The sequence below is a fragment of the Pseudomonas sp. M1 genome, from assembly GCF_022760135.1.
Lineage (GTDB): Bacteria > Pseudomonadota > Gammaproteobacteria > Pseudomonadales > Pseudomonadaceae > Pseudomonas > Pseudomonas citronellolis.
The window spans coordinates 2,368,233-2,424,674 of sequence record NZ_CP094343.1; the positions used below are offsets into that span (position 1 = coordinate 2,368,233).

Here is a 56,442-nt window from a genome sequence, read left to right on the forward strand (position 1 = left end):
GCCCTGGGTCAGCGGCGGCACGAACATCTGCACCTTGACCGGGGTCTTCGGCGTGGCGAGGAATTCGACCTTGGCGTCGATGTTCCACAGGTCGTCGGTTTCCGCCTCGGTCATGGGGATGCCGAGGATGAAGATCTGGTAGGCGGTGATGGAAACGCCCAGGACCACCAGGATGGCGATCAGGATCTTCAGGTGCAGGTTGATGGAGCGCATGGGCTTTACTCGGCAGGTTTCGCAACGGGGCAACCGGGCTGGCCGGCGGCGTATTTCAGGCTGGGGTCGACCAGGGCGCCGAAGCGCTTGAGCGCGTCGGAGCCGATCAGCAGGGGATATTGGAATGCGCTGCGGTCGGTAAGGTTCACTTCGATGGTGCGGCGCAGCCTGCCCAGGCAGACGTCCAGCTCGATGACCGGACGCGCGGTGTAGGCCTTGCCCTCGTCGGGGTCGAAGTCGCCGTGGCGCCGCTTGATCTTGCTGATGCGCGCCAGCGGCCGCTCCAGCGGCTGGCTGTCGGCGGTGTCGGTGGCCAGGTAGAAGCGCACCCAGGTTTCGCCGTCGCGCTTGAAGCGCTTGATGTCGCGGGCGCTCAGGGAGGCGGTCTTGGCGCCGGTGTCGAGCTTGGCCGCCAGCACCTGGTCGAGCTGGCCGATGTGGGCGTATTCGATGAGCCCGTAGACGGTCTTGCCGGCCGCGCCGACGGGGCCGCCGAAGGCTGCCAGGAAAATCAGGAGCAGCAGGGCTGTGGGCTTGAGTCTCATAAGTCCTGAGCGCTGGGGGCCGTAGGCCAGTGAACGGGTACATCCGGCAAACGCCACGGCCTGCGGGCGAGTCATCCTTGGCCGGGGCCTGGGCCCCCCAGGAGGGATGCGGGGCGCGATTCTAGCACGCAGGTCCCGTGTGACGACACCCGCCAGGCCCCGGCGGGCGGCAGCGTGAGCCGGTTCACAGGGCCGTGCGGGGCTACTTCAGGCGGCGCTCGACGCCTTTCTCCACCATGATCTTGGCGGCGATCTCCTCCACCGAGAAATGGGTGGAGTTGATGTAGGCGATGTTCTCGCGGCGGAACAGGTTCTCCACCTCGCGCACCTCGAACTCGCACTGGGCGAAGCTGGCGTAGCGGCTGTTGGGCTTGCGCTCGTTGCGGATGGCGGTGAGCCGGTCGGGGTCGATGGTCAGGCCGAACAGCTTGCCCTTGTAGGGCTTGAGGGCGTTGGGCAGTTGCAGGCGCTCCATGTCCTCCTCGGTCAGCGGATAGTTCGCCGCACGAATGCCATATTGCATTGCCATATAGAGGCAGGTGGGCGTCTTGCCGCAGCGCGACACGCCGACCAGGATCAGGTCGGCCTTGTCGTAGTAGTGGGTGCGGGCGCCGTCGTCGTTGTCGAGGGCGAAGTTGACCGCGTCGATCCGCTCCATGTAGTGCGGATTGTGGCCGATGCTGTGGGATTTTCCGACGGAATACGACGAGTCCGCGGATAATTCCTGCTCCAGAGGGGACAAAAAGGTCGAGAAGATGTCGATCATGAAGCCGTTCGACTGGGCCAGGACCGCCCGGATCTCACGGTTGACGATGGTGTCGAAGATGATCGGGCGGGCGCCGTCCGCCTGCGCAGCCGCGTTGATTTGCTGTACCATGACGCGCGCTTTTTCTTCGGTGTCGATGTACGGTCGCGTCAGTTTGTGGAAATGGATGTTCTCGAACTGCGCAAGAAGACTCTGGCCGAGGGTTTCGGCGGTGATGCCGGTTCCGTCGGAAATGAAGAAAGCCGTACGTTTCATTGCGCTGCGGGCCTTAATGTAGGAAAGAATCCTGAGTATGATAGGCCGCGCTTTTGCAAGGCCTCCTGCCGGGGCATTGTCACTTATTTTTCTGGCCGCGGCCAGAAAGGGACAGCGTCGCGGTGGCCCGTTTGAGCTTTTCCAACATTCAGTGGAGAGATCACCTTGGTAGAGTACGTAGTTTCCCTCGATAAGCTCGGCGTCCATGATGTCGAACGTGTGGGGGGCAAGAACGCATCCCTGGGCGAAATGATCAGCAACCTCGCCGGTGCTGGGGTTTCGGTTCCCGGTGGTTTCGCCACCACCGCCCAGGCCTACCGTGACTTCCTCGAGCAGAGTGGCCTGAACGATCGCATTCACGCCGCCCTGGACGCCCTCGATGTCGACGACGTCAACGCCCTGGCCAAGACCGGCGCGCAGATCCGCCAGTGGGTGATGGACGCCGAGTTCCCCGCCCAGCTGGACGCCGACATCCGCAAGGCCTTCGCCGAGATGGCCGGCGGCAACGACAACATGGCCGTGGCCGTGCGTTCCTCGGCCACCGCCGAAGACCTGCCGGACGCCTCCTTCGCCGGCCAGCAGGAGACCTTCCTGAACATCCGCGGCGTGGACAACGTGATCCGCGCGGCCAAGGAAGTCTTCGCCTCCCTGTTCAACGACCGTGCCATCGCCTACCGCGTGCACCAGGGCTTCGACCACAAGCTGGTCGCCCTGTCCGCCGGCGTGCAGCGCATGGTCCGCTCGGAAACCGGCACCGCCGGGGTGATGTTCACCCTGGACACCGAGTCCGGCTTCCGTGACGTGGTGTTCATCACCGGCGCCTACGGCCTCGGCGAGACCGTGGTGCAGGGCGCGGTGAACCCCGACGAGTTCTACGTGCACAAGCCCACCCTGGAAGCCGGCCGCCCGGCGATCCTGCGCCGCAACCTGGGCAGCAAGGCGATCAAGATGATCTACGGCGACGAAGCCAAGGCCGGCAAGTCGGTCAAGGTGGTCGACGTGGAGAAGGCCGACCGCGCGCGCTTCGCCCTGTCCGACGCCGAGGTCACCGAACTGGCCAAGCAGGCGCTGATCATCGAGAAGCACTACCAGCGGCCGATGGACATCGAATGGGCGAAGGATGGCGACGACGGCAAGCTGTACATCGTCCAGGCCCGCCCGGAAACCGTGAAGAGCCGTTCCAGCGCCACCGTGATGGAGCGCTACCTGCTCAAGGAGAAGGGCAAGGTCCTGGTGGAAGGCCGCGCCATCGGCCAGCGCATCGGCGCAGGCCCGGTGAAGGTCATCCACGACGTCTCCGAGATGGACAAGGTGCAGCCCGGCGACGTGCTGGTCTCCGACATGACCGACCCGGACTGGGAGCCGGTGATGAAGCGCGCCAGCGCCATCGTCACCAACCGCGGCGGGCGTACCTGCCACGCGGCGATCATCGCCCGTGAACTGGGCATCCCGGCCGTGGTCGGCTGCGGCAACGCCACCGCCGTGCTGAAGGACGGCCAGCAGGTCACCGTGTCCTGCGCCGAAGGCGACACCGGCCTGATCTACGAAGGCCAGCTGGGCTTCGACGTGCGCCAGAACTCGGTGGACGCCATGCCCGAGCTGCCGTTCAAGATCATGATGAACGTCGGCAACCCGGACCGCGCCTTCGACTTCGCCCAACTGCCCAACGAGGGCGTGGGCCTGGCCCGCCTGGAATTCATCATCAACCGCATGATCGGCGTGCACCCCAAGGCGCTGCTGAACTTCGCCAGCCTGCCGGCCGACATCAAGGAAAGCGTCGAGAAGCGCATCGCCGGCTACGACGACCCGGTGGGCTTCTACGTCGAGAAGCTGGTCGAGGGCGTCAGCACCCTGGCCGCGGCCTTCTGGCCGAAGAAGGTCATCGTGCGCCTGTCGGACTTCAAGTCCAACGAATACGCCAACCTGATCGGCGGCAAGCTCTACGAGCCGGAAGAAGAGAACCCGATGCTCGGCTTCCGCGGCGCCTCGCGCTACATCAGCGAATCCTTCCGCGACTGCTTCGAGCTGGAATGCCGGGCGATGAAGAAGGTCCGCAACGAGATGGGCCTGACCAACGTCGAGCTGATGGTGCCCTTCGTGCGCACCCTCGGCGAGGCTTCCCAGGTGGTCGAACTGCTGGCCACCAACGGCCTGAAGCGCGGCGAGAACGGCCTGAAGGTCATCATGATGTGCGAACTGCCGTCCAACGCCCTGCTGGCCGAGGAGTTCCTCGAGTTCTTCGACGGCTTCTCCATCGGCTCCAACGACCTGACCCAGCTGACCCTCGGCCTGGACCGCGACTCGGGCATCGTCGCGCACCTGTTCGACGAGCGTAACCCGGCGGTCAAGAAGCTGCTGGCCAACGCTATCCAGGCGTGCAACAAGGCCGGCAAGTACATCGGCATCTGCGGCCAGGGCCCCTCGGACCACCCGGACCTGGCCAAGTGGCTGATGGAGCAGGGCATCGAGAGCGTCTCGCTGAACCCCGACTCGGTGCTCGACACCTGGTTCTTCCTGGCCGAAGGCCAGGCCTGACGCCAACCGGACCTGCGGGTTCAGGAAGGGCGGGTGCTTGCACCCGCCCTTTTTTCGTGCCAACCCATTCCACGACATGCACAGCAGTAGCCGACTCTTTCCCGTGGCGCTCGTCAGCGCCGAACTGCGTGGCGACCTCACCGAGGACGTCTACCGCCTGAAGCCCAACAACAGCCCGGACCCCAGCGTCGAACTGGCGCTGACCCGCCTGGGCCTGCCGGGCCGCGAGCAGCGCGGTGCGCCGGTGATCCTGGTGCATGGCAGCTTCTCCAACCGGCGCTTCTGGTACTCGCCCAAGGCCATCGGCCTGGGGCCGTACCTGGCGCGCGCCGGCTTCGACGTGTGGATACCGGAGATGCGCGGCCACGGCCTGTCGCCGCGCAACCTCGACTATTCGCGCAACAGCGTCGCCGCCTACGCGCGCTTCGACCTGCCGGCCATCGCCGCCTTCGTCGTCGAGCAGAGCGGCCAGGCGCCGCACTGGATCGGCCATTCCCTGGGCGGCATCAGCCTGGCGGCGACCCTCGGCGGCGGCTACCTGGCGCCGGAGCAGGTGGCCAGCGTGGCCCTGTTCGGCAGCCAGGTCAGCCGCGACTACTGGGCGCTGAAGCTGCCGCCGGTGGCCTGGAGCGGGCGCCTGCTGCTCAAGCGCCTGGGCGTGATCCCCGGCCCGCGCCTGCGCCGCGGCCCGGAGGACGAGCCCATCGGCCTGGCCCTGGAGGCCTTGCGCTGGCATGGCCTGTTCGGCCGCTTCGGCGAACGCGACAACGACTGGTGGGGCGGCCTGGCCAAGGTGACGGCGCCGGTGCTGGCGGTCAGCGCCGAGGGCGACCGCCAGGACCCGCCCTGGGCCTGCCGCAAGCTGTTCGAGCAGTTCGGCTCCGAAGTCCGCGAATACCTCTGCCTGGGGCGCCGGCAGGGCTTTTCGGAAAACTTCGGGCACGTCGAGATGCTGGTGAGCAAGGGCGCCCAGCGCGAGGTCTGGCCGCGGGTCCTGCATTGGCTGGAACACCAGGCGTTGCCTCCCGGCAACCCGTAGGATTACAGGCTGCGCCGAGGTGCTTTTCGTAGGAGCCATACTCGCCAGCGGGCCCTGCCCGCGAAATCGCGCGCAGGGCGCGCTCCTACAGGGGAATGACGCGGGTGGGGCAGCGTAGGAGCGGATCTCATCCGCGAATCGCGCCGGGGCGTCCGGCTATCGCGGACAAGGTCCGCTCCTACGGCGGGAGGAATGTCGTGCCTCCCGGCGACCTGTAGGAGCGGGCCCTGCCCGCGATTCGCGCGCAGGGCGCGCTCCTACAGGGGAATGACGCGGGTGGGGCAACGTAGCGGATCTTATCCGCGATCCGCGCCGGGACGTCCGGTTATCGCGGACAAGGTCCGCTCCTACGGGGGGCGGATACCGTGCCTCCCGGCGACCTGTAGTAGCGGGCCCTGCCCGCGATTTCGCGCGCAGGGCGCGCTCCTACAGGGGAAGGACGCGGGTGGGGCAGCGTAGGAGCGGATCTCATCCGCGATCCGCGCCGGGACGTCCGGTTATCGCGGACAAGGTCCGCTCCTACGGGGGGCGGATACCGTGCCTCCCGGCGACCTGTAGTAGCGGGCCCTGCCCGCGATTTCGCGCGCAGGGCGCGCTCCTACAGGGGAATGCCGCGGGTGGGGCAGCGTAGGAGATCTCATCCGCGATCCGCGCCGGGACGTCCGGCTATCGCGGACAAGGTCCGCTCCTACGGCGGGAGGAATGTCGTGCCTCCCGGCGACCTGTAAGCGGGCCCTGCCCGCGATTTCGCGCGCAGGGCGCGCTCCTACAGGGGAATGCCGCGGGTGGGGCGGCGTAGGAGCGGATCTTATCCGCGATCCGCGCCGGGGCGTCCGGTTATCGCGGACAAGGTCCGCTCCTACGGGGGGAGGAATACCGTGCCATCCGGCGGGCTATAGGAGCGGGCCCTGCCCGCGATTCGCGCGCAGGGGAATGGTGCAGGTGGGGCGGCGTAGGGCGAATAACCGTTCGCGGTTATCCGCCGATACACCGAGGCCATGGCCAACGCCCAGGTCAACCCTGGCTCCGCCGGCAATCAAGGCCAGGCGGCGGATAACGCCGTAGGCGTTATGCGCCCTACGCGTGCCTCCCGGCGAAAGGCGCCAAGCCGCGGGGCAGGGCGGCGGGCGTAGGCGGATGGCGTGACAGTCGCTAGACTGTGACGCCAAGCCGGGTTCCGGTCATTCCGGGCTTCATCGCCGCTCCGCCGGTCCGCCGCAGGTTCATCCCGACACTCCAAGGAGTCTCTCCATGCAATACGTCACCCCTGATCTGTGCGATGCCTATCCCGACCTGGTCCAGGTCGTCGAGCCCATGTTCAGCAACTTCGGCGGTCGCGACTCCTTCGGCGGCGAGATCGTCACCATCAAGTGCTTCGAGGACAACTCGCTGGTCAAGGAGCAGGTGGACAAGGACGGCAAGGGCAAGGTGCTGGTGGTCGATGGCGGCGGCTCCCTACGCCGCGCGCTGCTGGGCGACATGCTGGCCGAGAAGGCGGCGAAGAACGGCTGGGAAGGCATCGTGGTCTACGGCTGCATCCGCGACGTCGACGTGATCGCGCAGACCGACCTGGGCGTGCAGGCCCTGGCCAGCCACCCGATGAAGACCGACAAGCGCGGCATCGGCGACCTCAACGTGGCCGTGACCTTCGGCGGCGTCACCTTCCGCCCGGGCGAGTTCGTCTACGCCGACAACAACGGCATCATCGTCTCCCCCCAGGCCCTGAAAATGCCCGAGTGAGCTGAACGCCGGGCGCCTGCGCCGGTCAATGACCGCACCTGCCGGCGGCGCCCGGCATCTCTGGCACTTCATGGAACAGGCGATGCAGCAATACGAAAGCGGCACCGAGCGTGGGCTGATCTACGGCTACGTCCTCGATGGCCACGGCGGCGGCCGGCAGATTTCCCGCAGCGAACTGCCGCTGCTGGACCTCAAGCCCGAGGAAAGCCTCTGGGTGCACTGGGACCGCGGCGTCCCCGAGGCGCAGTCCTGGCTGCGCGACTCCAGCGGGTTGAACGAGTTCACCTGCGACCTCCTGCTGGAGGAGGCGACCCGCCCGCGCCTGCTGGACCTGGGCGCCGAGCGCCTGCTGCTGTTCCTGCGCGGCGTCAACCTCAACCCCGGCGCGGTGCCCGAGGACATGGTCTCGCTGCGGGTGTTCGCCGAGAAGCAGCGGGTGATCTCCCTGCGCCTGCGCCCGCTCAAGGCGGTGGCCGACCTGCGCCAGGACCTGGCCGCCGGGCGCGGCCCGAAGAACGCCTCGGAGCTGGTGCTGAGCCTGGCGCACTACCTCACCGACCGCATCGACACCCTGATCGGCGGCCTGGCCGACGAACTCGACGCCATGGAGGAGGCCATCGAGGAAGACGAGCGCAACGTGCCCGACCAGGCCGAGCTGCGCGCCCTGCGCCGGCGCTCCGCGGGCCTGCGGCGCTACCTGGCGCCGCAGCGCGACATCTACTCGCAGCTCACGCGGATCAAGCTGTCCTGGACGCTGGGCGACGACGCCGACTACTGGAACGAGCTGTACAACCGCCTGACGCGCAACCTCGAGGAACTGGAGCTGGTGCGCGAGCGCATCTCGCTGATCCAGGAGGCCGAGCACCGGCGGATCACCGAGCGGATGAACAAGACCATGTACATTCTTGGTATCATCACCGGCTTTTTCCTGCCCATGAGTTTCGTGGCCGGGCTTCTGGGCATCAACGTAGGCGGGATTCCGGGCTCCAGCGCGCCGCACGGCTTCGCCATGGCCTGCCTGCTGATGGCCGTGATCGCCGCGACCCAGTGGTGGATCTTCCGCCGCCTGCGCTGGCTCTGATGTGACTTGTGGGGGTGTGGCTGCGTCAAGGCAGCACACGAAGGAGAGCTGTGCATGCACGATCCGTTCGAAGAATCCTTGCGCAACCTGCTGCGCATGCCGGACCAGGAGCCGGAGGAAGACGCGCGCCTGGGTCGCGTGCTGAAGACCGCCAACCGCCAGGTCGGCGCCGGCGACCTGTTCAGCCTCATGGGCCACTGGCTGCAAGCCCTGAGCCTGGGCGTGAGCCGCGGCGCCGCCCACCTTGCGCCGGTGTCCCGGCGCCCGCAGAATTCCGCCCCTTCCGCTGACAAGGCCGACTGAAGATGCAATTCGATATCTGGACGCAAAGCCTGCTCACCGCCATGAACACCCTGTGGGGCAAGCTCGCCGGGTTCATCCCGAACCTGCTCGGCGCCCTGGTGGTGGTGCTGCTGGGCTTCGTCGTGGCCAAGCTGCTCGACGCCCTGCTGTCCAAGCTGCTGGCCAAGCTCGGCCTGGACCGCCTGATGGGCGGCACCGGCCTGACCAAGCTGATGGCCCGCATCGGCATCCAGGTGCCGGTCTCGACCCTGGTGGGCAAGATCGTCTACTGGTTCGTGCTGCTGGTGTTCCTGGTCTCCGCCGCCGAATCCCTGGGCCTGCAGCGCGTCTCCGCCACCCTCGACGTGCTCGCCCTGTACCTGCCCAAGGTGTTCGGCGCGGCCCTGGTGCTGATCGTCGGCGTGCTCCTGGCGCAGTTGCTCAACAGCGTGGTGCGCGGCGCCGCCGAGGGCGTCGGCCTGGAATACGCCGGCGGCCTGGGGCGCGTGGCCCAGTGGCTGGTGATCATCATCAGCATCTCGGTGGCCGTCGGCCAGCTCGAGGTCAAGACCGACCTGCTCAACTACATCATCGCCATCGTGCTGATCACCGTCGGCCTCGCCGCCGCCCTGGCCCTGGGCCTGGGCAGCCGGGAGATCGCCGGGCAGATCATCGCCGGTATCTACGTGCGCGAGCTGTACCAGGTCGGGCAAGAGGTGAAAGTGGACGATGTCGAAGGCATCATCGAAGAAATCGGCACCATCAAGACTATTCTGATGACCGATGAGGGCGAGTTGGTGTCCATTGCCAACCGCGTGCTCCTCGAGCGCCGTGTGACCAGCCGCTGAGATGATCCCGTGCAACGCCGACGCCGCTTCGCGTAAGCCGCGTCGGCGGCCGACATGACCTGGCCCGAACCCGACTTGAACAAGCCGCAACCATTGTCCCAGCGCTACGACCCGCGCCAGCTGACCGACGAGGAGCTGGTGGAGCGCGCCCATGACGAGCTGTTCCACGTCACCCGGGCGTACGAGGAGCTGATGCGCCGATACCAGCGCACGCTGTTCAACGTCTGCGCGCGCTATCTGGGCAACGATCGGGATGCCGACGACGTGTGCCAGGAAGTGATGCTCAAGGTGCTGTATGGATTGAAGAACTTCGAGGGCAAATCGAAGTTCAAAACTTGGTTGTACAGCATCACTTACAACGAGTGCATAACCCAATATCGCAAGGAAAGACGAAAGCGCCGGCTGCTCGATGCGCTGAGCCTGGACCCGCTCGAGGAGGCTTCCGAGGAGAAGGCGCCGAAGGTCGAGGAGCGAGGCGGCCTGGACCGATGGCTGGTACATGTCAATCCCATCGATCGGGAAATTCTGGTGCTACGATTTGTCGCAGAGCTTGAATTCCAGGAGATCGCCGACATCATGCACATGGGCCTGAGTGCGACCAAGATGCGATACAAGCGTGCACTGGATCGGCTGCGCGAAAAGTTTTCGGGCATATCCGAAACATAGTTGGGTAAATGTTGTCTCTCTAATTCGCAAGTTCTGATAAACTTGCCCGCAAGTTGTATGGCCTGCCTTTTGTCGGCGGTCATCGGCTTACTGACCACCAAGATGGGGATTTAACGGATGAAACTGAAGAACACCCTGGGCGTCGTGATCGGCTCCATGATCGCTGCTTCCGCCGTGAATGCTTTCGCTCAAGGCCAAGGCGCAGTCGAAGCCGAAGCCTTCGGCAAGCGCTACTTCACTGACAGCACCCGCAACATGAAGAACGGGGACCTCTACGGCGGTTCCGTCGGCTACTTCCTGACCGACGACGTCGAGCTGGCGCTCTCCTACGGTGAATACCACGACATTCGTGGCACCTACGAGTCCGGCAACAAGAAGGTCCATGGCAACCTGGCTTCCCTGGATGCCATCTACCACTTCGGTACCCCGGGTGTCGGCCTGCGTCCGTACGTTTCCGCCGGCATCGGTCACCAGAGCCTGACCAACGTCAACAGCGAGAACGGCGGCCGTCAGAACCTGACCATGGCCAACATCGGCGCCGGCCTGAAGTACTACTTCACCGAGAACTTCTTCGCCAAGGCCAGCCTCGACGGCCAGTACGGCCTGGAGAAGCGCGACAACGGTCACCAGGGCGAGTGGATGGCTGGCGTCGGCGTCGGCATGAACTTCGGTGGCGGCGCCAAGCCGGCCCCGGCTCCGGAGCCGGTCGCTGAAGTCTGCTCCGACGAAGACCACGACGGCGTCTGCGACAACGTCGACAAGTGCCCGAACACCCCGGCCAACGTCACCGTTGACGCCAACGGCTGCCCGGCCGTCGCTGAAGTCGTCCGCGTCCAGCTGGACGTCAAGTTCGACTTCGACAAGTCCAAGGTCAAAGAGAACAGCTACGCTGACATCAAGAACCTGGCTGACTTCATGAAGCAGTACCCGTCCACCTCCACCACCGTTGAAGGCCACACCGACTCCGTCGGCACCGACGCCTACAACCAGAAACTGTCCGAGCGTCGTGCCAACGCCGTTCGTGACGTGCTGGTCAACGAGTACGGTGTGGAAGGCGGTCGCGTGAACGCCGTTGGTTATGGTGAGAGCCGTCCGGTTGCTGACAACAGCACCGCTGAAGGCCGCGCCGTCAACCGTCGCGTAGAAGCCGAAGTGGAAGCCCAGGCCAAGCAGCAGTAATTGGTCTGAGTTCCAGGAAAAACCCGGCTTCGGCCGGGTTTTTCTTTGCCTGCGAAAAAGTCTGTTCAGGTGCTTGGGAGAGGGCTTCGTTTGTGGTTCTTGGCTCTGTGCTCCCATCTCCCCATCGTCATTCCCGCGGACGCGGGACGCGGCTTCATCGCGAACAGCCCTTGCGCTGGCCCGAGGGGGAATAACCCAGAGACGTCTTGTTTGGGTGTAGCGCGCCGCACCGAGTGCGTTGATGTTTCTCGTTTCGCCCCCTCGGGCGAGTCCCTTTTGTCAAACGCCACAAAAGGAACCAAAAAGGCTTGCCCCGACATACGGGCCCGATGGAGCCGGGCTACCCTCACGAACTCCCCCGCCACGGAGGCCCGCCCCGAGGGTACGTCCCTGTAGCCCATCGGGGCTCTCGCGACATCCATGTCGCATGACCTCCTGAGCGCCGGTTTCGCTCGGCCTTCTGAAGGGGCGTTCCGGTGCGCTCGGGTATTTCTCTGGAAGTCCAAAAGCCAGAGCGAATGCGCTTTGGCTTTTCGTAGGAGCGAGCTTGCTCGCGAACCCAGGGTTCGCGTTCTCGGGAATGACGGGAGGAGGTAGGTGTTCCGGGATGACTCCAAACTCCCCACCCACTCCGAACGGCCCCCTCTCCCTTCAGGGCGGGGCGCGCAGCCGAGGGTTGGGGAGAGGGCGCTCTAGAACCCGGCACCGACGCCACCGGGAAACTCCGTTCGCGAGCAAGCTCGCTCCTACAATCATGATGGCATCGGCGCACCGGCCAACGGCGTATAACCGCGAACGGTTATACGCCCTACGTTCCCGCGCAGGAGCAACGGGGGGAGTGAGGAGTATCAGGACGACTCCAAACTCCCCACCCACTCCGAACGGCCCCCTCTCCCTCCGGGAGAGGGCTGGGGTGAGGGTGCTCTTGAACCCAGCACCTAAGCCACCGGGAAACCCCATTCGCGAGCAAGCTCGCTCCTACAGCCCTGATGGCATCGGTGCATCGGCCAACGGCGGATAACCGCGAACGGTTATCCGCCCTACGTCTCGGAACAGTCGTTCAGGCGCTGCGCGCCAGCTCCAGCGCGGCCTCGGCGGCCACCTCGCCGATCACCAGAATGGCCGGGCTGCGCAGGCCGAAGGCGGTGGCGTCGTCGAGCATTGCACCCAGAGTGCTGCGGCATTCGCGCTGCCGGGGCAGCGAGGCGTTTTCGATCATCGCCACCGGCATGCCCCGGCGCATGCCGCCCGCCAGCAGGCCGTCGCGGACTTCCGCCAGGCGCGCCACGCCCATGTAGACCACCAGGGTGGTGCCGGACTGGGCCAGCGCCGGCCAGTTCGGTTCGCTGTCGTCCTGGGTGTGTGCGGTTACCAAAGTGACGCCGCGGCTGATGCCGCGCAGGGTCAGGGGTATGCCGCAGGAGGTGGCGGCGGCCAGCCCGGCGGTGATGCCGTTGACCATCTCGCAGGCGATGCCGCGGGCCTCCAGCCAGGCCGCTTCCTCGCCGCCACGGCCGAAGATGCACGGATCGCCGCCTTTCAGGCGCACCACGCTGAAGCCCTGGCGGGCGTAGCGCAGCATCAGGCGCTGGATGAAGTCCTGGGGCGTGGAGCGGCAGCCGCCGCGCTTGCCCACGCGCACCACCCGGGCACCGGGGCAGTGCTCCAGCAGCTGCGGGTTGACCAGGTCGTCGAGCAGCACCACCTGCGCGCCGGACAGGGCGCGCACGGCCTTCAGCGTCAGCAGCTCCGGGTCGCCGGGACCGGCGCCGACCAGCCAGACTTTTCCACTCATCTTCTCTCTCCTCAGGCGTTGGCGGCGAGGGCGCCGGCTTCGCTGGCCAGCAACCGCCGTATTTCGGGAACACAGGAACCGCATTGGCTGCCGCAGCCCAGTTCGCGCTTCAGGCCGTCCAGGTCCAGGCCCCGTGCGATGCCTTCGCGCACCTGGCTCAGGCGCACGTTCCTGCAGTTGCACAGGGTCTTGTCGCTGGCCGCGGCGACCTGCGCGCCGGGCGGGGCGAGCAGTTTGCGGCGCAGGTCGGCGTCGCTTTCGCCGGACAGCCACAGCGCCTTGAGCCAGTCGCTGGCGATGCCGCTGCCGGCCAGGCGCAGGCCGGCGATGCGGCCGTCTTCCAGGCGCACCCGCTTGCCCTGGACGCGGCGCGGGTCGTCGTAGGCCAGCACCGGGCCGTCGAGCAGGTCGAGCAGCCCATCGACCTGCTGCAGCCAGGCGGCGTCCGGCGCCGCGCTGGCGGCGGCGCGCACCTGCAGGGCAGGGCGCTCGCGGCCGGCCAGGGTGAAGCTGGCGTAGTCCTGGCCGTCGAACAGCGGGCGCAGCGCCTCGAAACGTTGCTGCAGGTCGCCCTCGACCAGCGCGTAGAACCGCCAGGGCAGCGTCACGGCGGCGACTTCCACGGCGGCGTGCTTGAGTTCCGGCTGCCGCGACAGCGGGTCGAAGGCCGGCAGGGTCAGGGCGTTCACCCCCAGGCCCTTGAGGAAACGTTCGCCCCAGTGCATGGGCAGGAAGGCCTGGCCGGGCAGCAGGCCGTCGTCGGCTTGCACCGGCAGCACCAGGCTGCCGCGGCGGCTGCTCAGGCGCACCAGCTGGCCGTCTTCCAGGCGCCGCCGGCGCAGTTCCGCCGGGTGCAGGCCCAGGCAGGCTTCCTCGACGTGGCCGAAGGCGCTGGCGGCGGTGCCGGTGCGCGTCATGCCGTGCCACTGGTCGCGCAGCCGGCCGGTGTTGAGGATCAGCGGGAAGCGCGCCTCGCGGCGTTCCTTCGGCGCGCGGTAGGCTTCGGCGATGAAGCGGGCGCGGCCGTTGTCGGTGGCGAAGTTGCCGTCGGCGTAGAGGCGCTTCAGCCCCTGGCTGGCGCCCTCGGGCAACGGCCATTGCTGCGGGCCGCGCGCATCCAGCAGGGCGTAGCTGATGCCGCCCAGGTCGAGGTCGCGGCCTTGGGTGAGCGGGCGGTATTCGTCGAACAGCGCCTGGGGATGGGCGAAGTCGAACAGGCTCGGCCGGCCGGGGCGCAGGCGGTGTTCCAGGCGGCGGGCGAAGTCGCAGGCGATGGACCAGTCGGCGCGGGCTTCGCCGGGGGCCGGCACGGCGCGGCGCACGTGGCTGACGCGGCGTTCGGAGTTGGTCACGGTGCCTTCCTTCTCGCCCCAGCTGGCGGCCGGCAGCAGCAGGTCGGCGTAGCGGCAGGTCTCGCTGGTGGCGAAGGCTTCCTGCACCACCACGAAGGGGCAGGCTGCGAGCGCTTCGCGTACCCGCGCCTGGTCCGGCAGGGATTGCGCGGGGTTGGTGCAGGCGATCCACAGCGCCTTGATGCGCCCGTCGCGCACTGCGTCGAAAAGCTCGATGGCGGTCAGTCCGGGCTGCTCCGGCAGCGCTTCGACGCCCCAGTACCGCGCGACTTCGGCGCGGTGCGCGGCATCGCCGGCGTCGCGGTGGCCGGGCAGCAGGTTGGCCAGGCTGCCGGTCTCGCGGCCGCCCATGGCGTTGGGCTGGCCGGTGAGGGAGAAGGGCCCGGCGCCGGGACGGCCGATCTGTCCGGTGGCCAGGTGCAGGTTGATCAGCGCGCTGTTCTTGGCGCTGCCGGCGCTGGACTGGTTCAGGCCCATGCACCACAGCGAGAGGAAGCTCGGCGCATGGCCGATCCACTGCGCGCAGCGTTGCAGGTCCTCCACGGCGATGCCGCAGATTTCCGCCACTGCCACCGGGCCGTAGTCGCGCACCAGGTTCTTCAGCTCGTCGAAGCCCTGGGTGTGGGCCTCGATGTAGGCGCGGTCCACCCAGCCTTCCCAGAGCAGCAGGTGGAGGATGCCGTGGAACAGCGCCACGTCGGTGCCGGGCTGGATCGCCAGGTGCAGGTCGGCCAGCTCGCAGGTGTCGGTGCGCCGCGGGTCGATGACGATCACCTTCATCTGCGGCCGCGCGGCCCTGGCCGCCTCCAGCCGGCGGAACAGCACCGGATGGGCGTAGGCCATGTTGCTGCCGGCGATCAGCACGCAGTCGCTCTGCTCCAGGTCCTCGTAGCAGCAGGGCGGGGCGTCGGCGCCGAGGCTGCGCTTGTAGCCGACCACCGCCGAGGACATGCACAGCCGCGAGTTGCTGTCGATGTTGTTGCTGCCGACCAGGGCGCGGGCCAGCTTGTTGAAGGCGTAGTAGTCCTCGGTCAGCAGCTGCCCGGAGACGTAGAAGGCCACGCTGTCCGGGCCGTGCTCGCGGATCGTCTCGGCGAACACCCCGGCGGCGTGCTCCAGGGCGCTGTCCCAGTCCACCCGGCTGCGCGCCAGCTGCTTGCCCAGGCGCAGCTCGGGATGCAGCGCGCGGGCGGCCAGGTCGCCGGTCAGGTGCAGGCTGGAACCCTTGCTGCACAGGCGCCCGAGGTTGGCCGGGTGGTCCGGGTCGCCGCGCACGCCGAGGATGCGCTCGCCGTCGTGCTCGATCAGGACGCCGCAACCCACGCCGCAATAGCAGCAGGTGCTGGCGGTGACTTGGCGTTCGCTCATGGGGCTCTCCCGTGTCGCGGCCGCCTCAGGCGCAGGCGGCCAGGTCTTTCAGGGCCAGCAGCACGCGGCCGTTCTCCACCTTCACCGGGTGGCGGTGGGCGCAGCCGACGTCCGGGGCCACGGCGTTGCCGCTGTCCAGCTCGATCTGCCAGTTGTGCAGCGGGCAGGCCACCCGCTTGCCGAAGATCAGGCCCTGGGACAGCGGCCCGCCCTTGTGCGGGCAGCGGTCGTCGAGGGCGAAGACTTCGTCGTCGGCGGTGCGGAACAGGGCGATGTCGCCACGGGGCGCGGCGATCACGCGCGAGCCCAGCGGCTGGATGTCTTCCAGGGCGCAGATGTCTTGCCAGTTCATGGTGTGTTCTCCCAGGCCGGTCAGGCGCTTTCCAGTTGCACGAGCGGGATGCGTTCGAATTCCTGCTTCAGCCGTGGCTGCTCGATGCGCTGTTGCCACGGGTCCTGCTCCAGCGACAGGGCGTACTGCAGGCGGGCGTTGAGCGCCTTGCGGTTCTCCGCGTCCTCCAGTACGGCTTTCTTGATGTGCTCCATGCCCACGCGCTGCAGGTAGTGCACGGTGCGCTCCAGGTAGAAGGCTTCCTCGCGGTAGAGCTGGAGGAAGGCGCCGCTGTACTCGCGCACTTCGTCCGAGGTCTTGAGCTTGACGAAGAACTCCGCCACCTCGGTCTTGATCCCGCCGTTGCCGCCGATGTACAGCTCCCAGCCGGAGTCGACGCCGATGATGCCGATGTCCTTGATGCCGGCCTCGGCGCAGTTGCGCGGGCAGCCGGAGACGGCGAGCTTGACCTTGTGCGGCGACCACATGTTGAACAGGTCGTGCTCCAGGTCGATGCCCAGCTGCGTCGAGTTCTGCGTGCCGAAGCGGCAGAATTCGCTGCCCACGCAGGTCTTCACGGTGCGGATGGACTTGCCGTAGGCGTGCCCGGAGGGCATGTCGAGGTCTTTCCAGATCGCCGGCAGGTCTTCCTTCTTCACCCCCAGCAGGTCGATGCGCTGGCCGCCGGTGACCTTGACCATGGGCACGTTGTATTTGTCGGCGACGTCGGCGATGCGCCGCAGCTCGGCCGGGTTGGTCACGCCGCCCCACATGCGCGGCACCACCGAGTAGGTGCCGTCCTTCTGGATGTTGGCGTGGGCGCGTTCGTTGATCAGGCGCGACTGCGCGTCGTCCTTCGCCTCGCCCGGCCAGGTGGAGATCAGGTAGTAGTTCAGCGCCGGGCGGCAGGTGGCGCAGCCGTTGGGTGTGCTCCAGTCCATGAAGCGCATGGCCTCGGCCATGGAGGTCAGGTGGTGTTCGCGGATGGCCTTGCGCACCTGGCCGTGGTTGAGTTCGCTGCAGCCGCAGATGGCCTTCTCGCTCTTGGGCTTGACGTCCGCCGCGCCGCCCACGGTGCTGATCAGGATCTGCTCCACCAGGCCGGCGCAGGAGCCGCAACTGCTGGCCGCCTTGGTGTGCTTCTTCACCTCGTCGACGCTGAACAGGCCGTTCTCCTGGATGGCCTTGACGATGGTGCCCTTGCACACGCCGTTGCAGCCGCACACCTCGGCGCTGTCGGGCATGCTCGCGGCGCTGCTCTGGCCCTGGTGGCCGGCGTCGCCCAGGCTGCTTTCGCCGAACATCAGGTGGTCGCGGATCTGCGCCACGTTGTGGTTCTCGCGGATCTGCCGGAAGTACCAGCCGCCGTCGGCGGTGTCGCCGTACAGGCAGGCGCCGACCAGCACGTCGTCCTTGATCACCAGCTTCTTGTAGACGCCGCCGATGGGGTCGGAGAGGGTGATGGTCTCGGTGCCTTCGCCGCCCATGAAGTCGCCGGCGGAGAACAGGTCGATGCCGGTGACTTTGAGCTTGGTGGAGACCACCGAGCCCTTGTAGCTGGCGAAGCCGAACTGGGCCAGGTGGTTGGCGCAGACCTTGGCCTGCTCGAACAGCGGCGCCACCAGGCCGTAGGCGATGCCGCGGTGGCTGGCGCATTCGCCGATGGCGTAGATGCGCGGGTCGTAGGTCTGCAGGGTGTCGTTGACCAGGATGCCGCGGTTGCAGGGGATGCCGGATTTTTCCGCCAGCTCGGTGTTGGGACGGATGCCGGCGGCCATCACCACCAGGTCGGCGGCCACCACGTCGCCGTCCTTGAATTGCACGGCGCAGACGCGGCCGTCGCCGTTGTCCACCAGCTCGTCGGTGACGGTGTTCAGGCGGAAGCGGATGCCGCGCGCCTCCAGGGCCGATTGCAGCAGCTTGCCGGCGGTGCGGTCGAGCTGGCGCTCCAGCAGCCAGTCGGCGAGGTGCACCACGGTGACGTCCATGCCGCGCTGCTTGAGGCCGTTGGCCGCTTCCAGGCCGAGCAGGCCGCCGCCGATGACCACCGCGTGGCTGTGGCTTTTCGCGGTGTCGATCATGGCCTGGGTGTCGGCGATGTCGCGGTAGCCGATCACGCCCTCCAGGCGGTTGCCCGGCACCGGCAGGATGAAGGGGTTGGAGCCGGTGGCGATCACCAGGCGGTCGTACTCGGCCTCGCTGCCGTCGGCGGCGTAGACCTTGCGCAGGCGGCGGTCGAGCTTCACCACCTTGCGGTCGAGCAGCAGGCGGATGCCGTTGTCGGCGTACCAGTTGAGGTCGTTGAGGACGATGTCCTCGAAGGTCTGCTCCCCGGCCAGCACCGGCGAGAGCAGGATGCGGTTGTAGTTGGGGTGGGGCTCGGCGCCGAACACGGTGATCTCGTAGAGGTCCGGGGCGATCTTCAGCAGTTCCTCGAGGGTGCGGATGCCGGCCATGCCGTTGCCGATCAGGACGAGCTTGAGCTTCTTCATGCAAGGGCTCCTGGTATCACGGAAAACAAAAAAGGCGTCCCGCCGGTTGCCCGGCGAGGACGCCTTTGTCCAAGTCCCGATCGATCGGGAAGTGCGAGCCTCTTCGTTGAGGGACGCGCTTTTGTAGATTGTTGCCAGTGCTCTTGCAGGTGCCGTGCCAGGTCGTCGGAGCGCGGATTCAGCGGGGTTTCGCGGTGCTGCCGGGGTTTTCCTGCACCGTGATGAGGCGGGCGGGTTCGAACTGGTGCGCGCTCAGTGGCGCAGCAGCCAGGCCAGCAACGCCAGGTTGAACAGCAGCGAGGCCAGCGCCAGGCCGCGCCAGAAGCGCAGCGGCTCGCGTTCCAGCAGCGGCCGCGGGCGGCTGGCCAGGCCGGCCTGGCGTTCGCCCTGTTCCAGCTCCAGCAGGGCTTGCTCGGCGGTCTCGAAGCGCTGCGCCGGGTCGGCGGCCACGGCGCGCAGCAGCCAGGCGTCGAGCCAGGCCGGCAGGTCGGGGCGGTAGCGGCTGGCCGGCGTCGGGCTGCCGAAGCGCGGGTGCTGGAAGGCTTCGATTTCGCCGTAGGGGTAGCGTTCGCAGAGCAGGCGGTAGAGGGTGACGCCGGCGGCGTAGAGGTCCTGGCGCGGCTCCGGGGCGGCGCCCTGGAAGCTTTCCGGGGCCAGGTAGGAGGGCGTGCCGGGCAACTGGTGGGCTTCGTCGCCGGACAGGCCCGGGCAGTAGGCCAGGCCGAAGTCCAGCAGGCGCAGCTCGCCGTCCTCGCCCAGGTGCAGGTTCTCCGGCTTGACGTCGCGGTGCAGGATGTTGCGCCGGTGCAGCTGGCCGAGGGCATGCAACAGGCGCGGCGCCAGGGATTGCCATTGGGCCAGCGGCAGGGGGCCCTGGCGCAGGCGTTCGGCCAGGGTCTGCCCGGGGTATTCGCGCATCACGTAGTACAGGTGCTGGCGCTGCGGCAGGCCGTGCAGTTCGGGGAAGTGGCGGCCCTGCACGCGGCGCAGGAACCATTCCTCCAGCAGCAGGGCCTGGCTGGCTTGTGGCTCCTCGTGCAGCGCCGGCGGCAGCGTCTTCAGCAGCCAGGGGCGTTGCTGGGCGTCGCGCACGCGGTAGATCAGCGATTGCCGCGACTGCGCCAGGCGGCCTTCGACCTGCCAGCCCTCGAACATCTGGCCGTGGCGCAGTTCCGGCGGCAGCGGCCAGTGCTCCAGTTGCGCCAGGGTGTCGCCCAGGCCGCTGGCGGGCAGGGCGTCGATGCGCACCAGCAGGGCGCTGGCGTTGTCCTGGCTGCCGGCCAGGTGCGCGGCCTTGACCAGGGCTTCGGCGGCGCCCCGCGGTTCGCGGGCGTCGGCAAGGATGCGGCGGATGCCGGCATCGCCCAGGGTGGCCCAGACGCCGTCGCTGGCCAGCAGGAAGCTCTCGCCGTCCTGCAGCTCGCCGTCGCGGTAGTCCACCACCAGGTGCTGGTCCAGGCCCAGGGCGCGCTTGAGCACGTGCTGCATGCCCGGCTGTTCCCAGACGTGGTCCTGGGTCAGGCATTCCAGCTCGCCGTCGCGCCAGCGGTACAGTCGGCAGTCGCCGACGTGGGCGAGGGTGAAGCGCCGGCCGCGCAGGACCAGCGCGGTGAGGGTGGTAAGCAGCGGCTGGCCGCCGCCGTTGGCCTGCAGCCAGCGGTTCTGCGAGAGCAGCAGGCGGTCCAGGGCCTGGGCGATGGCCCAAGTCTCCGGGGTGGCGTAGTAGTCGCTGGCCAGCGCCTGCACGGTCAGGCGCGCGGCCAGGCCGCCGTCGGCGCACTGGCTGACGCCGTCGGCCAGGGCGAACAGGTGGCCCTTGCTGGCGGCCAGGTCGGCGGGTGGGGTGACCACCCGCAGGGCATCCTGGTTCTCCGTGCGCGGGCCGGTGGCGCTGGCCTGGGCGATGGTCAGTTGCAAGGTCATGGGGCTGCGTGCTCTTCGTAGGAGCGAGCTTGCTCGCGAAGGGGGTTGGGCTGCGGTGAATCAGGTTGACTCCGCGCCCTCACCCCAGCCCTCTCCCAGAGGGAGAGGGGGCCGTTCGGAGGGGGCTGGGGGACCGTCTTCATCCTTTCACCTCGTCATTCCCGATCCGCCTTTTCAACGGCGGATAACCGCGAACGGTTATTCGCCCTATGTTCCCGCGTTCGCGGATGAGGAGTATCAGGATGACTCCAAACTCCCCACTCGCTCAGGACAGCCCCCTCTCCCTTCAGGGAGAGGGTTGGGGAGAGGGCGCTCTTACACCCAGCACCTACGCCCCAGGAAGCCTTCAAACCCGCGCCGCAGTCACCGCAGCACTGCCCCAGGTGGTACGCCAGCGCCGCTTCACCCCATGCAGACCGAACCAGGCCAGTACGCCGAGGGCGGCGAACAGCCACAGGCCCAGCTGGTAGTCGCCGCTGGCCTGCTTGATGGCGCCCAGGCCCGCGGTCAGGCAGAAGCCGCCGATGCCGCCGGCCATGCCGATCAGCCCGGTCATCACCCCGATGCTCTGGCGGAAGCGCTGCGGCACCAACTGGAACACCGCGCCGTTGCCGGCGCCCAGGCTGAGCATGGCGGCCACGAACAGGCCGAGGGCGGCCACCGCGTTGGGCAGGTGGAAGCCGACCGCGGCGATGCACACCGAGGCCACCGTGTACATCGCCAGCAGGCTGCGGATGCCGCCGATGCGGTCGGCCAGGGCGCCGCCCAGCGGGCGCATCAGGCTGCCGGCGAAGACGCAGGCGGCGGTGTAGTAGCCGGCGGTGACCGGGTCCAGGCCGTACTGGTCGTGGAAGTAGCCGGGCAGGGTGGCGGCCAGGCCGAGGAAGCCGCCGAAGGTCACGCTGTAGAAGAACATGAACCACCAGCTGTCGCGGTCGCCCAGGGCCTTGAGGTAGTCGCCCAGGGATTTCGGCGCCGGCCGCTCGGGGGCGTTGCGGGCGAGCAGGGCGAACACCACCAGGGTCAGTAGCAGTGGGATCAGGGCGAAGCCGAAGACGTTCTGCCAGCCGAAGGCCGCCGCCAGCACCGGGGCGAACAGGGCGGCGAACACGGTGCCGGAATTGCCCGCGCCGGCGATGCCCATGGCCTTGCCCTGGTGCTGCGGCGGGTACCACTGCGAGGCCAGCGGCAGGGCCACGGCGAAGGAGGCGCCGGCCATGCCCAGCAGCACGCCGAACAGCAGCGCCTGCTCCAGGTTGTGGATGCCCAGGCTCCAGGCCCCGGCGAGGCTGGCGATGACGATCACCTGGCCGAACAGGCCGGCGCGCTTGGGCGACCAGCGGTCGGCCAGCAGGCCCATGACGAAGCGCAGCAGCGCGCCGGAGAGGATCGGCGTTGCGACCATCAGGGCGCGCTGCTGGGTGGTCAGCTGCAGGTCGGCGGCGATCTGCACGGCCAGCGGGCCGAGCAGGTACCAGACCATGAAGCTCAGGTCGAAGTAGAGGAAGGCGGCGAACAGCGTCGGCGCGTGGCCGGCTTTCCAGAAGCTGGTGTTCATGGAGGGTACCTCGTCAGCAACGGTAGAGGGGTTCGTGGCGCCGCCGTCAGCGGCGGTCGCGCGTCTCGTTCAGGTCCCGCACACCCCTGCGCCGGGGTGAAACGAAAAAGGCGCCGCTCCGCGCGCTACCCCGGTGGGCAGGTGCGGATGCGACGCCTTTGTCGTGTGAATGGGGGATCGCCGTTGATCGCCACCGCAGGTGCCACAGCAAGGGCCGGGCCAACCGCGCAGGTGACGTGGAATCGGCTACCTGGCCGGCCGAACCGGCCCCGGGGCGAACCAGAAAGGGGCGCCGGGGCGGGCCCGGTGCCCGCCGATGGGGCGCTTCAGTCCACCCGGTTGACCGCCGGGAAGGCCGCCTTCATGGCCTCGGGCATGGGCACCACCTTGCGCTGGCGGTAGTCGAAGAACACGAAGCCGGACTTGGCCATGGCCACCAGGGTGGCGTCGGCCGGGCGGGTGATGCGGAAGATGATGTCGCCGCCGTACCTGTTGAAGTCCATCACGCCCACCTCGAACAGCAGGCGGTCGCGGGCGTGGGCCTCGGCGCGGTAGGTGGTGGCCAGGTCGGTGACGATGATACCGACGCCGTCCGCGCCGACGCCCTCGCTGATGCCGAAGTCGAACAGGAAGCGCGCGCGGGCCTCGGAGATCATCGAGATCATGGAGTCGTTGCCCAGGTGGCGGGCGCCGTTGATGTCGGTGACGCGGACGGTCAGCTGGGTCTGGTAGCAGAACAGTTCCTCGGGGAACTGCAGGTCGAGGCGGGCCATGGGTACCTTGCGCGAAGCGGTGGAAGAGGGGGCCGATTCTAGGCCCTGGCGGCCCGCCCGGGCAGCCTGCCGGCGGGCGATTTCAGCGGTGGGCGATGTTGATGTGGTAGAAGGTCACCCGCGCGCCCTCGTCGCTGGGGCCGTAGTTGTCGGCGATGTAGGCGCCGGCCTTGAAATACAGCAGCTGTTTCGACCAGGTGCTGCTGAGCGCCTTGCTGTAGTAGTTCTCCGCGCCGTCGGCGCTGCGCGCGCGGATGCCCAGGTTGCCCGAGGAGGTGACGCGCAGGCTGTAGGTGACGCGCTCGCCCAGCTGCACGCCGTTGAGCAGGGGCACGTTGACCACCGCGGAGTCGTCGGGGTGGTTGCGCACCAGGGCCTCGATGCGCCCGCTCTCCTGGCCGGGGATGTAGTGGTACTGCAGCTTGACCAGCGGCTCGCCGTCGTTGCTGTAGGGCGACTTGCTGTGGATCTGGCCGATGATCACCTTGTTCTTCGACGGCACCTGTTCCACCGTCAGGGTGGCGCGCAGCTCGTTGTCGGCGGCGCGGTAGTACCAGTTGTAGATGGAGCCGTCGGGCAGCGTCTCGCGCAGTTCGCTGCGCGGGAAGACGCTGTCGGAGGTGTGCGAGCCGGTGACCGGCACCCAGAAGGTCATCCGCGCGCTGTTGCGGGTGAAGAAGTGGCTCTGGTAGCCGCGGGCGATCTGCTGGGTGGTGACCTCGGTGGGCCTGGGGTCGGTGGGAACGCTGAGGTTCCAGGTACTGATGTCGAGCATGGGTGCCTCTGCTGGGCCGGCGTGCCGGCGCTGACGGGTGGGCGTCCGGGGGCCTGGCCAGGCGCGCCCACTGCGGGCTTCCGCGCAGGCGGCGGAAGCGGGTCCTGGCCCCGCCATGGCGGCGGGGCGGCGGCAGCATAGGCCGCTTCGCTCGCGGGCTGGGCCAGCAGTGGCGCTGGCGCGATGATCGCGCGGTGCCGCCGCTGGCCAGTGGCCGCGGCTCAGTGGCCCAGCATCTCGTGCATCGCGATGATCTGCTCGGCCACCTGCACCAGCTTCTGCTGGCGGCTCATGGCCTGGCGGCGCATCAGGGTGTAGGCCTCTTCCTCGGGGCAGCCCTTCATCTTCATCAGCAGCCCCTTGGCCAGCTCGATGCGCTTGCGTTCCACCAGCTGCTGCTCGCGGGCCTGCAGTTGGGCGCGCAGGGCCTGGTCGCTCTCGAAGCGGGCCATGGCCACTTCGAGGATCGGCTGCAGGCGCTCGGCCTGGATGCCTTCGACGATGTAGGCGCTGACCCCCGAGCGGATGGCCTGGCGCATCACCTGGGGGTCGTGCTCGTCGGTGAACAGGACGATGGGGCGGGGCTGGTCGCGGCTCACCAGCACCACCTGCTCCAGCACGTCGCGGCCGGGCGAGGCGCTGTCGATGAGGATCACGTCCGGGTGCAGGGCCTGGACCCGCGCCGGCAGGTCGACGCTCAGGCCGGATTCGTCGAGCACTTCGAAACCGGCCTCGACCAGTGCGGCGCGCAGGCGCCCGACCTTGCTGGCGGTGTCGTTGATCAGCAGGATGCGCAGCATCTTCGCAGCTCCCTCAGGCGTCGTTCAGGGCGTGCAGGGCGAAGCCGCGGGCGTAGCCGGCGGGGTCCGTGCCGTCCCAGGGCTTGCCGTCGAGCAGCGTCGAACTGCGCAGGCCGCGCTCGTCCACGGCGATGCCCAGGGCCTGGGCGGCTTCGCGGTACAGCGCCTGCTGCTGCACCTGCCCGGCCACGGCGAGGTAGTCCGGCTCACCGCGCAGCAGGCCCCAGCGGCGGAACTGGGTGATGAACCACAGGCCGTCGGACAGCCAGGGCTGGTTGGCCCGCCCGGCGTCGTGGAAGCGTAGCGGGTGGGCGTCCTTCCAGGCGTGGCCGAGGCCGTCCTGGTAGTGGCCGAGCAGGCGCGGCTCGATGCTCGCCAGGGGCGCGTCGAGGTAGTCGCTGCCGCTGATCAGCTGGGCGGTGCCACGCAGGTTCGCCTCGCTGGCCTCGATGAAGCGGCTGGCGTCGAGCAGGGCCATGACCAGGGCGCGGGCGGCGTTGGGGCACTCCTCGACGAAGGCGCGGGTGGCGCCGAGGACCTTTTCCGGGTGGTCCGGCCAGATGGACTGGCTGGTGGCGACGGTGAAGCCCATGCCTTCGTCGATGGCCAGGGCGCCCCAGGGCCCGCCGGCGCAGAAGCCGTCGATGCGCCCGGCGCGCAGGTGCTCGACCATCTGCGCCGGCGGCACCACCAGGGTGTCGACGTCGCGCAGCGGGTGGATGCCCAGGCTGGCCAGCCAGTAGTAGAGCCACAGGGCGTGGGTGCCGGTGGGGAAGGTGTGCGCCAGGGTCAGCCGCGCGCCCTGGCCCAGGACCAGCCGGCGCAGGGCATCGGTACTGGTCACGCCGTCGCGCTGCAGGGCGGCGGAGAGGTTGATCGCCTGGCCGTTCCGGCACAGGCCCATGAGCACCGCCATGTCGCTGGCCGGCACCCCGCCGATGCCCAGCTGCACGCCGTAGACCAGCCCGTACAGGCAGTGGGCGGCATCCAGCTGGCCACCGAGCAGGCCGTCGCGGAGCATGGCCCAGGAGCCCTGGCGGTGCAGGTTGAGCGTCAGCCCGTAGGGCTGGGCGAAGCCCTGGGTGGCCGCGACTATCAGCGAGGCGGCGTCGCTCAGGGCCATGAAGCCCAGGTCGAGCACGCTCTTTTCTGGTGCATCGGAGCCCGCGACCCAGGCCAGTGGGTGCAGTTTGGCGGTCATGTCGGTCATCGCTACCTCGGGGCAAAAAGGCGCCGCTTCGCCCCGCGCCAGGCGGGCGGGCGAAGGAACGCCGGTGTCGGTGGACGACCCGCCGTTGGGCCGTGCCGCAGAAGCTCTAGCAAGGGCAGTGCCAGGGGCAAGGACAGCGCCAGGCGACCGCCAGGGCATAAAGAAGCCCCGCCGGACGGCGGGGCTGGGAGGCAGGGAGCAATCCTCGAGAGGCTACAACTGGCACGGGCTCCGTCGCGGATATCGGCAGGGCCTGTATTCCACCTTAGCCACCCGGCCGCGGGGCGCAATGTTCAATAGGTACTAGGCCCAAAGTCCTAGATGGCACCTGGCCACGCCTTTTCGCGGGGCGTGGCGGTGGCCGCTCAGCGCGCCTGGATCTGCTCTATCCACGGCTCCAGGCGCTGGCCGAAGGCCACCTCGGCGCCGAAGGGCTGCGGTTGCTCCTGGGCCGCGCGCTGTTCGGCGCGCGGGGCCAGGCCCTCCAGTTCGTCGTGCCAGCGCTGCGGCACGTTGAGCGCGCGCACGCCCTCGGTGCTGGCGCTGCCGCCCAGGGCCCAGGCGCGGTTGCGGTACAGCGAGATGGGCCGCACCTGGCCGTGGACGATGGCGTAGTGCTGGCGGTCCGGGTACTGCTGGCGCAGGGCCTGCAGGTCGGTGCCGGCGTCGGCCAGGAACAGCCGGCTGGCGCGCTGTTCCTCGTTGTCCAGGGCGCTGCGCTGGAAGTCGCGTTCGCTCTTCAGGTGCACGTCGTCGGGGCTGGCGGCCAGGCGTTTTTCCGCCTGGGCCAGGCGCTCGCGGGCCAGGGCCAGCTCGCGCTGGTACAGCGGGCCGTCCAGCTCCAGCACCAGTAGGGCGTCGCGGGCCTGCTGGCGGTCGAAGGCCAGGGCGCTGTCGCGGTCGACCTTGTCCGGCACCCGGAAGCCCAGCGCGCGCATGGTCTCCAGCGGGATGCGCGGGGCCCAGGCGGCATTGGCCTCGTCGCCGGGGATGCGCCACAGCAGGCGCAGGCTCACGCCGCTGTTCTCGCGGTGCCAGTCGCTGTTGCGCTGCAGCTCGCGCTCGCTGAGGCTCAGGCGGCTGTCCGGCTCGCCGCTGCGGTTCCAGGCCGCGGCGCCGAGGGCGGCGGCGTTGCTCAGCAGGATCAGGCCCAGCCCCAGCAGCAGGCCGTGGTTGCGGGTGATGTTCATCACAGGCGTCCTCCCAGCAGGCCGTGGGCGTTGCGCAGGTAGCGCAGGAACAGCAGGATCAGCACCGCCGCCACGCCCAGGGCGAGGAAGAACAGGTACTTGGGCAGCACCTCCCACCACCAGTCGTAGAACTTGGTGAAGAGGAAGATGACGAAGAACGCCAGCCCCGTGTTGACCACCTCCGGCCACTCGCGGTGCGCGCCCAGCCAGATGGCCGCGGCGGCGCAGACGAAGCCGAGCACCTGGTACAGCCCCTCGATGCGGTGCGGCGCGAAGGGCAGGTAGCTGCCGTTGCCCCAGTTGGCCAGCACCAGCATGGGCACGAACAGCGCCAGCAGGCCGAACACCCGGTACAGCGCGGCGAAGCCGTCGAAGCGGCGCTGCTCGAATACCAGCGGCACCAGGAACACCAGCACGGCGGCGGGGAAGAAGTTCTCCGGGCGCTCGCCCGCGTCCAGCCAGTAGACGCCGCCCCAGGTGCCGAAGCGCGCGGCGACGAAGCCCATCAGGCAGAGCAGCCCGGCGCCCAGCAGCAGCCGCGCGTCGCACAGGTAGGCCAGCAGCAGGGCGTAGGCCGCCCAGGGCAGCAGGGCGCGCTCGGACGGGGTGATGTTGAAGATCTGCCCGAGCATGCTGATGTTCAGCACCAGCGCGGCGAAGGCCAGCATGGCCGCCAGCTTGGCGAAGTAGCCGGAAGCGTCGCGGCGTTGCAGCCAGAAGGTGGCCAGCAGGGTGATCACCGAGGCGCCGACGAGGATGCCCACCTGCACGGCTTCGCCGAACAGGCCCCAGAACTGGTAGAAGAGGAAGAACAGGCTGGCGGCCAGGGCCAGCGCGCCGAGGAAGGAGGCGATGCGCATGCCCAGGGACAGGCGGCTGTCCTGGCTGTCGCGGTTGATGTCGAACCGCTCGCGGTATTCGTCCAGCAGGCGCAGATGGTGCGCCTGCAGGCCCTCGCGCTGGGCCGCGTCCAGGCTTAGCGCGCCTTCCTCGCCCAGGCGCTGCAGCTCGCGGGTGAAGGCGTGGATGTCATCGACGCGCTGCTGGGCGTCGTGATGGCTGAGCGTGGGCATGGCGCACCTCGTAGGAGCAACTGTCTTGCCGACTTCACCGAAGCGCTTTTCGTAGGATGGGTTGAGCGAAGCGATACCCATCATCACGGCAGCATGGGTTTCGCAGGCTCAACCCATCCTACGAGTGCGTTCATCCGGTGGAGTGGGGCCGGTCACCTTTCCACTCTAGCGACTCCCGCGGCGGCTCTCCACTGCGGCGCTCAGCCGCGGCCGGGCCGGGCGCGCCAGTCGAAAGTCGGTGTCGGCCGGCGCGCACCCCACGGCAGACTGCGCGGACCATCCACCCCATCGGAGTCGCCCATGTCGCACCTGCTGTCCTTCGCCAAGGGCGCGCTGGCCATGTTCTGGCTGGCCGCCACGGTCAACCTGCTGTACCCGTTCGGCGAGCTGTACCGCCCGTTGCTGTCGCTCTCGGTCGTGCTGCTGGCGGTGCACGCCGGCGAGGTGCTGCTGCTGGGCCGGCGCCTGAAGGCGCGTCGGCAACCCTGGCTGGAACGCCTGCAGGTGCTGTTCTTCGGCGTGCTGCACCTGCCCGCGCTGCGGGTAAATCCGTGATTTACATAAGCTTTACCCTGTAGCCGGGCACCGCCGCCGGGGCGCCGGGTCTGATCCTACAAGCCGCTGATTCGAAGCGGATGCCGATCAGGAGTTAGCCATGCGTCGCCTTCTCGTTGCCCTGCTGTTGTTCCTGCCGCTGTCCGGCTGCGTGGTCTACGAACACGACCACGGCGGCTGGCGCGGCGGCCATCGCTACTACGCGCCTCCGCCGCCGCCGGTGCGCTACGCCCCGGCCCCCGGCTACTACTGGCATCGCTGATGCCCCTGCTGATGGCACCTTCGGGTGCCGTCAGTCGTTCTGCGCCGGGCCTTCGACGCCCTGGCCGTCGACCTGCAGCAATAGCTCGACGAACGCCTGCGCCGCCGGCGACAGGCTGCGGCTGGCGTGGCGCACCAGGCCGTAGGCCGAGCCGCGCAGCGCGGCGTCGCCGGCCTGGCGCGGCCAGGGCAGGGTGGCCAGGCGCCCGGCGGCGACGTCGGCGGCCACCACGTCGGCCACCGCCAGGCACAGCACGTCGCTGCCGCGCACCAGTTCCTTGAGCATCAGTACGTCGTCGCACTGCACGTCCAGCGGTTGCTCGCGGCCCAGGCTGCGGGCCAGGCGCTGGTGGGCGTCGCGCGGCAGGCGCGGGCCGGCCAGCGGGTAGTCGCGCAGGTCGTCGATGGCCAGGCGCCCGCGCGCCAGCAGCGGGTGCCCGGGGCGGCAGAACAGCAGGCTGTCGTGCTCGCGCAGCGGCTGGATGTCCAGGCGCGGGTCGCCCTGCAACTCGCGGCAGTCGGCGACGAATAGTTCCAGCTCGTCGTCCAGCAGGCGCCGGTGCAGCAGCTGCCAGTTCTCGATGGCCAGCGCCACGCTGACCCGCGGGTGGGCCCGGCTGAAGGCCGCGAGGGTCTGCGGCAGCAGGCGCGCGGCGGGGAAGGGGCCGGCGCCCAGGCGCAGTTCGCCGGCCTCCAGGTTGCCCAGCTGGCTCACCGCGTTGTCCAGCGCGCGGCTGCCGGCCAGCAGGCGGCGGGCGTGTTCCAGCACCAGCCGGCCGTGGGCGGTCAGGCTGATGCCGCGCGGGTTGCGGTCCAGCAGGCGGCAGTCGAGCTGGCTTTCCAGGGCCTGGATGCTGCGCGAGAGCGCCGGCTGGCTGAGGTTCACCGCTTCGGCGGCGCGGGCGAAGTGGCCGTGTTCGGCGAGGGCGACGAAATGGCGGAGCTGGCGCAGGTCGGTCATGCTTGGTTTGCATCAGGATTGGTAAAGGAATGCATTGGAATTATTGCCATGCCTGCGGGCATAGTGCCAGGCATTCCCATAACAAGAACCGGAGTTTTCCATGCTGCGCCTTTCCGCCGCCGTCCTGCTGGCCGGCCTGTCGCCCGTGCTGCTCGCCGCCGACGACCCCGCCGATGCGTCCAAGCCGCCCAGCGCCTTCACCGTGGCCCTGCAGCAGAAGGTCCGCGAGACGCTGCCGTTCAACGACCGCGCCGACTTCGCGCGGGTCGAGCAGGGCCTGATCAAGCGCCCGGAACAGCTGGTGATCCGCAACGAGGACGGCAGCGTGGCCTGGCAACTGGGCGGCTTCGGCTTCCTCGATGCCGGCCAGGACATCGACAGCATCAACCCCAGCCTGCAGCGCCAGGCCCTGCTCAACCTCAAGTACGGGCTGTACAAGGTCGCCGACGGCATCTACCAGGTGCGCGGCTTCGACCTGGCCAACATCACCTTCGTCCAGGGCGACAGCGGCTGGATCATCATCGACACCCTGACCACCCCGGCCACTTCCAGGGCTGCCTATGCCCTGGTCAGCCAGGAGTTGGGGCAGAAGCCGATCAAGGCGATCATCTACAGCCACGCCCACGTCGACCACTTCGGCGGGGTGAAGGGCCTGGTGAGCCAGGAACAGGTGGACAAGGGCGAGGTGCAGATCATCGCGCCCAAGGGCTTCATGGAGTCGGCGATCAAGGAGAACGTGCTGGCCGGCAACGCCATGCTGCGCCGCGCCACCTACCAGTACGGCACCGAACTGCCCCAGGGCCCGCGTGGGCTGGTGGACATGGCCATCGGCAAGGCCGTCGCCCACGGGCCGATGAGCCTGATCGCGCCGACCCGGCTGGTCGAGAAGGACGACGAGCAACTGCGCATCGACGGCGTCGACTTCGCCTTCCAGAACACCCCCGGCACCGAGTCGCCTTCGGAGATGAACGTCTGGCTGCCGAAGCAGAAGGCCCTGCTGATGGCCGAGAACGTCACCGGCACCCTGCACAACCTCTACACCCTGCGCGGCGCCGAGACCCGCGATGCGCTGGGCTGGAGCAAGTACATCAACGAGGCGCTGCACCGCTACGGCAACCAGGCCGAGGTGATGTTCGCCGTGCACAACTGGCCGCGCTGGGGGCATGAGGACATCGTCCGCACCCTGGAGAAGCAGCGCGACCTCTACGGCTACCTCAACGACCAGAGCCTGCACCTGGCCAACCAGGGCGTGACCATCAACCAGATCCACGAGCGCTTCCAACTGCCGCCGGAGCTGGCCAACGAGTGGTACAACCGCGGCTACCACGGCTCGGTCAGCCACAACGTGCGCGCGGTGGTGAACAAGTACCTGGGCTACTACGACGGCAACCCGGCCACCTTGAACCCGCTGGCGCCGGAGGATTCGGCGAAGAAGTACGTGGAATTCATGGGCGGTGCCGAGCACGTGCTGCAGATGGCGCAGAAGTCCTTCGACCAGGGCGAGTACCGCTGGGTGGTGGAGGTGGTCAACAAGCTGGTCTTCGCCGAGCCGGATAACCAGGCCGCCCGCCGCCTGCAGGCCGACGCCCTGGAGCAGCTGGGCTACCAGGCGGAGAACGCCGGCTGGCGCAACAGCTACCTGGCCGCGGCGGACGAACTGCGCCACGGCGTGCCGCGTGACCTGCCGTCGCTGAAGACCTCCAGCGCCGATGCCCTGGCCGCCATGGACACCGGCCTGCTGTTCGACTACCTGGGCGTGCGCCTGAACGCCGGCAAGGCCGAGGGCGAGGACTTCGCCATCAACCTGGTGTTGCCGGACATCGGCCAGGAGTACCTGCTGGAGCTGAAGAACTCGCACCTGAACAACATCCGCGGGGTGCACAGCGAAGACGCCGGGCAGACGGTGACCATCGACCGCGCCGACCTCAACCGCCTGCTGCTCAAGGAGGCCAACCCGGTGGTGCTGATCGCCCAGGGCAAGCTGAAGAGTTCGGGCAACCCGCTGTTGCTGGCCAAGTTGTTCGGGATGTTGGATGACTTCGAGTTCTGGTTCGATATCGCCACGCCGGGGAAGCGCGAGGGGTGATGCGGGAAGACGTACCCTCGTAGGATGGGTTGAGCGAAGCGATACCCATCACCAGGGTCCGATGGGTATCGCAAGCTCAACCCATCCTACGCAGAGCATCGCGGCGCAGGCGGCGGGCCAGTTGTTCACTCCCGGAAGAGCGCCCTCTCCCCAGCCCTCTCCCGCAAGCGGGAGAGGGGGCCGTTCGGAGCGGGGGATAGTTCAGCGTCAGTCGGCGAGTTCGCAGGGCGGATAACCGTTCGCGGTTATCCGCCGCATTTCGGCGCCCCTACAAGCACGGCATTTCCCCGCGGACCTTGTCCGCGATGGCCGGAACCACCGGCGCGGTTCGCGGATAAGATCCGCTCCTACGCCGCCCCACCCGCAGTGTTCCCCTGTAGGAGCGCGCCCTGCGCGCGATATCGCGGGCAGGGCCCGCTCCTACAGTCTGTCGTGAGGCACGACATTTCCCCGTAGGAGCGGACCTTGTCCGCGATGGCCGGAACCACCGGCGCGATTCGCGGATAAGATCCGCCTACGCCGCCCCACCCGCGGTGTTCCAATGTAGGAGCGCGCCCTGCGCGCGATATCGCGGGCAGGGCCCGCTCCTACGGTGTTCCGCTCAATAGGCCACGGTGAAGCGCTGGCGGTGGTGGGCGGGGCGTTCCGCTTCGTCGAGCATGGCCACGGCCAGGTCGGGGAGGGAGATGCGGCTTTCGCCTTTGGCGTCGAACAGCACCTGGTCGCCGCCGATGCGGAAGCTGCCGGTGCGCTGTTCGCCTTCCAGGAGCATGGCCGGGCTGAGGAAGGCCCAGTCCAGGGCCTTTTCGCCGCGCAGCTGGTCGAGGGCGTCGGCGGCGCCCAGGGCGCCCTGTTTCCAGGCTTCGGGGAATTCCGGGCTGTCCACCAGGCGCTGGCCGGGGGCGATTTCCAGGCTGCCGGCGCCGCCGAGCACCAGCAGGCGCTTCACCCCGGCGGCCTTGGCGCCGTCGAGGATGGCCTGGCTGCCGCGGGCGTGGGCGGCGCGGATGTCCGGGTTGCCCCAGCCGGCGTTGAAGGCGCTGATGACCACGTCATGGCCGGCCACCGCCTTGGCCACCTGCGCGGCGTCGTAGACGTCCGCCTGCACCGCGGTGACGCCCTCGCGGCCGGCCAGCTTGGCCGGATCACGGACCAGCGCCGTCACCAGCAGGCCGCGGCGCAGCGCTTCTTCCAGGAAATAATGGCCGACATGGCCGGTGGCACCGATCAGGGCGATTTTCATCGTTAAGCTCCAGGGCAAAGGCCGTAACACGGCGGAATGGCGCCCATGATCGGCCACGCCCTGCGCGGGAAAAACCGGCCGGGCCGCCATGCACTCGTAAGCCGTGCTTCACAATCCCTGGTCGAACAGCTTCTGCACCACCGAGAAGTCCTTGTCGCCGAAGCCCTGCTTGAGCAGCAGGCGGTAGAGGCTGGTGGCCAGGCTGCCCAGCGGCGTGCTGTTGCCGGTGAGTTGCGCGGCCTCCTGGGCCAGGCCGAGGTCCTTGGCCATCAGCGCGCTGAGGAAGCCGCCCTCGTAGCCGCGCGAGGCCGGGGCGTTCTCCATCACCCCGGGCCAGGGGTTGTAGACCTCCAGCGCCCAGTTGCCGCCGGAGCTGCGCCGCATGATCTCGGACAACACGACCGGGTCCAGGCCGTTGGCCACGCCCAGGGCCAGGGATTCGGCGGTGCCGATCATGAGGATGGCCAGCAGCTGGTTGTTGCACACCTTGGCCACCTGGCCGGCGCCGTCGCTGCCGGCGTGGAAGATGTTGCGGCCCATGGCGGAGAAGATCGGCCTGGCCTTCTCCAGCACCTGGGCGTCGCCGCCGACCATGAAGGTGAGGGTACCGGCGACGGCGCCGCCGACGCCGCCGGAGACCGGCGCGTCGAGCATGGGAATCCGGCGTTGCGCCGCCGCATGGTGGACCTTGCGCGCCGAGGCCGGGGCGATGGTGGAGCATTCCAGCACCAGGGTGCCGGGGGCGATGTGCTGCAGCAGGCCCTGCTCGCCGAGGTAGAGCCCCTCGACGTGCTGGCTGGCCGGCAGCATGGTGATCACCACGTCGACGCCGTCCACCGCGTCGTGGGCGCTGCGCGCGGCGCTGGCGCCCAGCGGCACCAGGCCGTCGACGGCGCTCTGCACCAGGTCGAAGACCCGCAGCAGGTAACCGGCCTTGAGCAGGTTGGCGGCCATGGGCGCGCCCATGTGGCCGAGGCCGATGAAGGCTATCTGTTTCATCCGCGTTCTCCTCTGGTTGCCAGGGGTGAACGCCACGAAGCACGTCTTTCACGGGGAGGGGGCGGGGCTACAGGTCCGCCAGCGGGTGCGCGCCCTCCCAGGTCGCCTCGAAATGCGCGTCCACCACTGCCTCAGGTATGGCAGCGATCTGTGGCCAGTGCCAGTGCGGTGTGTTGTCCTTGTCGATCAGCCGGGCACGCACGCCCTCCGGGAATTCCGGGTGGCGGCAGCAGTTCAGGCTCATGGCGTATTCCATGCGGAACACCTCGGCGAGCGACGAATGGCGCGCGCGGCGGATTTGCTCCCAGACCAGCCGGGCGGTCAGCGGGCAGCCGCTGGCCAGGGTCCGCGCGGCCTTGGCCAGCAGCGGGTCGGCGTCGTTCTGCAGGGCGGCCAGGGCCTGCCAGGCGTCGTTGGCGTCGGCCACGTCGAGCAGCTGGTCCAGGCGCTCGCGGCGCGGCAGCAGCTGGGCCTCGGGCAGTTCGCCGCGGGCCTCGTGCTCCAGGGCGCGGAGCAGGCTGTGCAGCTGCACCTCGGGCTGTTCGCGCCAGTTCAGCTGGATCAGCCCGGTGATCAGGTCTTCCTGCTGGTTGTCCAGCAGGAAGCGGTCGGCCAGGTCCAGGTCCAACGCGTCGCGGGCGTTCATCTGGGTGGCGCCCAGGCCGAGGAACAGGCCCAGGCGCCCCGGCAGGCGGGCGAGGAACCAGCTGGCGCCGACGTCCGGGTACAGGCCGATGCTCACCTCCGGCATGGCCAGGCGGCTGGACGGGGTGACGATGCGCACCCCGGCGCCCTGCATCAGGCCCATGCCGCCGCCCATGACGTAGCCGTGGGCCCAGCACAGCAGCGGCTTGCCGTAGCTGTGGATGAGGTGGTCGAGGCGGTATTCGTCGGCGAAGAAGCGCCGCGCCAGTTCCGGCACCTCGCCGGGGTGTTCGCGGCAGGCGTCGACCAGCTTGCGCACGTCGCCGCCGGCGCAGAAGGCCTTGGTGCCGGCGCCGCGCAGCAGCACGCAGGCGATGTGCGGGTCGTCGCGCCAGATCTGCAGGCGTTGCAGCAGCGCCTCGATCATCGGCAGGCTGAGGGCGTTGAGGCTCTTTTCCGCATCCAGGGTCGCTATGCCGATGCGGAAGCCGTGCAGCCCGTGGCGTTCCTCGAAAAGTACATTCATCGGGTCATCCTTACTTGTTGCGCCAGTTCGGTTCGCGTTTCTCCAGGAAGGCGTTGACGCCCTCGCGGGTGTCGTCGGCGTCGAACAGGTCGACGAAGCGCTCGCGCTCCTCCGGCAGCCAGGTGTTCGGGCCGCGCTCGCGGGCGCCCTGGATCAGCGGCTTGATGGTGCGCACCGCCACCGGGCTCTGCCGCGCCACCTTGGCCGCCAGCAGCAGGGCGGTGCCGCGGGCCTCGCCGCTGTCCACCACCTGCTCGACCAGGCCGATGCGCTGGGCAGTCTCGGCGTCCACCCGCTCGCCGCAGAGGATCATGCGCTTGGCCCAGCCTTCGCCCACCAGCCAGGCCAGCGCCTGGGTGCCGCCGGCGCACGGCAGCAGGCCCACCGCGGCTTCGGGCAGGGCCATCTGCGCGTGGCGCTCGGCGATGCGGATGTCGCAGGCCAGGGCGCATTCCAGGCCGCCGCCCATGGCGTAGCCGTTGATCGCGGCGATGGACACGCCGCGGAAGTCGCGCAGGGCCTCGAAGGCTTCGCCGAAGCGCCGGGCCATTTCCCGGGCGCGGGCCTTGTCGCCGTCGGCGAACATGTTCAGGTCGGCGCCGGCGGAGAAGAACTTAGGCCCCTGGCCGGTGATCACCAGGGCGTAGATGTCGTCGTCGCGGTTGAGGTGCTCGATGAGCTGGCGCAGGCCGATCAGCGAGTCGCGGTCCCAGGTGTTGGCCGGCGGGTGGTTGATGGTGACCAGCGCGGTGTGGCCGTGCTTCTCCACGGTGAGCTTGTGGGTCAGATCGAAGTGGCCGGGCTTGTAGGGTTCGACGGCGGTGCTCATGGGGTTCTCCTTGGCAGGGCGCGGGCCGTGGCCGGCGCCGGGGTATGCGGGGACTCTAGGGGGCCCGGGCCTGGGCGTCCATGTCCGTTGCGTTCGGATTGGACCGCCCGGGCGGGCGTTTTTTCCATCTTTCTGCGCGGTGCTCGCTCCTCGTAGGATGGATTGAGCCTGCGTGTTGGGCGGGGCGATGGGTATCGCTTCGCTCAACCCATCCTACGGGGCTTCGTGCTTTCCGCTTTTCGTAGGAGCGAGCTTGCTCGCGAACAATCGGGACGGGTTCGCGAGCAAGCTCGCTCCTACGAAGATCAAAGGCGCTACAGCAGGCGGTCGAGCATGCCGCCCTGGTCGAGCAGGCGGCGCGCGACTATCACCCGCATGATTTCGTTGGTGCCTTCGAGGATCTGGTGCACGCGGCTGTCGCGCACCCAGCGCTCCAGCGGGTAGTCGTTGAGGTAGCCGTAGCCGCCGTGCAGCTGCAGGGCCTCGTTGCACAGGGCGAAGCAGCGGTCGGTGGCGAAGCGCTTGGCCATGGCGCAGTACAGCGTCGCCTCGGCGTCCTTGTGGTCCAGCTTGTGCGCGGCCAGGCGCACCATCTGGCGGCTGGCGGTGAGGTCGGTGAGCATGTCGGCCAGCTTGAACTGCAGGGCCTGGAACTCGGCCAGGGCCTTGCCGAACTGCTTGCGTTCCTCGACGTAGCGCAGCGACTGCTCCAGCGCCGCCTGGGCCGCGCCCAGGGAGCAGCTGGCGATGTTCAGGCGGCCGCCGTCCAGGCCCTTCATGGCGTAGACGAAGCCCTGGCCTTCCGGGCCGATGCGGTTGCCCGCCGGGATGCGCACGCCCTCGAAGGTGATGGTGCGGGTGGGCTGGGCCTTCCAGCCCATCTTGTCCTCGTTGCGGCCGTAACGGATGCCTTCGGCGTTGGCCGGCACCAGGAAGCAGGAGATGCCCTTGGCGCCGTCCGCGCCGGTGCGCGCCATGACGATCAGCACGTCGGTGCTGCCTGCGCCGGAGATGAAGGTCTTGGCGCCGTCCAGCACGTACTCCTCGCCGTCGCGGCGGGCGCGGGTGCGCAGGTGCGCGGCGTCGGAGCCGGCATCCGGCTCGGTGAGGCAGTAGGAGGCCAGCGACTCGCCGCCGATCAGCCCGGGCAGCCATTGCGCCTTGAGCGCGGCGTCGCCGAAGCTGGCGAGCATCCAGGCGGCCATGTTGTGGATGGTGATGTAGGCGGTGGTGGCCACGCAGCCGGCGGCCAGTTGCTCGAAGATCAGCGATGCGGACAGCCGCGACAGGCCCAGGCCGCCGTCTTCCTCGGCGATGTAGAGGCCGAGGTAGCCCTGCTCGGCGGCACGGCGGATGACGTCGACCGGGAAGTGGTGCTCGCGGTCCCAGTCCGCGGCGTGCGGCGCCAGTTCGTGGCGGGCGAAGGCCTTGGCGCTTTCCACCAGCAGGCGCTGTTCTTCGCTGAGATCGAATTCCATGGAGCTTCCTCGGTTTGTTCTTGTGAAGTGGGACAGCCTGCCACGGTTATAGCGCGAGGCGGGCCTCGCTGTGGATTGACGATCTTGCCTCGGGGATGGACGATCTTGGCATTGAATCGACTTCCCAGGGGTGTTCCTTCGCATGTCCGGCAGCCCGCTTCTCTCGGCCTGGCCCCTGCCGCAGCAGGGCGTCCGCTTCATCACCCCGCCGCGACTGCGCCGCGCCCTGGCGCGGCACCCGCTGGGCCAGGCCTGCTACCCGCTGGCGCTGGGCTATTACCCGGCCGCCGCCGGGCACCGCATGGAGCGTCAGGCGCCGGACGACCACCTGCTGATTTACTGCAGCGCCGGGGAGGGCTGGCTGAGCTGCGCGGATGGACGATTCGAGGTGCTGGCTGGCGACCTGCTGGTGCTGCCCAAGGGCCTGGCCCACGCCTATGGCGCCGCGCCCGGGCGGCCCTGGTCGATCTACTGGGTGCACCTGGACGGCGCCCTGGCCGAGGAGTTCCTGCGCCCGCTGGGTTCCTCGCCGCGCCTGCGGGTGGGCGTGCAGCCGCGCCTGCGCGGGGAGTTCGACGCGCTGCTGGCGCTGCGCCGCCAGGGCCTGAGCCTGCCGCACTTCATCCATGCCGCGCACCTGCTGCAGGCCCTGCTGACCTCCCTGGCGCTGCGCCCGGTGCGCGCCCGGCTGAAGTCCGGCGCGGTGCTGGACATCGAGGCGGTGCAGGCGCTGATGCGCGAGCACCTGGACAGCAGCCTCAACCTCGACGAGCTGGCCGCGCAGTTCCGCCTGTCGCGCTTCCACTTCGCCAAGACCTACCGCGCGCTGACCGGCCAGGCGCCGATCCAGGACTTCATCCGGTTGAAGATGACCCACGCCTGCCGCCTGCTCGACCAGGGCCACCTGGAGGTGCGCCAGGTGGCCGAGCAGCTCGGCTATGCCGATGCCTATTACTTCTCGCGGCTGTTCAAGCGGGTGGTGGGGATGGCGCCCAGCCACTACCGGGCGCTGCACGAGGGCTGAGGCTCAGCGGCCGGCGAGCAGGCGCTGCCAGAGCTTCACTTCTTCGTTCAATTGCGCGCGCAACTGCGGGATGGGCTGTTGCAGCGCCGGGCAACCCTGCGCCAGGCGGCGGAAGGCCGGCAGTTCGGCCAGGGCGTCGCCGGCCAGGGCCGGATTGCGCAGTTGCTCGGCCACCTGCACCAGGTCCGCGAGGTCGGCCGGGCCGTCGTGCTCGCGGTCCCAGCGGCTGCGCTGGCGGGCGCATTCGATGGTCAGGGTGGGCAGCTTCCAGACGGTCATGATGACCACGCCGATGTCGCCGGACAGTTGCTCGCACAGGCGCTGCAGCGACTCGGCGTCGCGCGGGTACTGCGGCCAGCGCTCCAGCTCGGCCAGCAGCGGCAGGCTGCCGACGTCCTGCAGCAGGCCGGCGAGGATGGCATCGTCGGCCTCGGCCACCTGGCTGTGCTGGGCGAGCAGGGCGCTGTAGGCGGCGCGCTCGCGGGCGGCGTTCCAGCGTGCGCGGAACATCTGCTGGAGGATGCGTTCCTTGCCGATGTAGAGGTTGCGCAGGGAGAAGCCCAGCACCAGGTTGCCCAGGCGCCGCGTGCCCAGGCGCGCCAAAACGTCGCGCAGCGAGGCGCAGGGGCGGGCGCCGCGCAGCAGCGGGCTCTCGGCGAACTGCATGAGGTAGGCGGCCAGCGGCGGGTCGGCGTTGATCACCCGCGCCAGCTGCTCCAGCGAAGTACGCGCATCGCCCAGCAGGCGGCGCACGCGCAGGTGCGACTCGGGCATCTGCGGCACCTTGGCCTCGCCCTTGAGGAAACGGTTGTACAGCGCGAAGCGCACGGCGTCGGCAGGGGGGATGGCAGGAGAGCTTTCCGAGGGATCCATGGACTTTGCCGCATTGACAAGGGGCGGGAGCTTTTCTTAGGGTGCGGCGGCCATGTTCCATCAGGTGTCCCATGACCGAGACCGACGATCGTATCAAACTGGAAGAGAGCTGGAAGAGTGCCCTGCGCGAGGAGTTCGACAAGCCGTACATGCGCGAGCTGGGCGAATTCCTGCGCAGGGAGAAGGCCGCCGGCAAGGTGATCTACCCGCCGGGCCCGCTGATCTTCAACGCCCTCAACTCCACGCCGCTGGACAAGGTGAAGGTGGTGATCATCGGCCAGGACCCCTACCACGGTCCCGGCCAGGCCCACGGCCTGTGCTTCTCGGTGCAGCCGGGGGTGCCGGCACCGCCGTCGCTGCAGAACATCTACAAGGAGCTGCAGCGCGACCTGAACGTCCCCATTCCCAGCCACGGCTACCTGCAGCACTGGGCGGAGCAGGGCGTGCTGCTGCTCAACACCTCGCTGACGGTGGAGCAGGCCCGCGCCGGCTCCCACGCCCAGGCCGGCTGGCAGCATTTCACCGACCGGGTGATCGAGGTGGTCAACGAGCGCTGCGACGGCGTGGTCTTCCTGCTCTGGGGCTCCCACGCGCAGAGCAAGCAGAAGCTGATCGACCCGCGCAAGCACCTGATCCTCAAGTCCGCCCATCCGTCGCCGTTGTCGGCCTACCGTGGCTTCCTCGGCAACGGGCATTTCAGCCGGACCAACAAGTTCCTCGAGCAGAATGGCAAGACGCCGATCGATTGGGCGTTGCCGGAGGTTTGAGGGGGGCGGTGCACGCCGGTTGTTTTTGAGCGAGGCGTGACCGCGCGCCCTCTCCCCAGCCCTCTCCCTGAAGGGAGAGGGGGCCGTATGGTGCGATCGTTGAGTTCGGCGTCATCCTGATACGCAGCTGCAGACAAGCGGAACTATCAGGATGAAGCCTGACTTCCACTCCGCTCAGGACAGCCCCCTCTCCCTCTGGGAGAGGGCTGGGGTGAGGGTAAGGAGTCAACCCGAAACACCACTGCCGACGGTGAACACCGTTCGCGAGCAAGCTCGCTCCTACGAAAAGCCTTCAGCCTTCCCCGTTCAACTCTCCGGCAGCGTGCAGCGCTCGGCGAAATACTGCCGGAAGAACTCCACCGCCACCCGCACCCTGGCCGAGCTGGCCAGGGGCGCGGCGTGCACCGCCCAGATGTCCGCCTGCTGCTGGTATTCCGGCAGCACCTGTACCAGGCGGCCGTCGGCCAGGCTGTCGTGCACGTCCCACCAGGAGCGCAGGAGGATGCCGCGGCCGTCCAGGCACCACTGGTGCACTACCTCGCCGTGGTTGGACGACAGCGGCCCGGTGACCTTCACGTTCTCCTCGCCGCTGGGCCCCTCCAGGTGCCAGACGCCGAAGGGGTGGTCGCGCTCCTTGATCACCAGGCAGTCGTGGCTGGTCAGCTCGGCCAGGCTGCGCGGCGTGCCGCGTCGTTCCAGGTAGGCCGGCGCCGCGCAGAGCACCCGGCGGTTCTTCGCCAGGGGCTTGGCGATGAGGTTGGCGGCGATCTCGTTGCCCACGCGGATGTCCAGGTCCACGCCCTCGGCCACCAGGTCCACCAGGCGGTCGTGGACGTCCAGGCGGATGTCCAGCTGCGGGTAGCGCGCCGCCAGCTCCGACAGCGCCGGGGCGACGAAGCGCCGGCCCAGGCCCAGGCTGCTGGCGATGCGCAGCTGGCCGCTGGGTTCGCGGTGCAGCGCCGAGACCTCGTCGCCCATGCGCTGCACCGAGTCGAGGATGCGCAGCGCCCAGTGGTACACCCGCTCGCCGTCCTCGCTCACCGACACCCGCCGGGTGGTGCGGTGCAGCAGGCGCACGCCGAGGTTCTGCTCGAGCAGGCGGATGCGCTTGCTGATGAAGGCGGTAGACATGCCCAGCTCGCTGGCGGCGGCGGCGAAGCTCGCGCGCTTGGCGACCTGGACGAAGACGGCGAGGTCTTCCAGGTTCGGCAGATTGTTCACGATTCGTGTCTTAAGAATCCATGGAGAGCGGGATTATGTTTTCGAATGGCGCTTATAGCATGGTCGGCACGACAAGCCCTACAGCCACAAGAGTGTGCCCAGCATGAGCAAGACCTATCGCATCGCCGCCATCGCCGGCGACGGCATCGGCAACGAAGTCCTCCCCGAAGGCCTGCGCGTCGTCCAGGCGGCGGCCGCCAAACACGGCCTGGCGCTGGAGTTCGAGCACTTCGAGTGGGCCAGCTGCGACTACTACCTGCAGCACGGCAAGATGATGCCCGACGACTGGTTCCAGCAGCTGCAGGGCTTCGACGCCCTGTACTTCGGCGCCGTCGGCTGGCCGGACAAGGTGCCCGACCACATCTCCCTGTGGGGCTCGCTGCTGAAGTTCCGCCGCGAGTTCGACCAGTACGTGAACATCCGCCCGGTGCGCCTGTTCCCCGGCGTGCCGTGCCCGCTGGCGAACAAGCAGCCCGGCGACATCGACTTCGTGGTGATCCGCGAGAACACCGAGGGCGAGTACTCCTCCCTGGGCGGGCGCATGTTCGAAGGCACCGAGAACGAGTTCGTGCTGCAGGAATCGGTGTTCACCCGCCGCGGCGTCGACCGCATCCTCAAGTACGCCTTCGACCTGGCCCAGAGCCGCGAGCGCAAGCGTCTGACCTCGGCCACCAAGTCCAACGGCATGGCCGTGAGCATGCCCTACTGGGACGAGCGCACCGAGGCCATGGCCGCGAACTACCCGCAGATCACCTGGGACAAGCAGCACATCGACATCCTCTGCGCGCGCTTCGTCCTGCAGCCCGAGCGCTTCGACGTGGTGGTGGCCTCCAACCTGTTCGGCGACATCCTCTCCGACCTCGGCCCGGCCTGCGCCGGCACCATCGGCATCGCACCCTCGGCCAACCTCAACCCCGAGCGCAGGTTCCCCTCGCTGTTCGAGCCGGTGCACGGCTCGGCGCCGGACATCTACGGCAAGAACATCGCCAACCCCATCGCCATGATCTGGTCCGGCGCGCTGATGCTGGACTTCCTCGGCCAGGGTGACGCGCGCTACCGCGCAGCCCATGACGACATCCTCGCGGCCATCGAGCAGGTCATCGCCGAAGGCGAGGTGACCCGCGACATGGGCGGCCAGCGCTCCACCCAGGAAGTGGGCGAGGCCATCGCCGCGCGCGTCGCCGGCTGATCTACCCGGCGGCCCGCTGCGCAACGGGAAGGCGCAGCGGGCCGCCAATCATCCGGAAAGCCCCATCAGACCTGCGCTTCAGGCTTGCAGGGAGAAAACGTTACGGGCACAATGTTAACCATTGGATTTTGGTTAACTTAAGGTTTACAGAGGAAAGAGCAAGCCCAGCCGAACGAAACAGCCCTTCCCACCCACAGACGGGATTTGCCTACCCGCGGGCGGGGAGACTTCCATAGCTCCAGGAGTCGATTGATGTCGCACAAGAACAAAAAGATTGATGTGTTCCTGATAACCGTGAGCCTCATCGCCGTGCTGCTCACCGTGGTCGGCCTGGCCGCGTTCCCGGAACAGTCCGGGCAACTGGCCAACACCCTGTTCGAACTTTCCACCCGCACCTTCGGCACCAGCGTGCAGCTGCTGGTGTTCTCCAGCTCCCTGGTGGTGCTGTACCTGGCCTTCAGCAAGTACGGCCACATCCGCCTGGGCAGTGGCAAGCCGGAATACTCCACCGCCACCTGGGTGTTCATGTTCATCTGCGCCGGCATGGGTTCCTCGACCCTGTACTGGGGCGTGATGGAGTGGGCCTACTACTACCAGACCCCCGGCCTGAACATGGTACCGGAGTCGGCCCAGGCGCTGGAGTACAGCGTCAGCTACTCGTTCTTCCATTGGGGCATCAGCGCCTGGTCGATCTACGCCCTGGCCTCGCTGGCCATGGCCTACCACTTCCACGTGCGCAAGAAGAGCGGCCTGAACCTGGCCTCCATCGTCGAGGCCGTCACCGGCTTCAAGGCCACCGGCCCGGTGGGCCGCGCGGTGGACCTGATCTTCCTGCTGACCATGATGGGCGCGCTCACCGTGTCCCTGGCGCTGACCGCCTCGACCCTGACCCGCGGCCTCTCCGGCCTGGTCGGCACGCCGGACACCTTCATGGTGCAGCTGATGGTCATCGGCGTGATCGCCGTGCTCTTCTCGCTCAGCTCCTACATCGGCATCGACGGCGGCCTGCAGCACCTGAGCAAGATGGTCTGCTACGGCGCCCTGGTGTTCGCCGCGGTGGTGCTGCTGGTCGGCCCGACGCAGTTCACCATCAACAACACGGCCAACGCCGTGGGCCTGATGATCCAGAACTACGTGCACATGAGCCTGTTCACCGACCCGGCCGGGGATGGCGCCTTCACCCGCAACTGGACGGTGTTCTACTGGCTCTGGTGGGTGTCCTACGCGCCCGGCGTGGCCATGTTCGTGACCCGCGTGTCGCGTGGCCGGCAGATCAGGGAAGTGGTGTTCGCCCTGCTGATGGGCGGCAGCTTCGGTTGCTGGTTCTTCTTCGGCGCGCTGGAAAGCTACAGCATGCACCAGTTCATCACCGGGGCCATCGACGTGCCGAAGATTCTCAGCGAGCACGGCGGCGAGAGCGCGGTGGAAGCGCTGCTGGCGGCCCTGCCCATGGGCAAGGCGTTCCTCGCCGTGTACCTGTTCATCATGGCGGTGTTCTGCGCCTCGCACATGGACGCCGCGGCCTACGCGGTGGCCGCCACCAGCACCCGCAACCTGCAGGAAGGCGACGACCCGACGCCGACCCACCGGCTGTTCTGGTGCGTGACCCTGACCCTGGTGCCGCTGGCCATGCTCTTCGCCAAGGCCTCGCTGTCGACCATGAAGACCGCGGTGGTGCTCACCGCCATCCCGTTCATGGCGATCCTGCTGGTGAAGATCTACGGCTTCCTCAAGTGGATGGTGCAGGACTACGGCTCGATGCCGGCGCACCTGATCGAGGAAGAGGCCGCCCGCCTGGCCGGCGAGGAGCCCCACGCCGAGCCGCAGCCGGTGGCCGCCGCGGCGCCCGCGCAGTAAGCGATACGGCCCGCCTCCCGAGCGGAGGCGGGCACCCCGCGGCAAATTTTTTTGCCCGGCTTGTTAACCAACGGATACCCGTTAACCAATAAGTAAAAAGCACGGCGACGCCCGTGCCTGAAACCGGAGACCAACCGATGAACGACTTCCAGCGCCTGCCAGCCGATTTCTGCGCCAACCACGAAGAAGCCTTCACCATTCCCGCGCACTTCTACACCAGCAAGGCGGTGTACGAGCACGAGAAGGAAGCCATCTTCGCTCGCAGCTGGATCTGCGTGGCGCACCGCAGCGAGGTGGCGGAGAACAACGCCTACATCACCCGCGAGGTGATCGGCGAAAGCATCATCGTCGTGCGCGGCCGCGACGGCGTGCTGCGCGCCTTCTACAACGTCTGCCCGCACCGCGGCCACCAGTTGCTGGAAGGCAGCGGCAAGGCCAAGAACGTCATCGCCTGCCCGTACCACGCCTGGACCTTCAAGCTCGACGGCGAGCTGACCCACGTGCGCAACTGCGACGCCGTGCAGGGCTTCGACAAGGGCGACTACGGCCTGGTGCCGCTGCGCGTGGAGGAATACGCCGGCTTCATCTTCATCAACATGGACAACGACGCCGGCAGCGTCGAAGACCAGCTGCCGGGCCTGCAGGCGCGCATGCGCCAGGCCTGCGCGGTGATCGACGACCTGCAGCTGGCGGCGCGTTTCGTCACCAGCACCCCGGCCAACTGGAAGTCCATCGTCGACAACTACCTGGAGTGCTACCACTGCGGCCCGGCGCACCCCAGCTTCGCCGACTCGGTGGACGTCGGCCAGTACGGCCACACCCTGCATGGCAACTGGTCGCTGCAGTACGGCATCGCCAAGTCCTCGGAGCAGTCGTTCAAGGTCGACGAATCGGTCAGCGATCCGTCCTTCGCCGGCTTCTGGGCCTGGCCCTGCACCATGTTCAACGTGCCGCCGGGCGCCAACTTCATGACCGTGATCTACGAGTTCCCGGTGGACGCCGAGACCACCCTGCAGCACTACGACATCTACTTCCTCGACAAGGAGCTGACCGAGGAGCAGAAGGTGCTGGTGGAGTGGTACCGAGACGTGTTCCGCCCCGAGGACCTGCGCCTGGTGGAAAGCGTGCAGAAGGGCCTGAAGTCCCGCGGCTACCGCGGCCAGGGCCGGATCATGGTGGACAAGCAGCGCAGCGGCATCAGCGAGCACGGCATCGCCCACTTCCACAACCTGATCGCCGTCGCCCACCTGGAAGACTGATGGCCAGCGCCGCCACAGAGGTGATCGCGCTGGCTAGCGCCACCCAGCTGATCTCCAACGAGGTGGCGCCGTTCGGCGGGGTGAAGCAGTCCGGCCTGGGCCGCGAGGGCTCCAAGTACGGCATCGAGGACTATCTGGAAATCAAGTACCTGTGCCTCGCCGTTTGAGCGGGGATAGGTCGTGGCGAGCGGCAGGGCCTGCCGCTCGCCGATGCAGTCGAGGTGAATGATGGCTAACAAATACGAGATGTTCAGCGTCCGCGTCAGCGCGGTGGAACAGGCGACGCCGCTGATCAAGCGCTTCACCCTGGTGCGCGAGGACGGCCAGGCGCTGCCGGCGTTCAGCGGCGGCAGCCATGTGATCGTGCAGGACCCGGCGGGTAGTTTCAGCAATGCCTACTCGCTGATGAGCGACCCGCGCGACCTCAGCCACTACCAGATCGGCGTGCGCCTGGAAGAGCAGTCCAGGGGCGGCTCGGCCTTCATGCACGGCCAGGTGGAGGTCGGTACCCGGCTGACCATCTCTACGCCGAACAACCTGTTCGCCCTGGACCCCGGCGCCGGGCGCCACGTGCTGATCGCCGGCGGCATCGGCATCACCCCGTTCCTGGCCCAGCTGCACGACCTGGAAGGCGGCGCTACGCCCTACGAGCTGCACTACGCGTTCCGCAGCCCGGAGCACGGCGCGTTCCAGGCCGAGCTGGAGCAGGGCCCGCATGCCGGGCACGTGCGCTTCTACATCGACAGCCTGGGGCGCAAGCTCGACCTGTCGGCGCTGTTCGCCGGCCTGGCCGCGGATGCCCATGTGTACGTGTGCGGGCCCAAACCGCTGATCGATGCGGTGATCGAAGGCGCCAAGGCAGCCGGCATCGCGGACGGGCGCGTGCACTGGGAACAGTTCGCCGCCGCCCCGGCCGAAGGCGCCGCCTTCACCGTGGTGCTGGCCCGTTCCGGCCGCGAACTGCGGGTGGAGGAGGGCATGACCATCCTCCAGGCCATCGAGAACGTGAAGGCGGCCAAGGTCGAATGCCTGTGCCGCGAGGGCGTCTGCGGCACCTGCGAGACGGCCATCCTCGAAGGCGAGGCGGAGCATTTCGACCAGTACCTGAGCGACGCGGAAAAGGCCGCGCAGCAGAGCCTGATGCTGTGCGTATCGCGCGCCCGGACGGCGCGGTTGGTGATCGATCTCTGACACCGATGCGCTTCGTGGGCGCGCGCGTTGCGCGCGAATCGCGGGCAGGGCCCGCTCCTACAGGTGGTTAGCCGGAGGTATCGGCGCGATTCGCGGATGAGATCCGCTCCTACGGGGTGGCCTCACACCCTGCCCTGACGACTGCGCCGATGTGCTCTTCGTAGGAGCGAGCTTGCTCGCGAACCCAACCATCCGTCACGCGTTCGCGGGAATGACGAGGGGGCGGGAGTATCAGGATGACTCCAAATTCCCCGCTCGCTCCGAACAGCCCCCTCTCCCGCTTGCGGGAGAGGGTTGGGGAGAGGGGCTCTTCGCGCCCGACTAGCCCCAATGCTTGATCATCACGTGCCGCGCCACCGTGTAGTCCTCCAGGCCGTACAGCGACAGGTCCTTGCCGTAGCCGGACTGCTTGAAGCCGCCGTGGGGCATTTCGCTGCACAGCATGAAGTGGGTGTTGACCCAGGTACAGCCGTACTGCAGGCGCGCCGCCACCCGGCTGGCGCGGCCGACGTCGCGGGTCCACACCGAGCTGGCCAGGCCGTACTCGGAGTCGTTGGCCCAGCGGATGGCCTGCTCGACGTCGCTGAACGGCGTGACCGAGACCACCGGGCCGAACACCTCGTTGCGCACTATCTCGTCGTCCTGCTGGGCGTTGGCCACCACCGTCGGCTGGTAGAAGAAGCCGTTGCCGGCCACCGCCGCGCCGCCGGTGGCGATGCGGATGTGCGGGCTGGCCTTGGCCCGTTCGACGAAGCCGGAGACGCGCTCGCGCTGGCTGGCGGTGATCAGCGGGCCCAGCTCGGTGGCCGGGTCGTCCTGCAGGCCGGTCTTCAGGCTGGACACGGCGCTGGCCAGGTCGGCGACGAAGTTGTCGTAGATCTTCTTGCCGGCGTAGATGCGGCAGGCCGCGGTGCAGTCCTGGCCGGCGTTGTAGAAGCCGAAGGTGCGGATGCCCTCGACCACGTCGGCCAGGTCGGCATCGTCGAAGACGATCACCGGGGCCTTGCCGCCCAGTTCCATGTGCAGGCGCTTCACGCTGTCGGCGGCGCTGCGGATGATGTGCTTGCCGGTGCCCACCGAGCCGGTCAGCGAGACCATGCGCACCAGCGCGTGGCTGACCAGCGGGCTGCCCACCGTGGGGCCGCGGCCGAACACCAGGTTGACCACCCCGGCGGGGAACAGCTCGGCGATGAACTCGGCCAGGCGCAGGGCGGTCAGCGGCGTCTGCTCCGAGGGCTTGAGCACCACGCAGTTGCCGGCGGCCAGGGCCGGGCCGAGCTTCCAGGCGGCCATCATCAGCGGGTAGTTCCAGGGCGCGATGGAGGCGATCACCCCCACCGGGTCGCGGCGGATCATCGAGGTGAAGCCGGGCAGGTACTCGCCGGCCGCCGAGCCGGGCAGGCAGCGGCAGGCGCCGGCGAAGAAGCGGAACACGTCGGCGATGGCCGGGATTTCGTCGTTCAGCGCCGCGGCGTAGGGCTTGCCGCAGTTCTGCGATTCCAGGCGCGCCAGCTCCGCGGCGTGTTCCTCGATCTTGTCGGCCAGGCGCAGCAGGAGCTGCGCGCGGTCCTTCGGGGTGGTCTGCGACCAGCCGTCGAAGGCGGCGTCGGCGGCGCGCACGGCGGCGTCCACCTGGGCCTCGCTGGCCTCGGCTATCTGGCCCAGCACCTCGCCGGTGGAGGGGTTGAGGATGTCCAGTTTCTCGCCTTCGCCGGCGACGAACTGGCCGTTGATCAGGAGTTTGCTTTGCATTGCGGGGCTCCTCTGCTTCGGTGGCTGGATGCCCGCCGCGGCGGGCCGCCGGTTCACTTGCCGCCGCCGGCCACGTCGCTGGTGCCGCGGGTCAGGTAGTAGGCGCCGAGGATCGGCAGCATGGTCGCCAGCATCACCAGCATGGCCACCACGTTGGTGATGGGCACGTCGCGCGGGCGCGTCAGCTGGTTCAGCAGCCACAGCGGCAGGGTGCGCTCGTGGCCGGCGGTGAAGGTGGTGACGATGATCTCGTCGAAGGACAGCGCGAAGGCCAGCATGCCGCCGGCCAGCAGGGCGGTGGCGATGTTCGGCAGGACGATGTAGCGGAAGGTCTGCCAGCCGTCGGCGCCCAGGTCCATGGAGGCCTCGATGAGGCTGAACGAGGTGCGGCGGAAGCGCGCTATCACGTTGTTGTAGACGATCACCACGCAGAAGGTCGCGTGGCCGATGACGATGGTCAGGAAGCCCGGCTCGATGCCGAGGGTCTTGAACGCCGAGAGCAGGGCGATACCGGTGATGATGCCGGGCAGGGCGATGGGCAGGATGAGCATCAGCGAGATGCCCTCCTTGCCGAAGAAGTCGCGGCGGTACAGCGCGCCGGCGGCCAGGGTGCCGAGCACCATGGCCACCAGGGTGGCGACGCAGGCGATCTTCACCGACAGCCAGATGGCGTCGAGCACGTCGCCGCGCTGGGCCACCTCGGCGAACCAGCGCAGGGTGAAGCCCTGCAGCGGGAAGCTGTAGGCCGACTCCTCGGTGTTGAAGGCGTAGAGCAGGATCACCAGGATCGGGAAGTGCAGGAACACCAGCCCGCCCCAGGCGGCCAGGCGCAAGGCCCAGGAAGCTCGCTCAGAGTGCATCGAAGGCCCCCAGCCGCTTGGCGATGGACAGGTAGACGGCGATCAGCACGATGGGCACCAGGGTGAAGGCCGCGGCCAGCGGCATGTTGCCGATGGAGCCCTGCTGCACGTAGACCATGGTGCCGATGAACAGCCCGCTGGGGCCCACCAGCTGCGGGATGATGAAATCGCCCAGGGTCAGGCTGAAGGTGAAGATGGAGCCGGCCACCACGCCGGGGAAGGCCAGCGGCAGGATGACCTGGGCGAAGGTCTGCCGCGGCCGCGCGCCCAGGTCGGCGCTGGCCTGCAGCAGCGATGGCGGCAGGCGCTCCAGGGCGGCCTGGATCGGCAGGATCATGAACGGCAGCCAGATGTAGGTGAACACCCAGAAGCGCCCCAGGTGCGAGGTGGACAGGGTGTTGCCGCCCACCCCGGGCACGTCCAGCAGCAGGTCGAGCAGGCCCAGCAGGTGCAGCTTCTCGATGATCCAGTAGAGGATGCCGCCCTTGGCCAGGATCACCGTCCAGGCGTAGGCCTTGACGATGTAGCTGGCCCACATCGGCAGCATCACCGCGATATAGAAGAAGGCCTTTTCCTTGGGCCCGGCGAAGCGCGCCATGTAGTAGGCGATGGGGAAGGCCAGCACGGCGCTGGCCAGGGACACCGCCACGGCCATGCCCAGGGTGCGCAGGACGATGTCGTAGTTGGCCGGGTTGAACAGCGCCGCGTAGTTGGCCAGGGTCAGCTGCGGCGTCACCGCCATGGTGAAATCGTCGAAGGTGTAGAAGCTCTGCCAGAGCAGGGCGAACAGCGCGCCGATGTAGATCACCCCGAACCACAGCAGCGGCGGGATCAGCAGCATCAGCAGGTAGAGGCCGCTGCGCCGGTAGAGGAAGCTGGAGACGGCGCGCATCATGGCAGCGGTTCCTCGCGCAGCGGCACCAGCGCGCTGCGCGCCCAGCAGGCGCTGACCGCCTCGCCGGGCTGCGGGCGCTGCTCCTCGCGCTCGCCGTTGGGCAGCGCGGCCACCAGCCGGCCGCCGGCGTCCAGGGCGATCTCGTAGCGGCTGGCGGCGCCCAGGTACTGCACGTCCACCAGGGTGCCGGCGACCTGCAGCTCACCCTCGCGCGGCTGGCCGAAGCGCACGTGCTCCGGGCGCAGCGACCAGGCCCCGGCCGCGCCGAGCAGGCGCCGGGCGAGGTCGCCGCGCAGCACGTTGGCGGTGCCGACGAACTCGGCGACGAAGGGCGTGGCCGGCTTCATGTAGAGGTTGCGCGGGGTGTCCACCTGTTCGATGCGGCCCTTGTTGAACACTGCCACGCGGTCGGACATGGACAGCGCCTCGCCCTGGTCGTGGGTGACGAAGATGAAGGTGATGCCCAGCTGGCGCTGCAGTTTCTTCAGTTCCACCTGCATCTGCTCGCGCAGCTTCAGGTCCAGCGCGCCCAGGGGCTCGTCCAGCAACAGCACCCGCGGGCGGTTGACCAGGGCCCGGGCCAGGGCCACGCGCTGGCGCTGGCCGCCGGAGAGCTGCGCCGGCTTGCGGCTGCCGTAGGTGGCGAGGGCGACCATGTCCAACGCCTCTTCGGCGCGCTTGAGGCGCTCGGCCTTGGCCACGCCCTTGACCTTGAGGCCGTAGGCGACGTTGTCCAGCACGTTCATGTGCGGGAACAGCGCGTAGTCCTGGAACACCGTGTTCACGTCGCGCTCGTAGGGCGGCAGCCCGGCGGCTTCCTGGCCGTGGATGCGGATGGAGCCGGAGGAGGGCTGCTCGAACCCGGCGATCAGGCGCAGGCAGGTGGTCTTGCCCGAGCCGGAGGGGCCGAGCATGGAGAAGAACTCGCCATCGCGGATTTCGATGGACACCCGGTCGACGGCTTTCACCTCGCCGTAGTGGCGGCTCACCTCGGTGAACTGGACGGCTGTGGTCATGGCGCTACCCGCGTGGCTGGTGTGCTTTAACAGGGTAGTGCATGGGGGAGGGGCGGGCTGGATCCAGACGTAGGGCGTACAAGCGTTCGCGGTTGTACGCCGTTGCGCCCAAGGTCGAACCCGAGTGGGCCGGCGATCGAGGTCAGGCGGCGGATAACCGCGAACGGTTATTCGCCCTACGCTCCTGGATGCTTGATCGTGGCGGGGAGGGCGGTCCCTCTCCCTAACCCTCTCCCTGAAGGGAGAGGGGACCGTTGGGCAGACGTTGATGTTCTGGTGTTAGCCGGCTTGTGCCGAGTTGCCGGCTGAAGCCATTACTTCTCTCGGCACGGACAAGCCCCCTCTCCCTTCAGGGAGAGGGCTGGGGAGAGGGCGCTCTTGGTCCTGGCACCGCAGCCACCGGCAAACCCCGTTCGCGAGCAAGCTCGCTCCTACGAAAAGCCAGAGCGCTACCTGCCCCCCATGATCGCGATGTAATCCTGCGTCCAGCGGCTATAGGGCACGTACTTCCCACCCTCCGCCTGCGGCGTCTTCCAGAAGGCGATGCGGTCGAACTGGTCGTAGCCGTTGGTGGCGCAGCCTTCGGCGCCGAGCAGCTGGCTGCCCTTGCAGCCGGCCGGTACCGCCGGCACCGAGCCGAACCAGGCGGCGACGTCGCCCTGCACCTTGGGCTCCAGCGACCAGTTCAGCCACTTGTAGGCGCAGTTCGGGTGCTTGGCGTCGACGTGCAGCATGGTGGTGTCGGCCCAGCCGGTGACGCCCTCGGCGGGGATGGTCGAGGCGATCGGCTGCTTCTCGCCCTGCAGGGCGTTGACCTGGTAGGGCCAGGAGCCGGAGGCGGCCACGCCTTCGTTCTTGAAGTCGCTCATCTGCACGGTCGCGTCGTGCCAGTAGCGGTGGATCAGCGCGTGCTGGGCGCGCAGCAGCTTGAGCACCGCGGCGTACTGCGCCTCGGTGAGCTGGTACGGGTCCTGGATGCCCAGGGACGGCTCGGTGGCCTTCAGGTAGAGCGCGGCGTCGGCGATGTAGATGGGCCCGTCGTAGGCCTGCACGCGGCCCTTGTTGCTCTTGCCGTCGGGCAGTTGCTGCTCCTTGAACACCACGCTCCAGCTTTCCGGCGCCTTGGGGAAGACCTTGGTGTTGTACATCAGCACGTTCGGGCCCCACTGGTAGGGCGTGCCGTAGTGCTTGCCGTCCACGGTGTGCCAGGGCGCGTCCTGCAGGCGCGGGTCGACGTTCTTCCAGTTGGGGATCAGGCTGACGTCGATCGGCTGCACGCGCTTGCCGTACACCAGGCGCAGCGAAGCGTCGCCCGAGGCGGTGACCAGGTCGTAGCCGCCCTTGGCCATCAGGCTGACCATTTCGTCGGAAGTGGCGGCGGTCTTCACGTTGACCTTGCAGCCGGTCTCCCTCTCGAAGGGCGTCACCCAGTCGTAGTTCTTGTCGCTCTCGCCGCGCTCGATGTAGCCGGGCCAGGCGATGATGTCGAGGGCGCCCTCGGGCGCGCCGAGCTGGGCGGCCTGCAGGGCGGCGCTGGCCAGGGCGCAGGCGCCGGCGAAGGCCAGGGGAGCGAGTTTCGGGGAAGGCATGGTCGGACTCCTGTTGGGGGTTCGGAGCCTCTGCGGTCGTACCGCACCGCGGGCGGGGCACCTGGGCGGACAGCATGTGTCATGGCGAAACGACATCTCTGGCAGCCTAGCCGCGCCCGGCGGGGGCTACAAGCGCAGGCTCACCATCCACGCATAAGCATAGGCGCAAGCGCGGCGGGCCGGTCGCCGCCGCTGGCCTAGACTGAAGCGGTTGGCGCCAAAAGGGGCGGCGCCGGCCCGCAGCCCGCGCCGGTTGCACCAAAGTGGCGCGTCCAGGCCGGGCTTGTTTTGCAAGCCATTGAAACCCAAGGCTTTGTTTCGATGGCACGGGGCTTGCGATGGCAAGGCTACTGGTGGCGACAAGGAGTTCGGCATGTCCCGCACTTTCTACGACGAGATGTATGACGCGAATGGCCAGTGCCGGGCGCACTACCGTGAATTCGCCCGCTGGCTGGCGGCGGCGGCGCCGGAAACCCTGGAGCAGCGCCGGCGCGAGGCCGACCTGCTGTTCCACCGCGCCGGCATCACCTTCACCCTCTATGGCGACGAGCAGGGCACCGAGCGCCTGATCCCCTTCGACACCATCCCGCGCAGCATTCCCATGAGCGAATGGCGCGTGGTGGAGCGCGGCTGCATCCAGCGGGTGCGCGCGCTGAACATGTTCCTCGCCGACCTCTACCACGGGCAGCGCATCATCAAGGCCGGGGTGGTCCCGGCGGAGCAGGTGCTGACCAACGAGGGCTACCAGATCGCCATGCAGGGCCTGGACCTGCACCGCGACCTCTACGCCCACATCGCCGGCGTCGACCTGGTGCGCGACGCCGACGGCAGCTACTACGTGCTGGAGGACAACCTGCGCACCCCCAGCGGCGTGAGCTACATGCTCGAAGACCGCAAGATGATGATGCGGCTGTTCCCCGAGCTGTTCGCCGCGCAGCGCATCGCGCCCATCGACCACTACCCGAACCTGCTGCTGGAGACCCTGCGCAGCTCCAGCCCGCTGGACAACCCCAGCGTGGTGGTGCTGACCCCCGGCCGCTTCAACAGCGCCTACTTCGAGCACGCCTTCCTCGCCCGCGAAATGGGCGTGGAACTGGTGGAGGGCGCCGACCTGTTCGTCCGCGACGAGCGCGTGTACATGCGCACCACCGCCGGCCCGCGTCCGGTGGACGTGATCTACCGGCGCCTGGACGACGCTTTCCTCGACCCGCTGGCCTTCAACCCCGAGTCGATGCTCGGCGTGCCCGGCCTGCTGGCGGCCTACCGCGCCGGCAACGTGGTGCTGGCCAACGCCATCGGCACCGGGGTGGCCGACGACAAGTCGATCTATCCCTACGTCGGCGACATGGTGCGCTTCTACCTGTCCGAGGAACCCATTCTGAAGAACGTGCCCACCTGGCAGTGCCGCAAGCCGGCCGACCTGTCCCACGTGCTGGCGCACCTGCCGCAGTTGGTGGTCAAGGAAACCCAGGGTTCCGGCGGCTACGGCATGCTCGTGGGGCCTGCGGCCAGCAGCCAGGAGATCGAGGCCTTCCGCGAGCGCATCAAGGCCCGCCCGCACGCCTACATCGCCCAGCCGACGCTGTGCCTGTCGACCTGCCCGACCTACGTCGACAGCGGCATCGCGCCGCGGCACATCGACCTGCGGCCGTTCGTGCTGTCCGGCCGCGAGACGCGCCTGGTGCCCGGCGGGCTGACCCGCGTGGCGCTGCGCGAGGGCTCGCTGGTGGTCAATTCGTCACAGGGTGGCGGTACCAAGGACACCTGGGTGGTGGAGGACTGACATGCTGAGCCGTACCGCAGCCGACCTGTACTGGATGTCCCGCTACCTGGAGCGCGCGGAGAACCTCGCGCGCATGCTCGACGTGAGCTATTCGCTGTCGCTGATGCCGGCGGACGACCGCGGCGGCGGCGCCGACGAACTGGCCATGCCGCTGTTGATCACCGGCACCATGGACGACTACCTGGAGCGCCACGGGAAGATGCAGCCCGAGCGCATGCTGCATTTCTTCGCCCTCGACGCCGACAACCCGGCGAGCATCTACCGCTGCCTGCAGGCCGCCCGCGGCAACGCCCACGCGGTGCGCGGGCGGATCACCGCGGACATCTGGGAGAACATCAACGCCACCTGGCTGGAGATGCGCAGCATCGCCCAGCAGGGCCTGGGCCGCTATGGCATCAGCCGCTTCTGCGAATGGGTCAAGGAGCGCTCGTACCTGTTCCGCGGCGCCACCTACGGCACCATCATGCGCGGCGAGGCCTCCAGCTTCATCCGCCTGGGCACCTTCATCGAACGCGCCGACAACACCCTGCGCTTGCTCGACGCCCGCTACGAACTGCTCGGCGAGGAGGCCGAGGAGGTCAGCGACACCTCGGCGCGCGGCTACTACCAGTGGAGCGCGCTGCTGCGCGCGCTGTCCTCCTTCGAAGCCTACAACGAGATCTACCGTGGCTCGCCCGATGCCCGCCAGGTGTCCGAACTGCTGCTTCTGCGTGCCGAGGTGCCGCGTTCCCTGCAAGCCTGCGTGGAGGAACTGGACGGCATCCTATCCACCTTGCCCGGCGACAACGGCCGCCCGGCGCAGCGCCTGGCCGCCGAATTGGCCGCGCGCCTGCGCTACACGGCGATCGACGAAATCCTCGGTGACGGCCTGCACGCCTGGCTCACCGATTTCATCCTGCTGATCCGCCAGCTGGCCCGGGCAATCCACAGTTCCTATCTGGAGGCCGTATGAAACTCGCCATCAGCCACGACACCACCTACCGCTACGACGACCCGGTGCGCGCCAGCATCCAGTACCTGCGCCTGACGCCCCAGGAAAGCGAGCGCCAGCACGTGCTCAGCTGGGAGCTCACGCTGCCGCGCCCGGCCCGCGCCCAGCGCGACCCCTACGGCAATGTGCTGCACGTGCTGAGCATCGACGAACCCCACGAGGCCGTGGTGATCCGCGCCCGCGGCCTGGTGGAGATCGACGAGAGCCGCGAGGCCGAGCACGACGACCAGTCGCCGTTGCCGTTCCTGCGCTTCACCCGCCTGACCACCCCGGACGACGCCCTGCGCACCTTCGCCCTGGCGCAGTGCGGCGAGGCCCGCGACCGCAACGCGCTGATCAGGCTGATGCACGCCCTGCACGCGCAGATGCCGTTCCAGCCGGGCGCCACCGGCGTCGAAAGCACCGCGGCCGAAGCCTTCGCCGGCGGCGCCGGGGTCTGCCAGGACCACACCCATGCCTTCCTCGCCTGCGCACGCAGCTTGGGCATCTCGGCGCGCTTCGTCTCCGGCTACCTGTACCGCGGCAGCGACCGGGACCTGGCCAGCCACGCCTGGGCCGAGGCCTGGCTGGACGACGCCTGGTACAGCTTCGACGTGACCAACGAACTGGCGCGCCCGGAGCGCCACCTGAAGCTGGCGGTGGGCCTGGACTACCTGGACGCCTGCCCGGTGCGCGGCATGCGCCGCGGCAGCGGCCTGGGCGAGCAGATGCACGCGCGGGTGGTGGTGGCGCCGCTGCTGCGCAGCCAGCAGTGAGGCCGGCGGGAGGCTGCCACGGGGTGGAAACCCGTGGTGGTCTAGTAT

The 56,442-nt window shown here is 68.4% G+C and carries 48 protein-coding genes and 1 pseudogene (1 of these 49 cut by a window edge); 21 read left to right on the plus strand and 28 right to left on the minus strand.

The window, feature by feature from the left end; translation table 11 throughout:
- The 3 genes from rloB to ppsR all read right to left on the minus strand — a co-directional run.
- On the minus strand, positions 1-213 hold the start of the coding sequence (gene rloB, locus PM1_RS10725; protein ID WP_009618711.1) for an osmotic stress tolerance membrane protein RloB. Its footprint begins 1,314 nt before the window's first position; only the first 213 of its 1,527 coding nucleotides appear in the window; its start codon is at positions 211-213; its stop codon lies off the left edge, out of view.
- 5 nt (positions 214-218) lie between these two features.
- The gene (gene rloA / locus PM1_RS10730) at positions 219-758 is read right to left on the minus strand and encodes a retropepsin-like aspartic peptidase RloA (RefSeq protein ID WP_009618713.1); all 540 of its coding nucleotides are present in this window, start codon (positions 756-758) and stop codon (positions 219-221) included.
- A gap of 202 nt (positions 759-960) precedes the next feature.
- Complete coding sequence (gene ppsR, locus PM1_RS10735) at positions 961-1,779, minus strand: posphoenolpyruvate synthetase regulatory kinase/phosphorylase PpsR (protein WP_009618715.1); 819 nt, start codon at positions 1,777-1,779, stop codon at positions 961-963.
- 165 nt (positions 1,780-1,944) lie between these two features.
- Here ppsR and ppsA point away from each other — a divergent pair, with 165 nt between their 5' ends.
- The 8 genes from ppsA (at position 1,945) to PM1_RS10775 (ending at position 11,149) form a co-directional block, all read left to right on the plus strand.
- On the plus strand, positions 1,945-4,314 hold the full coding sequence (ppsA, locus tag PM1_RS10740) for a phosphoenolpyruvate synthase (protein ID WP_009618717.1): 2,370 nt from the start codon (positions 1,945-1,947) through the stop codon (positions 4,312-4,314).
- Between the two features lie 76 nt (positions 4,315-4,390).
- A complete protein-coding gene (locus PM1_RS10745; protein WP_009618719.1) occupies positions 4,391-5,353 on the plus strand; it encodes an alpha/beta fold hydrolase in 963 nt (320 codons plus the stop codon).
- A gap of 1,251 nt (positions 5,354-6,604) precedes the next feature.
- Positions 6,605-7,093: a ribonuclease E activity regulator RraA gene (gene rraA, locus PM1_RS10750; RefSeq protein WP_009618721.1), complete on the plus strand. Its 489-nt coding sequence runs from the start codon at positions 6,605-6,607 to the stop codon at positions 7,091-7,093.
- 82 nt (positions 7,094-7,175) lie between these two features.
- Positions 7,176-8,174: a zinc transporter ZntB gene (locus tag PM1_RS10755; protein WP_009618723.1), complete on the plus strand. Its 999-nt coding sequence runs from the start codon at positions 7,176-7,178 to the stop codon at positions 8,172-8,174.
- A 54-nt stretch (positions 8,175-8,228) separates the two neighbouring features.
- On the plus strand, positions 8,229-8,477 hold the full coding sequence (locus tag PM1_RS10760) for a hypothetical protein (protein ID WP_009618725.1): 249 nt from the start codon (positions 8,229-8,231) through the stop codon (positions 8,475-8,477).
- A gap of 2 nt (positions 8,478-8,479) precedes the next feature.
- Positions 8,480-9,304, plus strand: a complete 825-nt coding sequence (locus PM1_RS10765; RefSeq protein WP_009618727.1) for a mechanosensitive ion channel family protein — start codon at positions 8,480-8,482, stop codon at positions 9,302-9,304.
- Between the two features lie 75 nt (positions 9,305-9,379).
- Entirely contained in the window at positions 9,380-9,970 is a 591-nt protein-coding gene (gene sigX / locus PM1_RS10770; RefSeq protein ID WP_024128632.1) for an RNA polymerase sigma factor SigX, read from the plus strand.
- Between the two features lie 117 nt (positions 9,971-10,087).
- Complete coding sequence (locus tag PM1_RS10775) at positions 10,088-11,149, plus strand: OmpA family protein (RefSeq protein ID WP_009618731.1); 1,062 nt, start codon at positions 10,088-10,090, stop codon at positions 11,147-11,149.
- A 1,060-nt stretch (positions 11,150-12,209) separates the two neighbouring features.
- Here PM1_RS10775 and cobA read toward each other — a convergent pair.
- From cobA to PM1_RS10835, 12 genes are all read right to left on the minus strand, one after another.
- Entirely contained in the window at positions 12,210-12,944 is a 735-nt protein-coding gene (gene cobA / locus PM1_RS10780) for a uroporphyrinogen-III C-methyltransferase (protein ID WP_009618733.1), read from the minus strand.
- An 11-nt stretch (positions 12,945-12,955) separates the two neighbouring features.
- Complete coding sequence (locus PM1_RS10785) at positions 12,956-15,664, minus strand: nitrate reductase (RefSeq protein WP_009618735.1); 2,709 nt, start codon at positions 15,662-15,664, stop codon at positions 12,956-12,958.
- A 25-nt stretch (positions 15,665-15,689) separates the two neighbouring features.
- On the minus strand, positions 15,690-16,016 hold the full coding sequence (gene nirD, locus PM1_RS10790; protein WP_009618737.1) for a nitrite reductase small subunit NirD: 327 nt from the start codon (positions 16,014-16,016) through the stop codon (positions 15,690-15,692).
- A gap of 20 nt (positions 16,017-16,036) precedes the next feature.
- Positions 16,037-18,487 (minus strand): nitrite reductase large subunit NirB, encoded by a 2,451-nt coding sequence (nirB, locus tag PM1_RS10795; RefSeq protein ID WP_009618739.1) that lies wholly within the window; start codon positions 18,485-18,487, stop codon positions 16,037-16,039.
- Positions 18,488-18,739: 252 nt separating this feature from the next.
- Positions 18,740-20,410, minus strand: coding sequence for a bifunctional protein-serine/threonine kinase/phosphatase (locus tag PM1_RS10800; protein WP_009618740.1), 1,671 nt, complete (start codon positions 20,408-20,410; stop codon positions 18,740-18,742).
- Positions 20,411-20,756: 346 nt separating this feature from the next.
- Positions 20,757-21,968 carry a nitrate/nitrite transporter gene (locus PM1_RS10805; protein WP_009618741.1) on the minus strand — a complete coding sequence of 404 codons (1,212 nt, stop codon included), beginning with the start codon at positions 21,966-21,968 and terminating at the stop codon, positions 20,757-20,759.
- Between the two features lie 326 nt (positions 21,969-22,294).
- On the minus strand, positions 22,295-22,741 hold the full coding sequence (locus tag PM1_RS10810; RefSeq protein ID WP_009618742.1) for a thioesterase family protein: 447 nt from the start codon (positions 22,739-22,741) through the stop codon (positions 22,295-22,297).
- 82 nt (positions 22,742-22,823) lie between these two features.
- Complete coding sequence (locus PM1_RS10815; protein WP_009618743.1) at positions 22,824-23,516, minus strand: polysaccharide lyase family 7 protein; 693 nt, start codon at positions 23,514-23,516, stop codon at positions 22,824-22,826.
- 221 nt (positions 23,517-23,737) lie between these two features.
- Positions 23,738-24,316, minus strand: coding sequence for an ANTAR domain-containing response regulator (locus PM1_RS10820; protein WP_009618744.1), 579 nt, complete (start codon positions 24,314-24,316; stop codon positions 23,738-23,740).
- Positions 24,317-24,329: 13 nt separating this feature from the next.
- Complete coding sequence (locus tag PM1_RS10825) at positions 24,330-25,526, minus strand: CmpA/NrtA family ABC transporter substrate-binding protein (RefSeq protein ID WP_009618745.1); 1,197 nt, start codon at positions 25,524-25,526, stop codon at positions 24,330-24,332.
- 365 nt (positions 25,527-25,891) lie between these two features.
- Entirely contained in the window at positions 25,892-26,716 is an 825-nt protein-coding gene (locus PM1_RS10830; RefSeq protein ID WP_009618746.1) for a DUF4824 family protein, read from the minus strand.
- A complete protein-coding gene (locus PM1_RS10835; protein ID WP_009618747.1) occupies positions 26,716-27,789 on the minus strand; it encodes a DUF2157 domain-containing protein in 1,074 nt (357 codons plus the stop codon). The genes PM1_RS10830 and PM1_RS10835 overlap by 1 nt, the downstream gene beginning before the upstream one ends.
- Positions 27,790-28,089: 300 nt before the next feature.
- Between PM1_RS10835 and PM1_RS10840 the strand changes: the two genes are divergently transcribed.
- Together PM1_RS10840 and PM1_RS10845 are read left to right on the plus strand one after the other, a co-directional pair.
- On the plus strand, positions 28,090-28,344 hold the full coding sequence (locus PM1_RS10840; RefSeq protein ID WP_009618748.1) for a DUF1145 domain-containing protein: 255 nt from the start codon (positions 28,090-28,092) through the stop codon (positions 28,342-28,344).
- A 100-nt stretch (positions 28,345-28,444) separates the two neighbouring features.
- On the plus strand, positions 28,445-28,606 hold the full coding sequence (locus PM1_RS10845; protein ID WP_009618749.1) for a hypothetical protein: 162 nt from the start codon (positions 28,445-28,447) through the stop codon (positions 28,604-28,606).
- A 30-nt stretch (positions 28,607-28,636) separates the two neighbouring features.
- On the opposite strand, the gene PM1_RS10850 is transcribed toward PM1_RS10845, so the two are convergent.
- On the minus strand, positions 28,637-29,566 hold the full coding sequence (locus PM1_RS10850; RefSeq protein ID WP_009618750.1) for a LysR family transcriptional regulator: 930 nt from the start codon (positions 29,564-29,566) through the stop codon (positions 28,637-28,639).
- A gap of 100 nt (positions 29,567-29,666) precedes the next feature.
- On the opposite strand from PM1_RS10850, the gene PM1_RS10855 reads away from it, so the two are divergent.
- Positions 29,667-31,652, plus strand: coding sequence for an alkyl/aryl-sulfatase (locus PM1_RS10855; RefSeq protein WP_009618751.1), 1,986 nt, complete (start codon positions 29,667-29,669; stop codon positions 31,650-31,652).
- Between the two features lie 601 nt (positions 31,653-32,253).
- On the opposite strand, the gene PM1_RS10860 is transcribed toward PM1_RS10855, so the two are convergent.
- The 5 genes from PM1_RS10860 to PM1_RS10880 all read right to left on the minus strand — a co-directional run bounded on the left by PM1_RS10860 (position 32,254) and on the right by PM1_RS10880 (position 37,372).
- Positions 32,254-32,895 carry an NAD(P)-dependent oxidoreductase gene (locus tag PM1_RS10860; RefSeq protein WP_009618752.1) on the minus strand — a complete coding sequence of 214 codons (642 nt, stop codon included), beginning with the start codon at positions 32,893-32,895 and terminating at the stop codon, positions 32,254-32,256.
- A 108-nt stretch (positions 32,896-33,003) separates the two neighbouring features.
- Entirely contained in the window at positions 33,004-33,894 is an 891-nt protein-coding gene (gene mmsB, locus PM1_RS10865; RefSeq protein ID WP_009618753.1) for a 3-hydroxyisobutyrate dehydrogenase, read from the minus strand.
- 67 nt (positions 33,895-33,961) lie between these two features.
- A complete protein-coding gene (locus tag PM1_RS10870) occupies positions 33,962-35,065 on the minus strand; it encodes an enoyl-CoA hydratase/isomerase family protein (RefSeq protein WP_009618755.1) in 1,104 nt (367 codons plus the stop codon).
- 10 nt (positions 35,066-35,075) lie between these two features.
- Entirely contained in the window at positions 35,076-35,894 is an 819-nt protein-coding gene (locus PM1_RS10875) for an enoyl-CoA hydratase (RefSeq protein ID WP_009618757.1), read from the minus strand.
- 314 nt (positions 35,895-36,208) lie between these two features.
- On the minus strand, positions 36,209-37,372 hold the full coding sequence (locus tag PM1_RS10880) for an isobutyryl-CoA dehydrogenase (RefSeq protein WP_009618759.1): 1,164 nt from the start codon (positions 37,370-37,372) through the stop codon (positions 36,209-36,211).
- A gap of 142 nt (positions 37,373-37,514) precedes the next feature.
- Between PM1_RS10880 and PM1_RS10885 the strand changes: the two genes are divergently transcribed.
- Entirely contained in the window at positions 37,515-38,396 is an 882-nt protein-coding gene (locus tag PM1_RS10885) for an AraC family transcriptional regulator (protein ID WP_009618760.1), read from the plus strand.
- A gap of 3 nt (positions 38,397-38,399) precedes the next feature.
- Here PM1_RS10885 and PM1_RS10890 read toward each other — a convergent pair whose 3' ends face one another.
- Complete coding sequence (locus PM1_RS10890) at positions 38,400-39,269, minus strand: HDOD domain-containing protein (protein WP_009618761.1); 870 nt, start codon at positions 39,267-39,269, stop codon at positions 38,400-38,402.
- A gap of 71 nt (positions 39,270-39,340) precedes the next feature.
- Between PM1_RS10890 and ung the strand changes: the two genes are divergently transcribed.
- Positions 39,341-40,036 carry a uracil-DNA glycosylase gene (gene ung, locus PM1_RS10895; protein ID WP_009618762.1) on the plus strand — a complete coding sequence of 232 codons (696 nt, stop codon included), beginning with the start codon at positions 39,341-39,343 and terminating at the stop codon, positions 40,034-40,036.
- Positions 40,037-40,342: 306 nt separating this feature from the next.
- Here the strand turns inward: ung and PM1_RS10900 are convergent, their stop codons facing one another.
- The gene (locus tag PM1_RS10900) at positions 40,343-41,257 is read right to left on the minus strand and encodes a LysR substrate-binding domain-containing protein (RefSeq protein ID WP_009618763.1); all 915 of its coding nucleotides are present in this window, start codon (positions 41,255-41,257) and stop codon (positions 40,343-40,345) included.
- A gap of 103 nt (positions 41,258-41,360) precedes the next feature.
- On the opposite strand from PM1_RS10900, the gene PM1_RS10905 reads away from it, so the two are divergent.
- The 5 genes and pseudogenes from PM1_RS10905 to PM1_RS10925 all read left to right on the plus strand — a co-directional run bounded on the left by PM1_RS10905 (position 41,361) and on the right by PM1_RS10925 (position 46,753).
- Positions 41,361-42,446: a tartrate dehydrogenase gene (locus PM1_RS10905; protein WP_009618764.1), complete on the plus strand. Its 1,086-nt coding sequence runs from the start codon at positions 41,361-41,363 to the stop codon at positions 42,444-42,446.
- 252 nt (positions 42,447-42,698) lie between these two features.
- Positions 42,699-44,303, plus strand: a complete 1,605-nt coding sequence (locus PM1_RS10910; RefSeq protein WP_009618765.1) for a BCCT family transporter — start codon at positions 42,699-42,701, stop codon at positions 44,301-44,303.
- A 137-nt stretch (positions 44,304-44,440) separates the two neighbouring features.
- Positions 44,441-45,562: an aromatic ring-hydroxylating oxygenase subunit alpha gene (locus PM1_RS10915; RefSeq protein ID WP_009618766.1), complete on the plus strand. Its 1,122-nt coding sequence runs from the start codon at positions 44,441-44,443 to the stop codon at positions 45,560-45,562.
- A gap of 41 nt (positions 45,563-45,603) precedes the next feature.
- A pseudogene (locus PM1_RS10920) lies at positions 45,604-45,729 on the plus strand (aldehyde dehydrogenase family protein); the annotation flags it as partial.
- Between the two features lie 61 nt (positions 45,730-45,790).
- Positions 45,791-46,753 carry a PDR/VanB family oxidoreductase gene (locus tag PM1_RS10925; RefSeq protein WP_009618770.1) on the plus strand — a complete coding sequence of 321 codons (963 nt, stop codon included), beginning with the start codon at positions 45,791-45,793 and terminating at the stop codon, positions 46,751-46,753.
- A 321-nt stretch (positions 46,754-47,074) separates the two neighbouring features.
- Here PM1_RS10925 and PM1_RS10930 read toward each other — a convergent pair whose 3' ends face one another.
- The 5 genes from PM1_RS10930 to ydcS all read right to left on the minus strand — a co-directional run bounded on the left by PM1_RS10930 (position 47,075) and on the right by ydcS (position 52,865).
- Complete coding sequence (locus PM1_RS10930) at positions 47,075-48,505, minus strand: gamma-aminobutyraldehyde dehydrogenase (protein WP_009618772.1); 1,431 nt, start codon at positions 48,503-48,505, stop codon at positions 47,075-47,077.
- 53 nt (positions 48,506-48,558) lie between these two features.
- Positions 48,559-49,365: an ABC transporter permease gene (locus tag PM1_RS10935; RefSeq protein WP_009618775.1), complete on the minus strand. Its 807-nt coding sequence runs from the start codon at positions 49,363-49,365 to the stop codon at positions 48,559-48,561.
- Positions 49,355-50,260 carry an ABC transporter permease gene (locus tag PM1_RS10940; RefSeq protein WP_009618777.1) on the minus strand — a complete coding sequence of 302 codons (906 nt, stop codon included), beginning with the start codon at positions 50,258-50,260 and terminating at the stop codon, positions 49,355-49,357. Before PM1_RS10940 ends, PM1_RS10935 begins: the two co-directional genes overlap by 11 nt.
- The gene (locus PM1_RS10945) at positions 50,257-51,276 is read right to left on the minus strand and encodes an ABC transporter ATP-binding protein (protein WP_009618779.1); all 1,020 of its coding nucleotides are present in this window, start codon (positions 51,274-51,276) and stop codon (positions 50,257-50,259) included. The genes PM1_RS10940 and PM1_RS10945 overlap by 4 nt, the downstream gene beginning before the upstream one ends.
- 449 nt (positions 51,277-51,725) lie before the next feature.
- Entirely contained in the window at positions 51,726-52,865 is a 1,140-nt protein-coding gene (gene ydcS / locus PM1_RS10950) for a putative ABC transporter substrate-binding protein YdcS (RefSeq protein WP_009618781.1), read from the minus strand.
- 373 nt (positions 52,866-53,238) lie between these two features.
- Between ydcS and PM1_RS10955 the strand changes: the two genes are divergently transcribed.
- The 3 genes from PM1_RS10955 to PM1_RS10965 are packed head-to-tail and all read left to right on the plus strand — an operon-like array spanning position 53,239 to position 56,394.
- A complete protein-coding gene (locus PM1_RS10955; RefSeq protein WP_009618783.1) occupies positions 53,239-54,648 on the plus strand; it encodes a circularly permuted type 2 ATP-grasp protein in 1,410 nt (469 codons plus the stop codon).
- A gap of 1 nt (position 54,649) precedes the next feature.
- Positions 54,650-55,600, plus strand: coding sequence for an alpha-E domain-containing protein (locus PM1_RS10960; protein WP_009618784.1), 951 nt, complete (start codon positions 54,650-54,652; stop codon positions 55,598-55,600).
- Entirely contained in the window at positions 55,597-56,394 is a 798-nt protein-coding gene (locus tag PM1_RS10965; RefSeq protein ID WP_009618785.1) for a transglutaminase family protein, read from the plus strand. Before PM1_RS10960 ends, PM1_RS10965 begins: the two co-directional genes overlap by 4 nt.
- Positions 56,395-56,442 lie beyond the last annotated feature (48 nt).

Bases quoted from the DNA above. Each gene is read 5' to 3' on its own strand.
- rloA (WP_009618713.1), bottom strand. From the start codon at position 758: ATGAGACTCAAGCCCACAGCCCTGCTGCTCCTGATTTTCCTGGCAGCC.
- ppsR (WP_009618715.1), bottom strand. From the start codon at position 1,779: ATGAAACGTACGGCTTTCTTCATTTCCGACGGAACCGGCATCACCGCC.
- PM1_RS10745 (WP_009618719.1), top strand. From the start codon at position 4,391: ATGCACAGCAGTAGCCGACTCTTTCCCGTGGCGCTCGTCAGCGCCGAA.
- rraA (WP_009618721.1), top strand. From the start codon at position 6,605: ATGCAATACGTCACCCCTGATCTGTGCGATGCCTATCCCGACCTGGTC.
- PM1_RS10755 (WP_009618723.1), top strand. From the start codon at position 7,176: ATGCAGCAATACGAAAGCGGCACCGAGCGTGGGCTGATCTACGGCTAC.
- PM1_RS10760 (WP_009618725.1), top strand. From the start codon at position 8,229: ATGCACGATCCGTTCGAAGAATCCTTGCGCAACCTGCTGCGCATGCCG.
- PM1_RS10765 (WP_009618727.1), top strand. From the start codon at position 8,480: ATGCAATTCGATATCTGGACGCAAAGCCTGCTCACCGCCATGAACACC.
- PM1_RS10775 (WP_009618731.1), top strand. From the start codon at position 10,088: ATGAAACTGAAGAACACCCTGGGCGTCGTGATCGGCTCCATGATCGCT.
- cobA (WP_009618733.1), bottom strand. From the start codon at position 12,944: ATGAGTGGAAAAGTCTGGCTGGTCGGCGCCGGTCCCGGCGACCCGGAG.
- PM1_RS10785 (WP_009618735.1), bottom strand. From the start codon at position 15,664: ATGAGCGAACGCCAAGTCACCGCCAGCACCTGCTGCTATTGCGGCGTG.
- nirD (WP_009618737.1), bottom strand. From the start codon at position 16,016: ATGAACTGGCAAGACATCTGCGCCCTGGAAGACATCCAGCCGCTGGGC.
- nirB (WP_009618739.1), bottom strand. From the start codon at position 18,487: ATGAAGAAGCTCAAGCTCGTCCTGATCGGCAACGGCATGGCCGGCATC.
- PM1_RS10800 (WP_009618740.1), bottom strand. From the start codon at position 20,410: ATGACCTTGCAACTGACCATCGCCCAGGCCAGCGCCACCGGCCCGCGC.
- PM1_RS10805 (WP_009618741.1), bottom strand. From the start codon at position 21,968: ATGAACACCAGCTTCTGGAAAGCCGGCCACGCGCCGACGCTGTTCGCC.
- PM1_RS10810 (WP_009618742.1), bottom strand. From the start codon at position 22,741: ATGGCCCGCCTCGACCTGCAGTTCCCCGAGGAACTGTTCTGCTACCAG.
- PM1_RS10815 (WP_009618743.1), bottom strand. From the start codon at position 23,516: ATGCTCGACATCAGTACCTGGAACCTCAGCGTTCCCACCGACCCCAGG.
- PM1_RS10820 (WP_009618744.1), bottom strand. From the start codon at position 24,316: ATGCTGCGCATCCTGCTGATCAACGACACCGCCAGCAAGGTCGGGCGC.
- PM1_RS10825 (WP_009618745.1), bottom strand. From the start codon at position 25,526: ATGACCGACATGACCGCCAAACTGCACCCACTGGCCTGGGTCGCGGGC.
- PM1_RS10830 (WP_009618746.1), bottom strand. From the start codon at position 26,716: ATGAACATCACCCGCAACCACGGCCTGCTGCTGGGGCTGGGCCTGATC.
- PM1_RS10835 (WP_009618747.1), bottom strand. From the start codon at position 27,789: ATGCCCACGCTCAGCCATCACGACGCCCAGCAGCGCGTCGATGACATC.
- PM1_RS10840 (WP_009618748.1), top strand. From the start codon at position 28,090: ATGTCGCACCTGCTGTCCTTCGCCAAGGGCGCGCTGGCCATGTTCTGG.
- PM1_RS10845 (WP_009618749.1), top strand. From the start codon at position 28,445: ATGCGTCGCCTTCTCGTTGCCCTGCTGTTGTTCCTGCCGCTGTCCGGC.
- PM1_RS10850 (WP_009618750.1), bottom strand. From the start codon at position 29,566: ATGACCGACCTGCGCCAGCTCCGCCATTTCGTCGCCCTCGCCGAACAC.
- PM1_RS10855 (WP_009618751.1), top strand. From the start codon at position 29,667: ATGCTGCGCCTTTCCGCCGCCGTCCTGCTGGCCGGCCTGTCGCCCGTG.
- PM1_RS10860 (WP_009618752.1), bottom strand. From the start codon at position 32,895: ATGAAAATCGCCCTGATCGGTGCCACCGGCCATGTCGGCCATTATTTC.
- mmsB (WP_009618753.1), bottom strand. From the start codon at position 33,894: ATGAAACAGATAGCCTTCATCGGCCTCGGCCACATGGGCGCGCCCATG.
- PM1_RS10870 (WP_009618755.1), bottom strand. From the start codon at position 35,065: ATGAATGTACTTTTCGAGGAACGCCACGGGCTGCACGGCTTCCGCATC.
- PM1_RS10875 (WP_009618757.1), bottom strand. From the start codon at position 35,894: ATGAGCACCGCCGTCGAACCCTACAAGCCCGGCCACTTCGATCTGACC.
- PM1_RS10880 (WP_009618759.1), bottom strand. From the start codon at position 37,372: ATGGAATTCGATCTCAGCGAAGAACAGCGCCTGCTGGTGGAAAGCGCC.
- PM1_RS10885 (WP_009618760.1), top strand. From the start codon at position 37,515: ATGTCCGGCAGCCCGCTTCTCTCGGCCTGGCCCCTGCCGCAGCAGGGC.
- PM1_RS10890 (WP_009618761.1), bottom strand. From the start codon at position 39,269: ATGGATCCCTCGGAAAGCTCTCCTGCCATCCCCCCTGCCGACGCCGTG.
- ung (WP_009618762.1), top strand. From the start codon at position 39,341: ATGACCGAGACCGACGATCGTATCAAACTGGAAGAGAGCTGGAAGAGT.
- PM1_RS10905 (WP_009618764.1), top strand. From the start codon at position 41,361: ATGAGCAAGACCTATCGCATCGCCGCCATCGCCGGCGACGGCATCGGC.
- PM1_RS10910 (WP_009618765.1), top strand. From the start codon at position 42,699: ATGTCGCACAAGAACAAAAAGATTGATGTGTTCCTGATAACCGTGAGC.
- PM1_RS10915 (WP_009618766.1), top strand. From the start codon at position 44,441: ATGAACGACTTCCAGCGCCTGCCAGCCGATTTCTGCGCCAACCACGAA.
- PM1_RS10925 (WP_009618770.1), top strand. From the start codon at position 45,791: ATGGCTAACAAATACGAGATGTTCAGCGTCCGCGTCAGCGCGGTGGAA.
- PM1_RS10930 (WP_009618772.1), bottom strand. From the start codon at position 48,505: ATGCAAAGCAAACTCCTGATCAACGGCCAGTTCGTCGCCGGCGAAGGC.
- PM1_RS10935 (WP_009618775.1), bottom strand. From the start codon at position 49,365: ATGCACTCTGAGCGAGCTTCCTGGGCCTTGCGCCTGGCCGCCTGGGGC.
- PM1_RS10940 (WP_009618777.1), bottom strand. From the start codon at position 50,260: ATGATGCGCGCCGTCTCCAGCTTCCTCTACCGGCGCAGCGGCCTCTAC.
- PM1_RS10945 (WP_009618779.1), bottom strand. From the start codon at position 51,276: ATGACCACAGCCGTCCAGTTCACCGAGGTGAGCCGCCACTACGGCGAG.
- ydcS (WP_009618781.1), bottom strand. From the start codon at position 52,865: ATGCCTTCCCCGAAACTCGCTCCCCTGGCCTTCGCCGGCGCCTGCGCC.
- PM1_RS10955 (WP_009618783.1), top strand. From the start codon at position 53,239: ATGTCCCGCACTTTCTACGACGAGATGTATGACGCGAATGGCCAGTGC.
- PM1_RS10960 (WP_009618784.1), top strand. From the start codon at position 54,650: ATGCTGAGCCGTACCGCAGCCGACCTGTACTGGATGTCCCGCTACCTG.
- PM1_RS10965 (WP_009618785.1), top strand. From the start codon at position 55,597: ATGAAACTCGCCATCAGCCACGACACCACCTACCGCTACGACGACCCG.